39 protein-coding genes and 1 pseudogene are annotated in these 43362 nt (G+C 34.4%); 30 read left to right on the top strand and 10 right to left on the bottom strand.

The window, feature by feature from the left end; translation table 11 throughout:
• Nucleotides 1-120: 120 nt before the first annotated feature.
• From CLLU_RS09865 to CLLU_RS09810, 12 genes are all read left to right on the top strand, one after another.
• Entirely contained in the window at nucleotides 121-762 is a 642-nt protein-coding gene (locus CLLU_RS09865) for a GntR family transcriptional regulator (RefSeq protein WP_106009576.1), read from the top strand.
• Nucleotides 763-863: 101 nt separating this feature from the next.
• Nucleotides 864-1328, top strand: coding sequence for a DUF4342 domain-containing protein (locus tag CLLU_RS09860; RefSeq protein WP_106009575.1), 465 nt, complete (start codon nucleotides 864-866; stop codon nucleotides 1326-1328).
• 156 nt (nucleotides 1329-1484) lie between these two features.
• Nucleotides 1485-2132 carry an HAD family hydrolase gene (locus CLLU_RS09855; RefSeq protein ID WP_106009574.1) on the top strand — a complete coding sequence of 216 codons (648 nt, stop codon included), beginning with the start codon at nucleotides 1485-1487 and terminating at the stop codon, nucleotides 2130-2132.
• A 12-nt stretch (nucleotides 2133-2144) separates the two neighbouring features.
• Complete coding sequence (locus tag CLLU_RS09850; RefSeq protein WP_106009573.1) at nucleotides 2145-2756, top strand: ribonuclease H1 domain-containing protein; 612 nt, start codon at nucleotides 2145-2147, stop codon at nucleotides 2754-2756.
• 315 nt (nucleotides 2757-3071) lie between these two features.
• Nucleotides 3072-4127: a FecCD family ABC transporter permease gene (locus tag CLLU_RS09845; RefSeq protein WP_106009572.1), complete on the top strand. Its 1056-nt coding sequence runs from the start codon at nucleotides 3072-3074 to the stop codon at nucleotides 4125-4127.
• Nucleotides 4124-5116: an ABC transporter substrate-binding protein gene (locus tag CLLU_RS09840; RefSeq protein ID WP_242977543.1), complete on the top strand. Its 993-nt coding sequence runs from the start codon at nucleotides 4124-4126 to the stop codon at nucleotides 5114-5116. Before CLLU_RS09845 ends, CLLU_RS09840 begins: the two co-directional genes overlap by 4 nt.
• Before the next feature lie 4 nt (nucleotides 5117-5120).
• Complete coding sequence (locus CLLU_RS09835; RefSeq protein ID WP_106009570.1) at nucleotides 5121-6236, top strand: ABC transporter substrate-binding protein; 1116 nt, start codon at nucleotides 5121-5123, stop codon at nucleotides 6234-6236.
• A 55-nt stretch (nucleotides 6237-6291) separates the two neighbouring features.
• Complete coding sequence (locus tag CLLU_RS09830; protein ID WP_106009569.1) at nucleotides 6292-7278, top strand: ABC transporter substrate-binding protein; 987 nt, start codon at nucleotides 6292-6294, stop codon at nucleotides 7276-7278.
• 5 nt (nucleotides 7279-7283) lie between these two features.
• Nucleotides 7284-7979, top strand: coding sequence for a GTP-binding protein (locus CLLU_RS09825; protein ID WP_106009568.1), 696 nt, complete (start codon nucleotides 7284-7286; stop codon nucleotides 7977-7979).
• Nucleotides 7979-8998 (top strand): ATP-binding cassette domain-containing protein, encoded by a 1020-nt coding sequence (locus CLLU_RS09820; RefSeq protein ID WP_106009567.1) that lies wholly within the window; start codon nucleotides 7979-7981, stop codon nucleotides 8996-8998. Before CLLU_RS09825 ends, CLLU_RS09820 begins: the two co-directional genes overlap by 1 nt.
• Before the next feature lie 28 nt (nucleotides 8999-9026).
• Nucleotides 9027-10139 carry an ABC transporter substrate-binding protein gene (locus CLLU_RS09815; RefSeq protein WP_106009566.1) on the top strand — a complete coding sequence of 371 codons (1113 nt, stop codon included), beginning with the start codon at nucleotides 9027-9029 and terminating at the stop codon, nucleotides 10137-10139.
• Nucleotides 10140-10214: 75 nt separating this feature from the next.
• A complete protein-coding gene (locus CLLU_RS09810; protein WP_106009565.1) occupies nucleotides 10215-11441 on the top strand; it encodes an ABC transporter substrate-binding protein in 1227 nt (408 codons plus the stop codon).
• A gap of 328 nt (nucleotides 11442-11769) precedes the next feature.
• Here CLLU_RS09810 and CLLU_RS09805 read toward each other — a convergent pair whose 3' ends face one another.
• Nucleotides 11770-12627: a MurR/RpiR family transcriptional regulator gene (locus CLLU_RS09805; protein ID WP_106009564.1), complete on the bottom strand. Its 858-nt coding sequence runs from the start codon at nucleotides 12625-12627 to the stop codon at nucleotides 11770-11772.
• Nucleotides 12628-12951: 324 nt separating this feature from the next.
• Here CLLU_RS09805 and CLLU_RS09800 point away from each other — a divergent pair, with 324 nt between their 5' ends.
• The 8 genes from CLLU_RS09800 (at nucleotide 12952) to CLLU_RS09765 (ending at nucleotide 22399) form a co-directional block, all read left to right on the top strand.
• Nucleotides 12952-14046 carry a zinc-dependent dehydrogenase gene (locus CLLU_RS09800; RefSeq protein WP_106009563.1) on the top strand — a complete coding sequence of 365 codons (1095 nt, stop codon included), beginning with the start codon at nucleotides 12952-12954 and terminating at the stop codon, nucleotides 14044-14046.
• A gap of 28 nt (nucleotides 14047-14074) precedes the next feature.
• Nucleotides 14075-15589 carry an FGGY-family carbohydrate kinase gene (locus CLLU_RS09795; RefSeq protein ID WP_106009562.1) on the top strand — a complete coding sequence of 505 codons (1515 nt, stop codon included), beginning with the start codon at nucleotides 14075-14077 and terminating at the stop codon, nucleotides 15587-15589.
• 18 nt (nucleotides 15590-15607) lie between these two features.
• A complete protein-coding gene (locus CLLU_RS09790; protein ID WP_106009561.1) occupies nucleotides 15608-16639 on the top strand; it encodes a 2-hydroxyacid dehydrogenase in 1032 nt (343 codons plus the stop codon).
• A 25-nt stretch (nucleotides 16640-16664) separates the two neighbouring features.
• On the top strand, nucleotides 16665-17567 hold the full coding sequence (gnd, locus tag CLLU_RS09785; protein WP_106009560.1) for a phosphogluconate dehydrogenase (NAD(+)-dependent, decarboxylating): 903 nt from the start codon (nucleotides 16665-16667) through the stop codon (nucleotides 17565-17567).
• A gap of 268 nt (nucleotides 17568-17835) precedes the next feature.
• Entirely contained in the window at nucleotides 17836-19161 is a 1326-nt protein-coding gene (locus CLLU_RS09780; RefSeq protein WP_106009559.1) for a gluconate:H+ symporter, read from the top strand.
• 97 nt (nucleotides 19162-19258) lie between these two features.
• The gene (locus CLLU_RS09775; RefSeq protein WP_106009558.1) at nucleotides 19259-20779 is read left to right on the top strand and encodes a gluconokinase; all 1521 of its coding nucleotides are present in this window, start codon (nucleotides 19259-19261) and stop codon (nucleotides 20777-20779) included.
• A 35-nt stretch (nucleotides 20780-20814) separates the two neighbouring features.
• Nucleotides 20815-21738, top strand: a complete 924-nt coding sequence (locus CLLU_RS09770; protein WP_106009557.1) for a phosphoglycerate dehydrogenase — start codon at nucleotides 20815-20817, stop codon at nucleotides 21736-21738.
• Between the two features lie 13 nt (nucleotides 21739-21751).
• Complete coding sequence (locus CLLU_RS09765) at nucleotides 21752-22399, top strand: bifunctional 4-hydroxy-2-oxoglutarate aldolase/2-dehydro-3-deoxy-phosphogluconate aldolase (RefSeq protein WP_106009556.1); 648 nt, start codon at nucleotides 21752-21754, stop codon at nucleotides 22397-22399.
• 125 nt (nucleotides 22400-22524) lie between these two features.
• Here the strand turns inward: CLLU_RS09765 and CLLU_RS09760 are convergent, their stop codons facing one another.
• Nucleotides 22525-22860 carry a helix-turn-helix domain-containing protein gene (locus tag CLLU_RS09760; RefSeq protein ID WP_106009555.1) on the bottom strand — a complete coding sequence of 112 codons (336 nt, stop codon included), beginning with the start codon at nucleotides 22858-22860 and terminating at the stop codon, nucleotides 22525-22527.
• A gap of 328 nt (nucleotides 22861-23188) precedes the next feature.
• Here CLLU_RS09760 and CLLU_RS09755 point away from each other — a divergent pair, with 328 nt between their 5' ends.
• The 6 genes and pseudogenes from CLLU_RS09755 (at nucleotide 23189) to CLLU_RS09730 (ending at nucleotide 29311) form a co-directional block, all read left to right on the top strand.
• On the top strand, nucleotides 23189-24904 hold the full coding sequence (locus CLLU_RS09755) for a bifunctional diguanylate cyclase/phosphodiesterase (protein ID WP_106009554.1): 1716 nt from the start codon (nucleotides 23189-23191) through the stop codon (nucleotides 24902-24904).
• A gap of 421 nt (nucleotides 24905-25325) precedes the next feature.
• Nucleotides 25326-26168: pseudogene (locus tag CLLU_RS09750) on the top strand (methyl-accepting chemotaxis protein); the annotation flags it as partial.
• Nucleotides 26169-26343: 175 nt separating this feature from the next.
• Nucleotides 26344-26676 carry a PadR family transcriptional regulator gene (locus CLLU_RS09745; protein WP_106009552.1) on the top strand — a complete coding sequence of 111 codons (333 nt, stop codon included), beginning with the start codon at nucleotides 26344-26346 and terminating at the stop codon, nucleotides 26674-26676.
• A 3-nt stretch (nucleotides 26677-26679) separates the two neighbouring features.
• Complete coding sequence (locus tag CLLU_RS09740) at nucleotides 26680-27399, top strand: DUF2812 domain-containing protein (protein ID WP_106009551.1); 720 nt, start codon at nucleotides 26680-26682, stop codon at nucleotides 27397-27399.
• 18 nt (nucleotides 27400-27417) lie between these two features.
• Nucleotides 27418-28149, top strand: a complete 732-nt coding sequence (locus tag CLLU_RS09735) for an ABC transporter ATP-binding protein (protein ID WP_106009550.1) — start codon at nucleotides 27418-27420, stop codon at nucleotides 28147-28149.
• The gene (locus tag CLLU_RS09730; protein WP_106009549.1) at nucleotides 28142-29311 is read left to right on the top strand and encodes an ABC transporter permease; all 1170 of its coding nucleotides are present in this window, start codon (nucleotides 28142-28144) and stop codon (nucleotides 29309-29311) included. Before CLLU_RS09735 ends, CLLU_RS09730 begins: the two co-directional genes overlap by 8 nt.
• Nucleotides 29312-29454: 143 nt before the next feature.
• On the opposite strand, the gene CLLU_RS09725 is transcribed toward CLLU_RS09730, so the two are convergent.
• The gene (locus CLLU_RS09725; RefSeq protein WP_106009548.1) at nucleotides 29455-31164 is read right to left on the bottom strand and encodes an ABC-ATPase domain-containing protein; all 1710 of its coding nucleotides are present in this window, start codon (nucleotides 31162-31164) and stop codon (nucleotides 29455-29457) included.
• 177 nt (nucleotides 31165-31341) lie between these two features.
• Between CLLU_RS09725 and CLLU_RS09720 the strand changes: the two genes are divergently transcribed.
• Nucleotides 31342-32616 (top strand): 2-hydroxyacyl-CoA dehydratase subunit D, encoded by a 1275-nt coding sequence (locus CLLU_RS09720; RefSeq protein ID WP_106009547.1) that lies wholly within the window; start codon nucleotides 31342-31344, stop codon nucleotides 32614-32616.
• Nucleotides 32613-34280: an acyl-CoA dehydratase activase gene (locus CLLU_RS09715; protein ID WP_106009546.1), complete on the top strand. Its 1668-nt coding sequence runs from the start codon at nucleotides 32613-32615 to the stop codon at nucleotides 34278-34280. Before CLLU_RS09720 ends, CLLU_RS09715 begins: the two co-directional genes overlap by 4 nt.
• Before the next feature lie 101 nt (nucleotides 34281-34381).
• On the opposite strand, the gene CLLU_RS09710 is transcribed toward CLLU_RS09715, so the two are convergent.
• From CLLU_RS09710 to CLLU_RS09685, 6 genes are all read right to left on the bottom strand, one after another.
• Nucleotides 34382-35602, bottom strand: coding sequence for an FMN-binding protein (locus CLLU_RS09710; protein WP_106009545.1), 1221 nt, complete (start codon nucleotides 35600-35602; stop codon nucleotides 34382-34384).
• A 1-nt stretch (nucleotide 35603) separates the two neighbouring features.
• Entirely contained in the window at nucleotides 35604-36665 is a 1062-nt protein-coding gene (locus CLLU_RS09705; protein ID WP_207655981.1) for an FAD:protein FMN transferase, read from the bottom strand.
• A gap of 131 nt (nucleotides 36666-36796) precedes the next feature.
• On the bottom strand, nucleotides 36797-37282 hold the full coding sequence (locus tag CLLU_RS09700; protein ID WP_106009544.1) for a dihydrofolate reductase: 486 nt from the start codon (nucleotides 37280-37282) through the stop codon (nucleotides 36797-36799).
• A gap of 74 nt (nucleotides 37283-37356) precedes the next feature.
• On the bottom strand, nucleotides 37357-38280 hold the full coding sequence (locus tag CLLU_RS09695) for a metal ABC transporter substrate-binding protein (RefSeq protein WP_106009543.1): 924 nt from the start codon (nucleotides 38278-38280) through the stop codon (nucleotides 37357-37359).
• 149 nt (nucleotides 38281-38429) lie between these two features.
• Nucleotides 38430-39188, bottom strand: a complete 759-nt coding sequence (locus tag CLLU_RS09690; protein WP_106009542.1) for a TIGR03943 family putative permease subunit — start codon at nucleotides 39186-39188, stop codon at nucleotides 38430-38432.
• A gap of 2 nt (nucleotides 39189-39190) precedes the next feature.
• On the bottom strand, nucleotides 39191-40249 hold the full coding sequence (locus CLLU_RS09685; protein WP_106009541.1) for a permease: 1059 nt from the start codon (nucleotides 40247-40249) through the stop codon (nucleotides 39191-39193).
• A 174-nt stretch (nucleotides 40250-40423) separates the two neighbouring features.
• Here CLLU_RS09685 and CLLU_RS09680 point away from each other — a divergent pair, with 174 nt between their 5' ends.
• Together CLLU_RS09680 and CLLU_RS09675 are read left to right on the top strand one after the other, a co-directional pair.
• Nucleotides 40424-41554, top strand: coding sequence for a YibE/F family protein (locus CLLU_RS09680; protein ID WP_106009540.1), 1131 nt, complete (start codon nucleotides 40424-40426; stop codon nucleotides 41552-41554).
• A 57-nt stretch (nucleotides 41555-41611) separates the two neighbouring features.
• Complete coding sequence (locus tag CLLU_RS09675) at nucleotides 41612-42673, top strand: stage II sporulation protein P (protein WP_337955459.1); 1062 nt, start codon at nucleotides 41612-41614, stop codon at nucleotides 42671-42673.
• A gap of 56 nt (nucleotides 42674-42729) precedes the next feature.
• Here CLLU_RS09675 and CLLU_RS09670 read toward each other — a convergent pair whose 3' ends face one another.
• Nucleotides 42730-43278, bottom strand: a complete 549-nt coding sequence (locus CLLU_RS09670; protein WP_106009539.1) for an LOG family protein — start codon at nucleotides 43276-43278, stop codon at nucleotides 42730-42732.
• Nucleotides 43279-43362: the final 84 nt, after the last annotated feature.

Here is a 43362-nt window from a genome sequence, read left to right as displayed (position 1 = left end):
ACTCTATACTATGTATTGATTTAATAAAATAGCATTTTTACTCACATATAAATTTTTAATTGAAATATTTTAAAGGGAGGTTTATTTTAGGCGTATTGCACCTAAAAAAGAAAATTTAAAATGTCATCAGAATCAAAATATGTAATAAAACCTATATATCAAAAAATAGCTATAGATATAGCTAACAGAATAATAATCGGGGATTTTTCAGTGGGAGATAAGCTTCGGGGAAGATCATCTCTTTCAAGTCATTATAACGTATCACCTGAAACCATTAGAAGAGCAATTATTCTTTTAAATGACATGGATATAGTTGAAGTAATAAAAGGCAGCGGTATTATTATTAAATCTGTAGATAATTGCCTGAAATTTGTAGAAAAATTCAAAGACATAGATTTCTTGAATTTATCAAAAAAAGAAATACTGAATTTGTTTGAGGAGAAAAATAAGCTGGAGAAAAAAATCAGGGAAAAGATAGACGAATTCACCGATTATTCCAACAGATTTATAAACAGCAATCCGTTTATGCCTTTTGAGTTCAAAATATATGAAGGACTTTGCATTATAGGAAAGAGCATATCCGAAAGTAAATTCTGGCAAAATACGGGGGCTACTGTAATAGGCATAAGAAGAGGGAAAAATCTGATACTTTCTCCAGGGCCTTATGCTGTATTTCAAGAAGGAGATGTAATATTGGCCATAGGAGAAGAGACCAGTTATTGCAAAGTTAAGAAATTTCTCTATGAAGACAGCAGAGAGTAGTTTGTTTTCTAATGGAATTCTAATGTTGAATTAATTTTTCTCTAATCGATAGAGTGTACTATATAGTCATAGTCTATAAAAATGAATTGGAGGAATCTAAAATGTCAACAATTACCATTGAAAAAATTGATCTCTTGAGAGAGAGGGCAAACGTAAGCTATAGGGAGGCTAAAGAGGCACTTGAAAAATGTGGTGGAGATGTAGTAGAGGCACTTTCACATCTTGAGGAAGAAAATAAGATCAAACCTGAGGAAAAGCCTTTTAAAACCTCTAGATTTATTGAGAAAATTAAGGATTTGATTTCCAAAGCCAATGAAATAAAAGTGGTGATTTCAAAAAACGGCAAAAACATATTGAATATACCGTCCACTCTGGCAATATTATTTATTGTGCTGGCATTACCTGCTGCAGTAGTATTTCTGGTTATTGCCCTGATTGCAGGATGCAGAATAAGACTTTGCAGGGAAAATGGGAAGGACCCCAGCATTAACAGCAAGATAGAAAAGGTTACAGACGCAGTTAACGGTGTTACGAATAAAATAAAAAAAGAATTTGCCGATGCTTAGGAAAAAAGACCTGCTTGTGGATTTCCATGAAGCAGGTCTTTTTTATGTATTTTTTAGTGTGTTCAAATTTAAGCAGGATCTCAAATGGTGTCAATTTGCAAAATGTGCTAAGATGATTATAAGTATCTGACTTTTCAGCTGAAAGGTGGTGGAAATATGAATAAAGGTGTTATTTTTGATCTGGATGGTACGCTGCTGAATACCATTGATGATATGGCAAATTCCATGAATTTTGTATTGAAGGCACATGGGTTTCCTGTACACGAGGTAGAAAAGTACAGGTACTTTGTAGGCAATGGTATGGGAAAAATGGTGGAAAGAGCACTGCCAGTAGAAACACATGATGATAAGATGATAAAATTCTGTTTGAAAGAATTTAGAAATGAATATAATAAAAGATGGCATGAATACACAAAACCATATGACGGCATAAATGAATTAGTGGACAAACTGCATTCCATGGGTATCAGTATCTCTGTGCTTTCTAATAAAGCCGACGATTTTGCCAGGCTAATAATAGATAAATTTTTTGGAAAGGAATGTTTTGATATTGTCCTTGGAGCAAGGAAGGGTATTCCTAAAAAACCAAGTCCGCAGGCAGCGCTGGAGATATCCGGAATTTTAAAGATTCATCCCCGGGAGTATCTTTATCTGGGGGATTCCGGTGTGGATATGAACACTGCTGTAAATGCGGGAATGTATCCCGTGGGGGCTGTCTGGGGTTTTAGAGAAGAGTCTGAATTATTGAAAAATGGCGCAAAAGTACTTCTCAAAAATCCTTTGGAATTGATTGAACTTATATGAGAGGAGAATTTTATGGCATCAAATTTTTATTCGGTAAAAATTGGTAGAGTTCCAGGAGTATACAATAGCTGGGAAGAATGTGAGAAACAGATCAGAGGTTTTTCGGGGGCTGTGTATAAAAAATTTAAGGATTATGATTCCGCGGTTGAATTTATAAGAGGGAGTAAAGTTGATGTATCACAGAATATGTCCGGGAAAGACGTACTCTATGCTTATGTGGATGGTTCTTATAATGACAGGGACAACATAGCAGGATATGGTGTGGTGATAGTTAAAAATGATACCGTGCTTTTTAAAGATCTGGGTGCTTTTAGAATCTCTGATATGATTGAAAGCAGAAATGTACTGGGAGAAGTAAGAGGAGCTTTAAAGGCTGTTGAACTGGCGCTGGCCAATGATTTTGCAGATATAGTTATTGTGTATGACTACAAGGGAATAGAGTGCTGGGCGACAGGAGAATGGAAGGCAAATAAAATTCTCACTAAAGATTATAGAGATTTTATGAAAAAGTATATGAAGAAAATAAATATAGGATTTAAAAAGGTCAAGGCCCACAGTGGAGAAGATAAATATAATGATTTAGCTGATTTATTGGCAAAGAAGGCTGTGGAGATATTATCATGAATATTTTCATTAAAAAGGTATTTGCTTTTGTAGAGCAAATACCTTTTTAAGTTTACAATACGATATATAAATACATATAACATAAATATATTATAATTTTATAATACATTTTATAATGTTTTGTTGAAAATGCAATATTAATGTACTATAATTACAATATACATAAATAATACATGAATTAATTATTGAATTCGCAATAAATGCATTTGAAAGCAGTACTGTAAGATATTTGAATTCAATTTATTTTAATTGATAAAACTTTATAAAAATTCAAATATACAAAAATAACTCAAAATTCTTAAGATTGGGGATAATATGTTGGAGAGGACTGAATCACAGAATTCTAAAATAAAGTCAAAGAACATAAAAATAATTTATTTTATTATAATTATGTTATTACCTGTATTGGCAATATTCATTTCTTTGGATGCGGGGAGATATCCTGTAACTATATCTCAATTCTTTAGTGTAATCTCATCAGACATCTTGAAAATAGATGCTTCAAAATATGGTACAATTAGAACCATTTTATTTAATGTAAGAATTCCTAGAATTTTGTGTGCACTTATGGTTGGAGCTGCTTTGTCTGTGTCTGGAGCTGCATATCAGGGATTATTTAAAAATCCAATGGTGTCACCGGATATACTTGGAGCTTCTGCTGGAGCAGGATTTGGTGCGGCATTTGCAATTCTTTTGTCTTTTGGAAACTTTGGTATACAGTTTTCAGCATTTTTGTTTGGAGTCGTGGCTGTTAGCGTAACTTATTTAATAAGCTCAATTATAGGGAAGGGCAGTAATGCGACATTGGTACTTGTACTTACTGGTATGGTGGTTTCAGCTCTTTTTTCATCTTTTATATCAATAACGAAATATGTAGCGGATCCATATGACAAGCTTCCTGCAATAACCTTCTATTTGATGGGGGGATTATCTTCTGTAACTATGAAAGATGTAAAAATATTGTCGATACCGCTCATTGTAGGAATTATACCTTTAATTTTATTACGATGGAAGCTCAATGTACTTTCTTTTGGAGATGAAGAGGCAAGGGCTCTGGGCGTTGATACTTCAAAAATGAGGATAATTACAATACTCTGTTCAACTTTAATTACTGCAGGAGCTGTATCAATCAGCGGGATGATTGGGTGGATAGGTCTGGTTATACCGCATATGGCCAGAATGTTTGTGGGACCGAATTTTAAAGTATTATTGCCTGCTTCTTTATTGATCGGAAGTACTTTCCTGTTATTGGTTGATGATGTGGCCCGATGTGCTTTTCCCATGGAAATACCCCTTGGAATTCTCACCTCTTTGATTGGAGCACCTTTTTTTATTTATCTTTTGATTAAGGGAAGGAGGGGATGGATTTGAAATTTCAGGAAGAAAAAATTAATATTTTAGCTCATATAGTTTGCCCTATGCAGAAAATTTTCAAGAGAAATCTTCGGGAAAAATTAAGTGAATATGAAAAATTGACAGGCAAAAAATTTAAATGTCATGTAGCTACAGGATGTGGGGGTGCTGATAGATATGATGATATCTGGAAAGTTAAAGATATACAAGATTTTCCCGATATTGTGGTTTCAGTTACGTTCGGAAATTTTTTCAGAAAAGAATTTTCGGAAAAATTTGTGGATGAGGGATGCTTTAAATCTGTACTTGGAGAAAAGATAAATAAAGATTTTATGAAATCCGGCTTGGAAGATCCTTATGGCAATTACAATGTATACTCTGTTTTTCCACTTGTGATGTTGGTAGATGAATATAAATTGGGCAATCTTCCGAGACCTAAAAAGTGGGGTGATCTTCTAAAACCTATATATAAAGATAATTTAATTATTTCAGGATCTGAAAACGGAATGGGAGAACTTCTTCCGCTGTATATATACAAGGACTATGGTAAAGAAGGTCTTGAGATGCTGGCGTGTAATGTAAAAGATGGATGGCATTCTTCAAAAATGTCTAAAATAGCTGGAACACTGAATAATGAAGGAGCTGCAATATATGTACTGTCCTGGTTTTTCGCAAAAATTTGTCCGAGAAAGGAACATGTATCCGTGATTTGGCCAGAAGATGGTGCAATTGCAGAACCTATATACATGCTTGTAAAAAAATCAAGAATATATGATATGAAAGAAATAATAAATTTTATTATAGGAAGTGATTATGGAAAAAAAAGTGCCTTGCATTATTTCCCTTCGGCAAATGCTTTGGTAGACAATGCTTTACCCCAAAATGCAATTTTTAAATGGGTGGGGTGGGAATACATAAAGAACAATGATATATACAACATCAAAGAATATGCCAGGAGAAAATTTATGGAATATTATAATTTGAAAAATAAAATTAAGGAGGTTTGATATTATGAAGAAAAAAATCAATACACAAATTGCAGTTGTTTTAGCTCTAGTATTTATTTTTACCATGCTTTCCGGGTGTGGAACTCAAGAAACATCTAAAATATCTGATGCCAGTTCAACAGAGAAGATAAGTTTAAAGGACATGGCAGACAGAAACGTTAAAGTCCCCCGAAATGTAAATAGAGTACTTTCGGTGTCGCCTGCTACTACAGCAACAATATATATGCTGGCTCCTGAAAAATTAATTGGGTGGAATATGAAGCTTTCAGATGACAATGCCAAGTATATATTGGATAAATACACAAAACTTCCTGTGGTAGGTTCCTGGTCTGGAAAAAACGATATAAACTATGAGACATATATATCTATGAAGCCAGATATAGTAATTGATAATTCTGAAAACAGTTCTATAACAAATGTGAGACAGCAAAAACTTGGAAACATACCTGTTGTAGTTGTACATGATCTTAATGCTGAAAATTTTGTACCTTATATTACTTTTATGGGAAAGCTTTTGGGTGCACAGGAAAAAGCAGACAAACTCGTATCCTTTTATAATAATGTGAAAAAGGAAGTAAGTAATAAGGTTTCAAATATACCGGACAATCAGAAGGTAAAAGTTTATTATGCAGAAAGCCCAAATGGACTTCAGACGGATTATGATTCAGGCCCGGAAGCTCTAAAAGGTTCTTATGCAGATCTTAAAAACAACCAGCACACTCAGCTTATATACCTTTGCGGAGGATTAAATGTTGCGAGGGGAACAGGAATAAACAATACCTCAGAAGTTTCCATGGAAAAAGTTGTGCAGTGGAATCCTGACGTTATAATAACAAATAATGAACAGTTCTATAAAAATGTATATTCAGATACCACATGGCAAAATATAAAAGCAGTTCAAAAGCATAGAATATATTTGACCCCAGCCAAGCCATACAGCTGGTTTGACAGACCACCAGGAATAAATACTATAATTGGAATACCCTGGACTGCGAAAATGTTATATCCAGATAAATTTAAAGATATGGATTTGAATAAACTTGCTAAAGAATTTTATTCACAATTTTATCATGTAAATCTTACTGACAGTGATTTAAATTCTCTGCTGAATAACAAATAATAGAATTTATTTAACGTGATAAAAATACGGTTATAGATTGAGGAGGAGATGTTTTATGGAAGAAATTAAAAGATCCAACATGAAACTTGATTTTTTAGGGAATGTGGTATGTCCTCTAAAATCAATTTTTTTGAAAGAACTTGAATTAAAAGTGGAGGAGTATAGAAAATCCACTGGCAGGATACTTAAATACCATATTCCCGGTGGATGTGGCAGAACTGATGAATATGATGATATATGGAAAATAGATTATGTAGACGAGCTCCCGGATTTAATTTTTTCAAAGGATCTTGGTCAATTTGTAAGTAAAGAGTTTATAGTTAAATTTATAAAAAAAGGATATTTTAAATCTCCCTTGGGCAAGAATGTTCATGAGGAATTTATTGATGCAGGATGTATTGATCCGGAGGGAGAGTATTGGATTTATTCGGTGGCACCTACTGTAATGCTGATTGACAAAATTAAGCTGGGTAACTTGCCTGAACCCAGAATCTGGAATGATTTACTGAAGCCGCAATATAAAAACAATATTATAATAGGCGGAAGATGTGGAAAAGTTTCAAGTATGTTATTGCCATATATTTACAAGGAAAGAGGAGAAGATGGCTTAAAGAGGCTTGCATCTAATGTGAAAGATGTATGGTCAGCTCCTGATATGGCAAAAGTTACTGGAATCAATAATAAAAAAGGAGCCGCCATCAATGTGATAAATTGGTCTTTTGCAAAATTGTGTCCTAATAGAGAAAGAGTATCAATTCTATGGCCCGAGGATGGAGCTGTAATATCACCTTTTTATATGCTCTCCAAAAAGTCAAAAATTGATGAGCTCAGTGTGATATTGGATATATTTCTGGGAAGTGAATATGGACAAAAAGCTGCAGATATGTTTTATCCTTCTGTCAATATAGAAGTGGACAATCATTTGCCGGAAAATGCGAAATTCAAATGGCTTGGCTGGGACTATGTCAAGAATAATGATTTTGAGAAAATAAAAGACGATTGTGATTTAATTTTTGAAAAATATTGGGAAAAGAGCAGGTGAAAAAAATGAAATTAATTACTGTCTCAGGACCTCCTTCCTCGGGCAAGACTTCCGTACTATTAAAAACTATAAATTACTTAAAATCTGAAAAATTAAAGGTAGGTGTAATAAAGTTTGACTGCCTTTCTACTTTTGACGATGTTTTGTATAAAAAAGCAGGAGTCTTAGTAAAAGTAGGACTTTCGGGAAATTTATGTCCAGATCATTTTTATATAAGCAATATTAATGATTGTGTAGAATGGGGATGTAAAAATAAATTGGATATATTGATAAGTGAAAGTGCAGGACTGTGTAACAGGTGTTCACCACATATAAAGGGTGTACTTGCTGTATGTGTGGTAGATAATCTTTCGGGAATAAATACACCCAAGAAGATAGGACCAATGCTTAAATTGGCGGATATTATAGTTGTAACTAAAGGCGATATTGTATCACAGGCAGAGAGAGAGGTTTTTTGTTTTAAAATAAAACAGTCAAATCCAAGGGCTTCTGTTTTTTGTATAAATGGCATAACAGGTCAGGGTGCATATGATTTTAGCAAAAGTTTAGGAAGTGCTCCGGAAATAAATACTCTGGAAGGAAGTACACTGAGATTTACCATGCCGTCGGCCTTATGTCCCTATTGTGTTGGTGAAAGAAAAATAGGCAGGGATTATGAGAGAGGAAATGTGAAAAAAATGAATTTTGAGGAAGTGGAATAATGAAAAGGAATGTTATATCAATTCCTATAAAAGACCTAGTAGAAAAGAACTCCTACATAGAAGATTTTTTTTCGTCCATTGGACTAAGAGACTATGATGATAGATACACTTTAGAACAATTAGTGGATTTACTCACAGATGAATTTATTGATGGATGCGGAATGGGAAGAGAAGAAATACTCACCCATTTTAAACTGTTTATTGAAAAGATGGAAGAACTGAAAGTCAAGTCGGAAAAATGTACAGAGAGTATAACTATTCTGGGAGGACATGATAAGCTTGGAAAGGAGGAAAATATAAGTATTACAGTAAAACCGGGAGAAATCATATCTTTAGTTGGTCCTACAGGATCTGGAAAGAGCAGGTTTCTTGCGGATATTGAGTGCATTGCCCAAAAAGATACTCAGACAGGAAGGCAGGTGCTTGTAAATGGAAAAACTCCTGATTTAGATGAACGTTTTTCTTTAGAAAATAAACTGGTGGCACAGCTTTCACAAAATATGAATTTCGTAATAGATTTAACTGTTGATGAATTTATTACGATGCATGCAGAAAGCAGAATGATAAATAATATAAAGGATACTGTTGGAACCATAATAAAATGTGCCAATGAACTTGCTGGTGAAAAATTTTCTCCTGATATGCCTGTTACACAATTAAGCGGCGGGCAGTCAAGGGCGCTTATGATTGCCGATACTGCACTTTTGAGTATATCTCCCATAGTTCTAATTGATGAGATAGAGAATGCTGGTATAGACCGTGAGAAAGCAATGGAATTACTTGTAAAAAAAGAAAAGATAGTCTTTATGTCAACTCACGATCCTCTATTGGCACTCATGGGAAATAAAAGAATTGCGATAAGAAACGGTGGTGTGAATAAAATAATTGAAACCAGCTCCAGAGAACGTGAAAATCTTGTAATGCTTAAAAAATTTGATACAAAAATGATGGAGCTTAGAAATATAATACGCAGAGGAGATATCGTAGATTTTGACATAGGTGAATATATGAAATTGTAAATTAAAATTGGAAAAGGGAGATATAAAAATGAAGAAAAAACTAAGAAGGAGAATCTTGAGTGTAATTACAGCCATAGGTATGAGCACTACTTTAGCCATTGGCTTCACAGCATGTGGTGGTAAAACTGTGTCCCAGACCAGCGGTAATACAGCAGGACAAAAAAATAATACACGGCAAGTAACTGATATGGCAGGCAGAAAAGTAAAAGTTCCTGATAAAGTTGACAAGGTTGCAAGTTTTGGAGGGCCCTCATATGAGATGGTCATGTTACTTGGACAGGAAAAAAAGATTGTACTAAGTATGCCGATAAGTTCTAAGTGGGCTGCAAAAGTTTATCCTGATGTTAAAAAAATTTCTGCAACAACTTCATTTGCAGATCCTAATGTAGAGGATCTCATAAATAAAAAGATAGATGTTGTATTTTTCTGGGATACACCAAAACCTTTAAACAAGATGACGAGTTCAGGGATTCCGGTGGTAGTCACTCAGAAATCTACAGGCAACCCGGACAGTGCAGCATCCTTTCAAAAATATATTAAGCAGGAAGTTAAAGTATTTGGACAAGTATTTGGAGAAGATGCAGTCAAAGCGGCAGATGAGTGGTGTGCATATTTTGATAAAAAGGTTAAATATGTAACATCAAGGACATCTAAGTTATCTGAAGCTGAAAAACCAAAAGTTTATTACGTTAGGGGTCCTGATGCTCTTAGCAGCCATGGACGTAATTCATATACGGAGTGGTATGTGGAAATGGCGGGAGGTGTACTTGTAACCAAGGATTCTAAGCAGGAAATGATGACAAAACCAACTATGGAGGAAGTATTGAAGTGGAATCCAGATGTTATTTTTATGGGACGTGTTGACAATACCAAATTGATTTTAAATGATCCAAAATGGAGTGATGTTAAAGCAGTAAAGGATAATAAAGTCTATGTTAACCCAGAGGGTGTGGCTGTTTGGGATTACAGTAGCGAGGGAGTTTTGCTCTTGGAATATATAGCAAAGGTACTTCATCCAGATTTGTTCAAGGATCTTGATATGAGAAAGGAAATTAAAGAGTATTATTCGAAATTCTACCATTATAATTTGACTGATAATGAAGCCGATAGAATTTTACAGCATTTACCTCCAGAATCATAGTTTTATATAAATTGACAAATCTATTTGTAATTTATAGGTAATTATAAAATATATAAAAATTGGAGTAAAAAAACTATGGATAAAATTGATTCAAAAATATGTATTAAGGATCTAATCGAAAAATATCCTTTAGTAATAGATATTTTTAAGATGTATGGTTTTGATATAAGAGACCCAAAAGATGCATTAGATAAATTTGGAGAAAAAACTATGCTTCAAACCATTTTAAAGGTTAAAAATTTGAATATACCATTGTTTTTAGACATTGTTGAAAATAAAATTGATGAAAAGGAAGAAATGAGTGATTTTTACATTAAAACCATATCTGATGAAACTAATTTAAATCTATTTGGCTGTGTCCCATGCCCCATAAAACTTGTTTTTAAGCAAAATTTAGAAAGACTTATTTATAAATATAAAGAGTATACGGGGAAATTGCTAAAATGTTATATACCCTGTGGACACAGTAAAAATGAGAAATATTCATCTATGTGGAAGATAAAAAATATTGATGAATTTCCAGATATACTTATTTCTTTTGGATTTGAAAATTATTTCAACATAGAATTTTTTCATAATTTAGTTGAAAAAAGGTATTTTAAATCCGTCTGGGAAGGTACAAATATAAACAGCAATTTTTCAAATCTTGGGTGTGTGGATAATGACGGAGGATATACAATCTATTCTGTTTCTCCATATATTTTGCTTGTAGACAAGAAAAAACTTGGAGGTTTTAAAGTACCTAAAAGATGGAGCGATTTATTTAAAGATGAATATAGAAATAATATCATTGTTGAAGGGGGACCGAAGTCTGTTTCAGCGGCAGTACTCCATTATATATACAAGGATTATGGAGAAAAAGGATTAAAGATGCTTGCTCATAATGTAAAAGATATTTGGGATGCAGCCAAAATGGCTAAAATAGCTGGAATGTCAGGAAATAAAGGTGCTGCTGTTTATATAATACCCTGGTTTTTTGCAAAATGCTGCGGGAGGCATGATGAAGATATTATTATTATATGGCCTGAGGATGGGGCCTTCATATATCCTTTATACATGATGATAAAAAGATCAAAGTGGACAGAATTTCATGAAATTGTGAAATTGATTACAGGAAAAAATTTTGGAAACCAATGTGCAAAGGGGTGCTGTCCATCACTTAATCCATATGTTAATAACAGATTGCCTGAAAATTCATCTTTTAGATGGATAGGATGGGAGTATATCAGAAAAAATGATTTTCAAAAAATAAGGGAGCTAGCGAATTCTATTTTTATGGAAACTTGGATGAACAATAAATAGAAATGTGAAAAACATATGCTGTATATTTACAATTTAATTGGTGCGAAATTTTTAAATAAAATTTATAATGTTCACAGATAGTTTATAAATATGACATTAAGTTGTAACAAATACTATATATAATGATAAGTGTTCCAAGAAAATATCATAAAGAAAATAAAAATAGTAAACCCCCAAAATCATTTAATCAAATGGTGTCTGTGGTTGCAGGGTACCGTAAATTTAAGTGCAACTGCCATGATATAGTATATAAATTGTACCCCTTTAAATTTTGAAAATAAGTACCCTATAGTGGGTACTTATTTTCTGTGTATTTTTTGAAACTTATCTAATACCTTTTTACTGCTATTGCAGATCTTATTTTATTGATATTTTCCAATGTTGTATCCAATCTCTTTAAAGCCACTCCCACGAACAGACAATCAACCAGTATTAGGGATGTAATTCTAGATTCCATGGCCTGACTTCTTATCATTGATTCTTTCCCATAGGATGTCAGTATTACATCTGAAATTTTTTGCAGCGGAGATTTATTGTTGCTGGTTATAGAAATGATTTTGGCACCGTTTTTTCTACCCATTTTTATAGAATCAATTAAATCCTTGTTGCTTCCTGAAGTGGAAAATGCAAATATTACGTCATTATTTCTCACCATGGAAGCATGCATGATCTGCCAATGGGAATCACAGTTGCAAACACAGGGTATTCCTGTCCTTATAAATTCGTGATATGCATCTAAGGCAACGGACCAAGATCCTCCCATCCCAAAAAACATCAGTTCTTTTGCATTTAGTATTAAATCAACAGCTCTCTCCATTTCGGAACTTTCATTTTCACTTATGGTTTTTTTTATACTGTATGTACTGGAATTCATAACTTTTTGCATTATTATATACATGTCATCGTTTGTCTTAATGCCTTCAAATATGTTTTCAACCGGTTTTACTATGGTACTGGCCAAATTTATTTTAAGGTCCTGATAACCTTTATATCCAAGTTTATTACAAAGTCTAAAAATTGTGGTTTCACTTGCTTTACTCTCATAAGCAAATTCAGTAATAGATAAATGGATAATACTTTCAGGATTTTCGAGAATGTATTGAGCTGCTTTTTTTTCTGCTTTTTTCAAACTGCCATAAGTATCTCTTATTCTCATTAGACAATCGTTGTTCTCTATATTATCCATAGCTACCTCCTTTTCAATTGATAAATTATATGAGTTTATGACAACACCACTTATTATAACATAAATATTAACATTATAATAAATTTTATCAAGTAATTTTTAGGCTTAGAATTTATATTCTTATTTTAAACTTCGAACTTATTTTTTATATAAATTGTCTATTTATAATTGTGAATTGGATAGAAAATGATAGGTACTGAGAAAAAACAAGAAAAATATCAAATGAAAAAAATATTTTTCTTATTGATTATTTTTTATTACATGATATAATAATTATGAAAATATTTTTTGCATAATATATTTAAAAGGAAGGAATTGGTGTATATGAAAGCAGCTGTATATGGTGGAATTGGGAAAATAGAAATTAAAGATATTGAAAAACCTAAGATTGAGCAGGGAACAGTGCTTATCAAGGTCAAAACATGTGCTATTTGTGGAGGGGATTTGAGAACTTTTAGATTTGGACATAAGGCTATAAAACCTCCTATAGTTCTAGGACATGAAATTGCAGGAGAAATTGTTGAAGTTGCATCAGATGTGAAAAAATATAGTGTGGGTCAGCGTGTAATCGTTGCACCGGCTATAGGATGCGGTTCCTGTTCCTATTGTCTTTCTGGCTGGCAGAATATGTGTTATCATCGTACTACTATTGCACATCATTATAATGGCGGTTTTGAGGAATATATGCTTGTACCTGCGGCTGCAATTAAAGCAGGTAATATAAACTATATTCCTGATGAAGTCACATATCTGGAAGCATCTCTTGCAGAACCGCTGGCCTGCGTTTTAAATGCACAGGAAGTAATAGATGTAAAATTAGGAAATACAGTAGCTGTAATAGGTGCCGGACCTATAGGGTGTATGCATGCGGAAGTTGCAAGAGCAAAGGGGGCAGGTAAAGTCTTCATAATAAACAGAAGTGAAAAGCGACTGGAATCCACAAAAAAATTTGGATTTGATGAATATATATGCTCAGGCAAAACAGATGCAGTAAAAGAAGTAATGAATTTGACAGATGGATTAGGTGCCAATGTGGTAATTGTCACTGCAGGTTCTGCAGAAGCTGAAAAAATGGGAATAAATATGGCAAGTAAAATGGGCAAAGTATGTTTCTTTGCTGGACTGCCCAAAGATCAGCCAACAGTGGAGCTTGATTCAAACCTTCTGCATTATAGGCAAATTACTGTTTATGGTACTTTTTCATCGGCACCGAGGCACAATGCCCTTGCATTGGAAATGATAAGAAGTGGAAAAGTTTCAGCCAGGGATATACTGACTCATGTTGTAACGCTTGATAAAATAGTCGATGGCATGAAACTTGTGAAAAATAGAGATGCATTACGTGTAAGTGTAACGCCTTGTATAGATGAAATAGGGGATGAATTTAAAAAGCTTCCGGGAGTAAAGGTCGTTAAATAATTTTGTATGTCTTCATGGGGGGAAATATATGTGCTGTTTAGTTGGTATAGATGTGGGAACTACAAACTGCAAAGCGGTAGCTTATGACGTAAATGGAGAAATGAAAGCCTTTGCAAAACATAAAACTGAAACTTATTATCTGGGAAACAATTGGTCGGAATTTGATCCAGGTCAGTTGTGGAGTGCAGTTCAAGATATATTGAAAGAACTTTCCAGACAGTTGAAGGGTGAAAAAATTGATGGAATTGCAGTTGCAAGTATGGGAGCAGCAGGGGTGCTTCTGGATGAAAATGATAATTGGATTCACCGTTCCATAACCTGGTTTGATACCAGGACCAAAGAAGTTGCCAATTGGTGGAAGAATACCTTTGGTGATGAAAAGGTGTATTCCATAACGGGGTTTGTGCCTAATCCCATGGCAGGAATAACGAAAATACAGTGGATAAGGAAAAGGAATCCCGAAAAATTCAAGTCAGTAAAACATTGGCTTTCCATGCAGGATTATATTGCGTATAGACTTACGGGAAAAGCTTGTGTGGACTATTCCATAGGGTGCCGCACAATGGCTTTTGATTTGGAGAATAAATGTTGGTCAAAGGAAATTCTGGACCATGCGGATATTCCTATGGAAATGTGTTCGAATTTAAAACCCTCAGGAGAATTATTGGGAAGAGTAACCAAGGAAGCATCTGTACTTACAGGCATTGAAGCTGATACTCCAGTGTATACGGGAGGCATGGACTATGTGTGCGGTGCATTTGCTTCAGGGTTATGTGAAAGTGGTGAAGTTTTAAGTGCTGTTGGCACAAGTGAACAGATTTTAATGGTAACAGATAATCCTGTAAATGATATGAAACATATCAGTACTAATTTCACCTGTGTCAATTATGTAGTCAATAATAAATATTATATTGCAGGACAGGTTATTTCATCCGGTGTGATTCTGGATTGGTTTCATAAAGAAATAGCAAGGGAAGATGTGACAAAAATGATTTCCGAAGCTCAGCAGTCAACTATAGGAGCAAATGGAGTTATAATGCTTCCTCATTTTCGGGGGAAATATGTGCCGGGCGCGGATCCGTTTTCAAGAGGTGCTTTTGTTGGCCTTACAACTTCACATACAAGGGGTGACATTGTCAGGTCTATTTTGGAGGGATTGTGCTATGAATCCACTGTTATAATAGAAAAACTGGAGGAAGTAACCCACAACAAAATAAATCGTATACATGTAGTGGGCGGAGCTGTGAATTCCTCATTCTGGATGCAGCTTAAAGCTGATATATTGGGTAAACCTGTTATCTGTATGGAAGTACCTGAAGAAGTCACATTAGGTGCGGCGATGCTTGCGGGGCTAGGCAGTGGAATATATAAGAGCCCATCTGATGCAATAGAGAAAACCCGTAAAAAGGAAACCATATATGAGCCGGATCCCGGACGTCATAGAAAATATCATCTCATAATGGATGAAGTTTATAAAAAAGTATATCTGGCATTAAAAGAAACAAATTATAGTATAAATCGTATTTTGAAAAAAATAAATTAATTCGGAGGAGGAATAAAAATGAAATTTCTTGTTATAGGTGATCCTATGTTATCATCAAAAACTTTAAGTGCTGCGGTACATGAGATATTTGGAAGTAATGCTGAGGTAAAAGAGGTAAATTGGAAGCCTAAGAGTGAAGAAGAATTCTGGTATTTGAGAAGTCAGGTTGAAAAGTTAGGGCCTGGGGCAGGTAAACCACCTGAAGAATTGAATGAAGCAGTTGAAGATGCAGATGTAATTGTAACTCATCATACACCTGTAAGTGAAAAACTGATAAATGCAAGCAATGCATCCTATATAGGTGTCTGCAGAGGTGGAGTTGAGAATGTTGATGTGAAAGCTGCAGCTAAAAAGGGCATCAAGGTCATGAGAACTATGGGACGAAATGCAGAAGCTGTTTCAGATTTTACTATAGCACTTATGCTGGCACAATTGCGTAATGTTGCGAAAGGTCATGAAGCACTTATTAAAGGAGAATGGAAGAAAAAATATGCAAATTCAGGTTTCATGGGCGATATGGCAGGTAAGACAGTGGGGTTGATTGGATTTGGATATATCGGAAAACTAGTTGCAAAAAAATTATCCGGATTTGATGTTAATTTGATAGTCTATGATCCTTTTATAAATGAAGATGTGTTAAAAGAATACAATGCAAAAGTAGCCTCTTTGGAAGAGTTATGCAGCCAGTCGGATATAATAAGTATCCATGCAAGACTCAGCCAGGAGACTAAAGGGCTTATAGGGAAAAAAGAGATTTCCAGCATGAAGTCCACTGCATATCTGGTTAATACAGCCAGGGCAGGCTTGATTGACGAAGCTGCACTTATGGATGCACTGGAAAATCATAAAATTGGAGGGGCAGCCTTAGATGTGTTTTGGACTGAACCGCTGCAAGAGGATCATCCGCTGCATAAAATGGATAATGTAACAATTACCCCGCATCTTGCTGGCGCAACCAATGATACTTTCAATAAAACTCCATACTTATTGTTAAGAGAATTAAAAAAATATTTGGATACTCATGAAGAATCAAAGTGGTTTATCAAATAAATTTAAATGAATTTGAGGTGTTCTAATGGATATAGGATTAATCGGACTTGGAAAAATGGGATATAATATAGCATTGAATATGAAAGACCATGGGCATAATGTAGTTGCTTATGATTGTGATGCTCAGAAAGTTAGAGAGGGTGAAAAAGATGGTTTCACCGGTGCCTATAGTGTAGAGAAACTGGTGAAGAAATTTCAGGGGAGAAAAATCATATGGCTTATGGTACCTGCAGGAAAACCGGTAGACGATACGATAGATGCTCTTTTACCTGTATTAAATGAGAATGACATAATAATAGATGGTGGTAATTCACATTACAGGGATACCTTGGGAAGATATGAAAAAATAAAATCAAAAGGGATAGATTTTGTAGATGTTGGAACCAGCGGAGGAATAGAAGGTGCAAGGCATGGAGCATGTACTATGGTAGGTGCCCAGGATGAAGTCTTCAAATATATTGAGCCTCTTATAAAGGATATAAGTGTTGAAAATGGATATTTGCATACGGGGACAAATGGAACGGGTCATTTTGTGAAAATGGTGCACAATGGTATAGAGTATGGAATGCTTGAAGCTATTGGGGAAGGATTTGAAGTGCTTGAAAGAAGTCAGTTTCAGCTTGATTTTAAGAAAATAGCTAAAGTATGGAATCATGGTTCTGTTATACGGGGATGGCTTATGGAATTGATGGAAAATGTATTTAAAAAAGATCCAAAGCTTGATGATATAAAAGGTGTAATTCACTCCAATGGAGAAGGCCTGTGGACGGTTCAAGAGGCATTGAAACTCAATATAGCAATACCTGTTATTGCAGAGTCCCTATTTACAAGGTTTCGTTCAGAAAAAGACGATACATTTACAGGAAAAGTTATTGCCGCACTTAGAAATGAATTTGGCGGCCATAAAGTTGAAAAAAGTAATAATTAGATAAAAAAATTTTTATGTTCGAGGGCTATTTTAAAACACATTTTTATAGCCCTCAAAGTACAATAAAAATAATTTTTATACTTGAAAAAAATAAGGAAATAGTATAATATATAAGAAGAAAATATTTTTTATATATTATTATAAAAAATATTTAAATAAAAAATAAAAAAATTTTTTTAAAGAGGTGGTTATATAGTTATTGAGTGAATATCAGGATTGATGGTATGTAAATAATTAAAAAAAATGGGTTTATAGGGGGAATTGAATCATGCCTTTGTTTATAGTTGCTTTTGGAATACTTGTATTGCTAATACTTATGATGAAATTTAAAGTGGATGCATTTGTTTCACTTATACTTGTCTCAATAATGGTGGGAATAATGGAAGGAATGCCATTGCCTACAGTAGCTGTTTCTATTGAAAAAGGGGTAGGTTCCACATTGGGAAGTCTTGCGTTGTTATTAGGGTTTGGTGCTATGCTTGGAAAGCTTATGACTGATTGTGGCGGAGCACAGAAAATAGCATTGACACTTATAAATAAATTAGGTAAGAAAAGGGTCCAATGGGCAATTCTGTTAACTGGTTTTATAGTTGGTCTTGCCATGTTCTATGAGGTGGGCTTTGTACTTTTGATACCATTGGTATTTACAATTGCTGTAGAAGCGGATTTACCTATCCTCTATGTAGGAATTCCAATGGCCATATCGCTTTCTGTTACTCATGGCTTTTTACCTCCACATCCAGGGGCTACTGCTATAGCTACTGTGTATGGAGCCGATTTGGGAAAGACCCTGATATATGGAATTATAATAGCAATACCTACTGCAATAATTGCAGGGCCTGTTTTTGCAAAGTTTATAAAATCTGATAAAAAAGTAAAGGATATTCCTACTCATTTATTTGAAGTAAAGGATTTCAAAGAAGAAGAAATGCCTGGATTTATAACAAGTGTATTTACAGCTTTAGCACCGGTAATACTAATGGCATTAAATGCGGTTGTAAAGCTTACCACGCTTAAAGATACCGTTTTCGCCAAATTCACTGGATTCTTTGGAGAGCCTACCATTGCACTTTTAGTTTCTCTTTTAATTGCAATATATACTTTTGGTATAAGAAGAAATAAGAAAATGTCCGATATTATGACAAGTGCGGAAGGCTCTATAAAAACCATAGCTGTCATAATGCTTGTAATAGCAGGAGGAGGAGCATTTAAACAGATATTGATAGATAGCGGAGTAGCTGGATACATAAAGATTTTGATGAGCGGCAGCACTATTTCACCACTTGTTATGGCATGGCTTATAGCAGTTGTGATAAGGCTTGCGGTAGGATCGGCTACTGTTGCTGGAATGACTGCAGCAGGCATGGTACTGCCTATTCTGACTTCAACCCATGCAAGCCCTGAGCTTATGGCTCTTGCAACAGGAGCAGGAAGTCTGATATTTTCACATTTAAATGATGCAGGCTTCTGGATGGTTAAAGAATTTTTCGGATTGACAGTTCCTGAAACCTTGAAAACCTGGTCAGTAGCTGAAACCATACTTTCTGTATGTGGACTCATAGGAGTTCTGCTTGTGAATATAGTTGTTGGTTAAAAATAGTACAAGCTGTAAGGTGACTGGGAAAACTATACTGGTTGAGAAATGAATTGTACGGAAAGAAGATTTTAAAAATTGAGAAGGTGTAGTTATTTTGGGTAGAAAAGCTTATTTAGGGATTGATATTGGAACTAGCGGGATAAGGTGTAATATTTTTGATATAGAAGGTAATCAAATCGGCTTCGACTATATGGAATATCCTACAATTTGTACAGAAAAGGGTATGCTTGAATTAGAGCCCAACAACGTGTTTAAATCACTTTTAGAGGTAGTTGGAAATTCTATTGCAAAATGCAGTATATCAAGCGGAGATATAAGATCTATTGGAATTAGTTCCCAAATGCATAGTTTCCTTGCCGTTGACAAAGATGGAAACAATCTCACCAATGTTATCACCTGGGGAGATACCAGATCCATGGATGAGGCAAAATTTATAGAACAAAACTATGATTGCGGCATTCTGTACAGAAAGACTGGATGCAGGGTTCAGCATCCCATGTATCCTCTCAGCAATATATTGTGGGTTAAAAACAAGATGAAGGAGCTCTTCAAAAATACTTATAAATTTGTCACCATAAAAGAATTCATAGTTTTTAAATTAAGCGGTGAATTTGTAATTGATGTTACTGATGCTTCCGCTACAGGATGTCTTAATATAAATAATTTCAAGTGGGATAGGGACATTTTAAAAGATATTCTTAAAATAAATGAGGACAAATTTGGAGCAGTGAAGGAATGTACTTATATGGTGAAAGGAATAAAAAAGAAATATGCCGGGAGAATGGGCATAAAAACCAATACGCCTCTGGTTATAGGTTCTGGGGATGGCATAATGGCAAATATAGGCTGTGGAGGATTTGATGATACCTCCATGTCCTGTACAATTGGTACAAGCGGTGCACTTAGAATTGCCGTAGATAAGCCTCTTTTTGACGAACAGGGAAGAACATGGTGTTATTGTTTTACTAAAGATAAATGGATTTCAGGAGGAGCTATAAATAACGGTGGAATAGTTCTCAAATATTTCAGAAATCAGTTTAGAGAACAATTTGAAAAAGAAGCTTTAAGAGCCGGGTATGAGGATATATATGATCTTTTCAGTTATTATGCTTCACAAATAAATCCGGGAAGTGATGGGCTGACATTTTTACCCTTTTTAACAGGAGAGAGGGCTCCAGGGTGGAATGCAGATGCAACTGGAACTCTGCTTGGACTTAGATTTATGCATAGTAAGAAGCATATTATAAGGGCGGGTATGGAGAGTGTAATTTACAACATGTATTCAATATATAAAATGATAGAGAAAATAGACGGCAATGTTGAGCAGATAATTGCAAATGGTGGATATGCGAATTCTGATGTATGGCTTCAAATTCAGGCTGATATTTTTAATAAAGAAATAGCTGTTGCGGGAGTGAAGGAGGCTTCTGTTCTTGGAGCCGCATATACGGGAATGGTGTCTGTAGGTGATGTGAAAAATTTTAAACAGCCTGTTTCTAGAATGAAACCGCTTAAGGTAATAAAGCCAAAAGAAAAAAATGTTGTACTATACAGGGAAATGTACAGTGAATTTTTAGATAATTATTCGGCTATTCTGGGAAAAAAATTATTTTGATTTAAAATTATGAATATGAAAAGGGGTAATAGATTATGTCAAAAATATTAATTACGCCGAGATCTTTTGGAAAACATAGTAAGAAACCATTTGAACTACTTGAGAAACAAGGATATGAGCTTATTGTAAATCCTTATGGAAGAATACTTACTGAACAAGAAATGATTGAAGAAATAAAAGGTGTAGATGGAGTTATTGTAGGTGTAGACCCATTAAATGAAAAGGTGCTCAAGAATGCAAAAAAATTGAAAGTTATATCGAAATATGGTGTTGGAACAGATAACATAGATCTAAAGTATTCAGAAAGAAATAACATTGCTGTCACTGTAACGAAAGGGGCGAATTCTGAATCTGTTGCAGACTATGCGTTTACACTTATGCTTGCAGCTGCAAGAAAACTTGTTCCTATAGATAGAGAGTGTAGAAAATTGAACTGGAATAAAATTACCAGCATAGGTATGTCCGAAAAAACCTTGGGATTGCTTGGACTTGGCAATATAGGGAAACAAGTTGTAAAAAGAGCACGGGGATTCGGAATGAAGGTTCTGGCTTATGATGTATACAAAGATGAAAGTTTTGCATTTGAAAATAATGTGGAATACATGACAGTAGAGGAAATCTTAAAAAAATCAGATTTTATAAGCCTTCATCTTCCGTTAACAGATGAAACTAAATATATAATTGGTGAAAAGGAATTGAATATGATGAAGGAGAATTCAGTAATAGTAAATACCGCAAGAGGTGGATTGATAGACGAAAATGCATTATATAATGCATTGAGGAACAAGAAAATCTGGGGAGCAGGTGTGGATGTATTTGAAAAAGAACCTCCAGAAAATAAAAAACTTTTGGAACTAGATAATATTGTTCTAGGATCACATTGTGCGGCATCTACTGTTGAGGCCATAGATAATATGGGAACAATGGCAGCAAAGAATATCATAGATTATGTTAAATAAGGAGGACTGAAAGATGAAAAGAATTAATGCTGTATTGAAATTAGAGGAACAAGGAGTTGTAGCAGTAATAAGGGCTGATTCCAAGGAGCAAGGTTTAAAAATAGTAAATGCCGTAAAAAAGGGCGGTATAAAAATGCTTGAGATTACCATGACGGTACCTGGTGCAATAGATATAATAAAAGAACTTGCTGAATATTATAAAGAGGAAGATGTGATAATAGGAGCAGGAACTGTACTGGATGCGGAAACTGCAAGAGCGTGTATACTGGCGGGGGCACAGTACATAGTGAGTCCTTATTTTAACGAGGAAGTAGTTAAGCTTTGTAACAGGTATCGTATTTTGGTGATGCCGGGAGCTATGACTGTAAAAGAAGCGATTAAAGGACTTGAAGCCGGAGCTGAAATAATAAAGGTATTTCCAGGAAGTGCTTTTGGGCCTAAAATAATAAAGGCTTTTAAGGGACCTATACCTCAGGGAAATTTTATGCCTACAGGTGGAGTGAATCTGAAAAATGTAAGAGAATGGATAAGTGCAGGTGCTATAGCAGTGGGTACAGGTGGAGATTTGACAAAAGGTGCTGGAACTGGAGACTATGCTCTGGTAACTGAAACTGCCAGGAAGTTTGTAAAAGCAGTAAGAGAGGCAAAGGAAAGAAAGTAAACTTTTATTATGAAGTTTTATTAGCAGAAGATGCATATCTGAATTTTATTACAAAATTCAGATATGCATCTTCTGCTTTGAAAAAATTTGATTGTATTCATTGAAATTTTGATATTTAAGTTTTACTATTCTTCTTCCTGTTCTTCCAGGAGCAAATCACAAAATTTTGAAACAAGTCTTATGTTCTTATTATTACATTTATTTAGCTTTTTAGCTATTTCATCCTTTAAATATTCATTAGAAGTGTATATTGAATCTAATAGTATAAAGTCAGGAGTTACATTAAGGGAATTACAAATTTTCAGCAAAGTGTCAATACTCGGTATAGAACGGTTTCTTTCAATATTACTTATATAATTATTTGAGAGACCGGTCATTTCAGCTAACTGCTCCTGGGTAATTTTTTTCTTCTTTCTAGTTAGTTTAATACGATTGCCCATTTTTTTATAATCTATTTTCATCTGCATCACCTATTTTGACTCTAGCTATTTTTGGTAAAACATATAACAAATTACAAGTATAAAATACACTTGTAATTGTAGTAAAATATGTGTATACTATAAAATATATTACATATTTAAACATAAAGTGATATAATATGAAAAATAAAAGCAAAATTATCGAATTTGTGCGTATAATTGATAAATATTTTGTTGAATAATAAAATTATGTATTAGTATTCACTATATGACAAAATATATACGCTTCATTGCCATCCTTTTTACTATAATTGATTTTATTGAAATATTGTTAATAATGATAATAATTTTACATGAGTAGGTGAATTAATTGTCGATAGAAGAACAAAAGAATTTTATATTGGGTAGCATTAACAGGGTTATAGTAAAGTGGAATATGGACAGTAACGAATTTGTAGTGCCTAAATTGTGGGAAAATATGACAGGATATGCTGTACCCAAAAAAATTAATTTCTTTAGACAGCTAAGAAAAATTATTTGTCCGGATGATATAGAAAAATTTGACAGAACTTTGAAAGAAAATATATATGATGGAGTTAACTATTTTGAATGTGAATATAAAATTAAAACCAAGTCAGGAAAAATAAAATGGATACTTCAGAAAAGCAGGATTTTTGTCGATAATAAAAAATGTAGATTGATGATAAATTGTATTTTAGATGTCACCAATAAAAAGATATATGAATCCGAGATAAGGTATCTGGCATATTATGACAGTGTGACTGATGTTCCCAATAAGCTATCTATGACAATTAAACTAAATAATTTTTTAAGTAGTGCAGATAAATATGGCAAGAAAAATTTAGCACTTTTTTATATTTGCATATATAATTTTGAAAAAATAAAAGATATATACAGAGAAGATTTTGAAGAAGCTCTGCTAAAAAAAGTATCCGACATATTTAAGGATAATTTGGATAATGAAGTGCTGTGCAAGGTAGAGGAGAGCAAATTTGCCATTATAGATTACAGCTGTGGAAGTGTTGAGAAAGCAAAATTGAAGGCAGAATATCTTCTGAGTTTATTTAATAAAATAATAGAGATTAATGGAGAAAGAGTATTCATGGCATTGAATATTGGGATTTCTGTTTGCACCGATGATGTTTCAAACAGCCATAGGATAATGAAAAATGCAGATATAGCTCTCATAAACGCCAAAAAACTTGGGAAAAATCAATATGAACTCTATGATGGAGAAATGAATGCGGAAATTGTGGAGAGAGTGAAAATTGAAAATGATCTGGCAAGGGCCATAGCAAATAAAGAGTTTATTCTCTATTATCAGCCTCAAGTTGACATCAGCAGAATGAAAATCTGTGGACTGGAGGCATTGATAAGGTGGAATCATAATGGTTCCATAAGGCTTCCTTCCTACTTCATAGATATTGCAGAACAAAACGGAATGATAAATGAAATAGGTAAATTTGTGTTGTATGAGGCTTTTATGCAGATTAAAAAATGTGATGATTTAGGATATAAACAACTTTACATGTCTGTAAATATATCGGAAAAGCAGCTTAGACAAAACTCATTCCTTGATTTTGTAAATTATGCCTTAAAGAGCACCGGGATAAGATCAAATCGCATCTGTTTTGAAATTACTGAGAGAATATTAATTGATATATCCGAAAAAATACTGAATGTACTTTTTAAAATAAAGGATATGGGAATAAAAATATTTATAGATGATTTTGGGACAAAATATTCTTCATTAAATTATTTAAAGGATTTACCCATTGATGGTATTAAAATAGATAAATCTTTTGTTTATAATATACAAAGCGATGGAAAAAGTAGAGTAATTTTAAAGAATATTGTGAATTTGGCTAAAGATCTGAATATTGAAGTGATAGCAGAGGGGGTAGAGACAGATGGACAATTAAGATTTTTGGAAAGTATTGAGTGCAGTAGGGTGCAGGGATATGTATTTAGCAGACCAATAAATTCTGAAAAGCTAATTGAGAACTTAGAAAATTCATATGCGATTTGGGATAATATTAATGAATTATACAATAAGGAGAATTGATATGAAATTTTTAAAAAACATGAGAATGAGAACAAAGCTGTCATTGAGTTTTGGTATTTTTGTTGTGATAATTGCCGCTATCGGTGTCATAGGAATGCTTTCATTTCCCTATAAGGATATTGTTACTACTATTTTAATTATAGTTGGAATTATATTTGCAGTAATATTTCAGTTCTTTATACCAGGAGATATAGATAAATCTATAGTAAAAATGGTGAATTTGGCAGAAAATTTGTCCGAATTTAATTTGGCCTGTGATCATGAGAATGATAGGGATGATGAATTTGGAAAGGCATTTAAGGCTATGGGAAAAGCTCAGGAGAATCTGAGAAATTTTGTGAAAGAAATTGAGGAAAATTTTCAGAATATGAACAGTTCAAGTCAGGAACTTTCTGCTGTGGCTGAAGAATTATCTGCTAAGGTTGAGAATATAGACAGCTCCATTGCCGGTGTGGCAACTGGTATTGAAGGTAACAGTGCGGCCGCAGAAGAGATAACCGCTTCTGTGGAGGAAGTGGATTCTAGCATAAATGAACTTTCTCAAAAAGCACTGGAAGGAAGTAATAATGCAAACAGCTTTAAAAAGAGAGCTTCAGCTGCAAAGAAAAATGGAGAGGATGCCATAAAGGAGTCCCAAGAATTGTATGAAAGTAAAGCAAATAATGTAGTTAAAGCCATAGAGGACGGCAAAGTAGTGGAGAACATAAAAGCTATGGCAGATACTATTGCAAGTATAGCTGAGCAGACCAATCTTCTGGCGCTGAACGCTTCCATAGAGTCAGCCAGGGCAGGAGAGCAGGGAAAAGGATTTGCAGTGGTGGCGGATGAAGTGGGAAAGTTGGCAGAGCAGTCTTCAAAAGCGGTAGTTGGGATTCAGGATACTATAGTAAAGGTTCAGGAAGCTTTTAAAAACCTTGCACAGTGCAGTGAGGATGTGTTGAAATTTATAAATGAAAATGTGAACAGAAAATTTGAAAATTTTCAGGAACTGGGAAGCAAGTACTATGAGGATTCAGAGTTTTTAAGTAAAATGTCCGATGAAATGGCATCCACGTCAGAAGAACTTGCGGCAACCATAAATCAGGTAAGTGAAGCCGTTCAAAATGTGGCAAATACATCGCAGGAATCTTCCGCTCATGTAGAATCGGTAAAGTCCAGTGTAGATGAGACTACAAAAGCAATAGAACAGGTGGCATTTTCTGCACAGACCCAGGCAGAGCTTGCACAGAAATTGAATAAAATGTTATCAAAATTCGAAATATAATGGAGCTGGGATTATTATCAGTACAAGGTAGTACAAAAGCAAATTAACTTAAGAATTACTATAAAAATATATATTTTCATAGTAATTCTTTATATTTATTGACAAATCATATCATTTAATGATATGATTTTTCCAATGAATAATATATCGTTAATTGATATATATGGAGGCAAATATGGCTAGAGATACTTCTCTAAAGAAAGGCGAACTTACAGATACCTATTATTATATTTTACTTTCGCTTATGGAACCTAAACATGGATACCTTATTATGAAGGCAGTTGAAAGAATATCAAAAAATACTTTTTCCATAGGGCCTGCTTCCCTGTACACCAGTATTAAGAAACTTTTAGAAGCTGAACTTATAGAACTTGTGGAGGAGTCGGCACAAAAGAAGATTTATATAATAACTGAGAAGGGTATTCAATTTTTAAAAAATGATATTGAAAAAAAACGGGAAATGGTTGAAGCTGCTGAAAAAATATTTAACGACAGGGGGATGCTTTAAACTGTGTTTGATAAAAAATATGTTATAAGCAATGGACTGGCATTTGCGGAGGATGAGGAAATGGAAATGCTGTCATCCTATGCTAAAAAGGGATGGATACTGTATAAACTTGATTTTTTTGGCTACAAGCTGAGAAAAGGTGAGCCTAAAGACCTGCAGTATTCTCTCGACTATAGAAGGGATCCGGACAAAGAATATTTTTCATATTTTAAGGAAGCTGGATGGTCACATGTCTGTTCTTCGGGGAACTCAATTCACATTTTCAGCGCACCTTTAGGGACAAAGCCCATTTATACGGACAGTTGTACTGAAATTGAAAAATACATGCAGCAATACAAGTCAGCTAGAAAAGCAGCAATTCCATCTTCTATAAGCTGTGTCATTTTTCTGATTATAGTATTACTTTCAAGGTATGATCATATACCTTATGTTTATGGAATTGTTTTCAATATTCTTCTGATACCTGTATTTGTTATAACTGTTTTTTCAGGACTACCGTGCATATCCTATTATTTGAGAATAAACAGGGTTGGTGAGGTGAAAAACAAAAACTTCAGCAAAAATAGGAAAGCGGTTTATGTAATTGCCATAATTATGACTTTGCTGCTTATATTCATAATTTTTTTCAATATATTTTATGGTATTCATGTAGGAAAAATAATATTCTATACGGTTTGGTTCACAGCTGTTGTGCTGTGGATGGCATTTTGTTTTATGAAATAAAATAAAAGGAGGGAAATAATGCTTGAGCTGAAAAATGTAAGTAAAAAATTCAAGGAAATTAAAGCTGTGGATAGTCTGTCCTTCAGTGTAAACGAAGGGGAAATAGTGGGACTTCTGGGCGAAAATGGTGCAGGAAAAACCACAACTTTAAGAATGATTTCTACAATGCTGAAACCAACTGGGGGAACTATAGAGGTAAATGGATATGACGTGATTGAAGATCCTTCAAAGGTTAGAGGAGAAATAGGAATTTTATTTGGAGGAGAAGTTGGAATATATGACAGATTGTCAGCCAGGGAAAATATAGAATATTTTGGCAGGCTCTATGGGATGTCGCAGGAGAGAATAGATAAAAGAATAGCTGAACTTGCAGGAGATCTTGAGATGACGGAGTACATGGACAGGAAAGCGGGCAAATTTTCGAGAGGTATGAAACAAAAAGTATCCATAGCACGAGCTATAATACATTCGCCAAAGGTGATGCTGTTTGATGAACCGAGTACCGGACTGGATGTTTCGGCAGCCAGGGTCATACATGAATTTATTTTCAAATGCAAAAGTGAAAACAAGATAATTCTATTGTCCTCCCATTCCATGGCAGAAGTTGAGAAGCTCTGTGACAGAGTTGTTATAATTCACAAGGGAAAACTTGTGGAGCAGGGAACTGTAGAATATTTGAAATCAAAATACAACAGCAGTGATATGGAAGAAATATTTATGAAATTGGTGGGAGGCGGCGTGCATGAGTAATTTTTGGATAGTATTGAAAAAGGAACTTGTGGATATTTTCAGGGACAGAAAAACTCTTATATTTACCATACTTCTTCCCATTATAATGTATCCTGCCATGTTTAAGATAATAGACTTTACCATGAAGGATACAACGGAATCCATTCAGAAAAACGTAGCTATTGCCTATAGGGGACAGGAAGACTCTTCGATTCATAAAATATTAAAAAATATGAAGAATATAACTATCGATAACAGTGGAAATGTAGATGAAAAGCTTAAAAAAGGAGATATATCCCTTATAGTGGATGTACCTGAGGATTTTGATTCAAAAGTTGCAGCTGAAGGAAGCACCAATATTAAGATAATATACGATCAGGATTCAAATAAATCTTCTATGGCATCCTCCATGATAAAAGATACTTTTGACAAATACAGCAAATCTGTTATTGACGGGAGACTGCAGGCAAAGGGAATTGACAGTCAGCTGCTGACTCCTTTTGAGATAAAGGAGCAAACTTTAAGCAAACAGGATAACAATCCTATAGCCTTTGGCATTTTAAGCGTGCTGCCAACCCTGCTTATTATTTTCATGATAAGTCCTACTATAGGAATCGCAGCGGATCTGGTGGCAGGGGAGAAAGAAAGGGGAACCTTTGAACCTCTTTTGTCAACAGCTGTAGGAAGAATGTCTATATTTGGGGGAAAACTTATGGCAATTTCATCTGTAGCTCTTGTTACGCTGATAGTTACATTGGCTTCTATGATAGGTTCCATGCTCTACATATTTTCAGATGGAGGAGGGGTTACCATTTCACCAGGTGCTTTTGTTGTTATGGGAGTAGTATCTGTATTTGTACTCATAGCACTTAGCTCCATTGAAATATCCATAAGCATATTTGCCCGCTCCATGAAAGAAGCCAATACCTATCTGGGTGGATTTATAGTGCCGGTGATGATTTTGACCTATGTGCCATTTATGATGGATGCCAAGAATATAGGATTTTTGTTTTTTAATATACCTATAGTAAATGCAGTGGTAGTTATGAAAGAGGCTATTGCAGGGATATTCAATCCTATGCATATCTCCGTAGTTTTAGGATGGCACGTTGTATATGTAATAGCTACTGTGCTTTTGGCAAAGGTCATGTTTTCAAAAGAAGAAGTTGTGTTCAGATCCTGATATCCGGTTGACAATTGACAGTTGACAATGGACAATAGGAAGTTGATAGTTGACAATTTGCAATTGATAAATGGACAGAAAAAACAAGGGAAATTTTCGGTGATAACTGAAAATTTCCCTTGTTTGATATTGGGGTATACTTATTATTTTACTTTGAGACCCCTGTAACGGTTTATTGCACCGCAGAGTTCGTATTTTCTCGGGAGTGCCAGATTTCCAGGGTGACCTGCATGAGGTGATAGAAAATCCAGACCTGAATTTTCTATTTGGAGAAACAATGTATCTGCAGCTTGTGAAATTGATATTTTGTCATTTATCACCTTATTTGCAATAAAGTCAAGCATTAATGCTATGCAGTTGCTCTGGCTGCTGTCAACAAGCTGCTCCAAGGCTGAAAGATCTATAGGTGATTTTCCATATAGTACTGTATGCTTTCCCTTGGCCTTTATCTTAAATGATCTTCCACTGTGGGCGAAACTGGATTTTAAAGGTATTCGGGGAGTGATATCTCCAAACATGGTTTCATCTGATTTTTCTCTTCTATATCCAGAGCTGTCTGCAATATTTTTGGCCTGTGCCGTAACCTCTTTCGGAATGTATTCATCCATCATAATTATGTGGTCCGCCACATCAAAATAATCTCCGGAGCCACCTACAATCAATATAGTTGAGACTTTGTACTGATGGTATAGCTGACGGATTTTGTCTATAAAAGGGGTTATGGGTTCCTTATCTTTTGAAACGAGTTTCTGCATGCGGCCATCTCTTATCATGAAATTTGTGGCGGAAGTGTCTTCATCTATCAATAAAAGCTTGCTTCCACACTCCAGAGCCTCCATCACATTGGCTGCCTGGGAAGTGCTTCCACTGGCATTATCCGTGGAAAATCTCAGGGTGTCCTTGTTATTTGGCAGATTGTTTATAAAAGGACTGATATTTACACTTTCCACTCTTCGGCCGTCTTCAGCACGTATTTTAACAGCATCATTTCTGGTTATTGCATATTCCCGGCCGTCCCCTGGAATATGGTTGTATATTCCAAGCTCAAGGGATTTAAGCAGTGTGGATTTTCCATGATATCCACCCCCTACAATTAAGGTTATACCTTCTGGAATGCCCATTCCTTTTATTGTACCGTGATTTGGAACAGATAATTCTATTTCAAGACTTTCAGGGCTTTTAAAAAGAACTGCACCTGCATCTTTTAACGGTCTGTCGGATATTCCGTTTTCTCTTGGTAAAATGGCTCCGTTGGCGATAAAAGCTACAAGTCCTTTTTTGGTTAGTTCCTCTCTGATAAATTCTTGATCCAGTATGAGATCAATTTGTTTTTTTAATTTGGCTCCATCTATGTTTTTATAAAGCAGTGATGAATTTACAATTTTAGGTAGTATATCAAAGAAAATTTCAACAGCGGATTTACCGCGGATTCTTCTCCCGGAAGCTGGCAGTTCAACTTCAAACCTGGCTTCGATATGATCCTGCTTTATGACTGCAGATGTTCTCTCCAGCATTTCCTGCCCACAAGTGTCTATGGATAGAAATGTACTTAACTTCTTCATATTTGGAGTTCCGTTGAAATTCTTGATATTGTGTGAAAAACTTCTTGTCAAAAAGTCGGATACAGCTATTTTCTTATATTTTGAGTCCAGAAATTCATCTGGGAAGTCAGCTTCTTTTCTGGACAGGATTATGCGTGCTTTTGAGGGTGGAGCAAAGGGATCCGACTGGATGTGATCCAGAGAAAGTATATATTTTCCAAAATTATATTCTCCTCTTAGTTCCTTGTAGGCAGAATAGCCTCTTCCATCTATTGATAATAATAATTGCTGAAGTTCACGATGATTTTTCAAAATAAATCCTCCTCTTGCATTTTTCAATTATAATTGTAAATTTTGCATTTTACAATATATTATGATAACATAATTCTATAATTAAGTGTAAGTAAAATATTAGCAGGGGTATATCCCAGTCACTATGAAAGACTTTCTGAATATGAGGATTACTTGAGAAGTAAAGAGGTTTTAAAAATGGATTTGATTAGATCTTATGGAAAATATATAAAACAAAATATTGATAACCCTTCCAGGTCTCTCCGTCTGCTGAAGATGGGGTTTTCTCTCGAAAAGTTTCTGGTTTCAAAATTCAAGGACAAAAACCTTCCGGATTCTCTTAACTACTTGAATAAACTCTGCCTTGAATTTATACTAAAGCCCCTTAGAAATCCTGAGGGTTCGGCTTTCGTCACCATATTTTCACCTGTTGAAATATTTAATGCCATGGATATAACGCCTTTCTTGCTTGAAGGGTTTTCTTCATTTCTTTCGGGTACCCGGTGTGAAGATGCATTTATAGACTGTGCCGAAAAATCCGGCATTTCCGATACACTCTGCAGCTATCATAAGGCCTTTATAGGAGCTGTAGAGGCGAATGTTGTCCCAAGACCTAAATTTGCAGTGACCTCCTCCATGATATGTGATGGAAACCTGAATACCATAAGGTATGTTTCAAAAAAATACAATATACCCTATTATTATTTAGACATACCCTACGAATACAACGAGGATACGGAAGCATATGTAGTGGGCCAGCTTCATGAGATGGTGGAATTTATCCAGGATATAATGAAAAGGAGATTTGATGAAGAAAGGTTCAGGGAAATAATAAGAATTGAGAACAATACCAAAGCATATATGCGCAGATTTTATAAAAGTCTTGAGCATAAATACTTTCCCAATACCCTTACACTGGAAATGTACAGATTATTTGCATCTCATCTGGGAATAGGCAGGCCGGAAATACTGGACTTTTATAAAATGCAGGCTGAAGATATAGAAAAATATCCTGATTATGCAGGAAAGAGAATTCTATGGAGCCATATCATGCCTTTTTACAGTGATACCTTGAAGAATTATTTTAATCTTAATCCCGATTGTCAGCTCCTTGCCTGTGATTATAATCTGGATAATCTGGATGAAATGGATTATAATCATCCTTATGAAGCTGTAGCCAAGAAATTTCTTCAAAACAAACTCAACGGGCCTTTTCAGATAAAAATACAAAATATAATCAAAATGGTTCATAATTTCAATGCCAGTGGAGTTATAAATCTGTGTTCTTTTGGCTGCAAAGAGTGCAGCGGAGGAACGATGCTTTTGAAAGAGGCACTCAAACAGAAGAACATACCTTATCTGTCCATAGATGGTGATGGTGTGGACAGAAGAAATGCCCATGAAGGCCAGATAAAGACGAGGGTGGAAGCCTTCATGGAAATATTGAACAGCAGACAGAAGGTGGCAAAATGATAGGCTATGTTTGTAAATACACTCCAATTCATATTATAGAAGCTTTCAATGAGAATGCGGTGAGGATAAATCCTCATGTTTCAGGTTTTGACAAAGCCGAAGCCCTGATGCATCCAAACGTATGTACATATGCTAAGGCTGTACTTGAAGAATGCATTAATTCCGGTATTTGCAATCTGGTTCTTGTAAATTGTTGTGACAGTATCAAGAGGCTGTATGACGTTTTAAAAAGCAGTCCTGATTTTGATTTTGTACATCTGATAAATGTTCCAAGAAAGAGAAACAGGGCATCTGCACTGATTATGAAAAGTGAACTTATAAAATTTATAAGTTCAATGGAGAAATTCACAGGAAGAAAATTTGATGATGATAAATTTATAAATATGGTCAATGCAAAAACTGATAAAAAATCATGTAAATTGTCCGGCATAAATATTGCTCTTATGGGATCAAGGGTGAAAGATTCTACCATAAAACAGATTGAAACTGCAGGTGCTTCTATAAATTTTGATTTTACCTGCACAGGAAATTTTACAAAATCAACTGTACTTTCGAAAAATGAGGATTTCATTTTGAGTTATTCTTCTTTTTTGTTAAATGCATTTCCATGTATGAGAATGGTTGACAATAAAGACAGAATTAGGATTTTAAATGAAAATATAGACAAGATGGACGGCCTGATATACCATACCACGAAATTTTGTGATGCCTATTCTTTTGAATATGCCGCACTGAAGGATTTGATTTCAATACCTATGTTGAAGATAGAAACCGATTATACAGAAGAAGGTAGTGGACAGATGAGAACAAGAATAGAGGCTTTTGTTGAGACAATCAAGTCAAAAAATGAAAAATACAAAAAAGATGACAGCGTCAGTATAAAAGATGATATTTTAGTTGCAGGTATAGACAGCGGTTCTACATCTACAAATGTAGTTATAATGAATGCAAAACGAAAAATACTTTCTTATTCGGTGGTGAGAACCGGTGCCAAAAGTCAAAATGGGGCGGAAAAGGCCATGAAAGAGGCACTGAAAAAATTGAATATGGACTCTAGCAGACTTTCCAGAATAATTTCTACAGGATATGGACGTGTAAGCATTCCTTTTGCGGATGGAGAAATAACCGAGATCACATGTCATGGAAAAGCAGCTTATTTTTTAAACAATAAAGTAAGAACTATAATTGACATAGGAGGTCAGGACAGCAAGGCCATAAGGTTGGATGACAGCGGAAAAGTAGTGGACTTTGCCATGAACGATAAATGTGCGGCGGGTACCGGGAGGTTTCTTGAGATGATGAGCCATACTCTTGAAGTGCCATTGAGCGAAATGGGAAAGCGATCCCTGGATTGGAGGGAAGATATAGATATAACTAGTATGTGTACTGTGTTTGCAGAATCGGAAGTAGTATCACTTGTTGCACAGAATAAGGATATATCTGATATAATCCATGGGCTGCACAAGTCAGTTGCTTCAAAAACACTTTCACTTGTGAACAGGGTCGGCAAAAAAGAAGCCTATATGATGACAGGTGGAGTTGCCAAAAATATAGGTGTGGTGAAATGTCTGGAAAAAAAGCTTGGAGACAAAATATTCATACCGCAGGAGCCGCAGATAGTAGGAGCTGTAGGCGCGGCGCTCACAGCTCTGGAGAGCATTTAATCGAAGCTGTATGTGGATTTTATAAAAAATCATAAATTGGCCAAAAAGGATATAAACCTGAGCCTGCCTCGGCAGACTCAGGTTTACTCTTCTATAGAATATTAAACAGCTTTATCTAATGCATTTTGAACTGCCTCGATGAGTCCTCTGCTGCTGTAGGTAGCTCCGGATACGGTGTCAACTGAACTTGACTGGGCTGAAATTATTTCATCAGGTATGGTGTCTTCAACGTATTGATAGAATCTTGGAGTATCACCTGTTGATATTGTTTTTATATCAGTGATTTTGCCGCCGTTTACAGTTACGGAGACTTTTGTTGTACCATCATGAAATCCTGTGCCGGTTCCAATATAGGTACCGTCTTTGTATTTAGCTTTTTGTGAAGCATTTGAATTTACGGCAGTTTGACTATTGCTGTTTGACGTTTTGCTTTTACTGGTGGAGACTACATTATTTGGGGAAGCTAGGCCTTTTTGTGTTAAAATTGAACTTCCTAAATTGGTTAAACCATATATACCTGTGAAGATGAAAATGGCAAAAGAACCTGCCATTGCTGGATTCACATCTTCACCCAGTATGCTTGCACGGGGATTTCTCCTGGGGCATGTTTCTATACATTTTAGACAATTTATGCATTCGCCCCCCTTGACACTGTTCATGCTGTAGAGCTTTAAGCCCATTGAACAATTATCTGTGCATAGTCTGCATCTGCCGCATTTGTCACCGGGTTTGTTTATTTTAAATATACCCATTCTGGATACCAGGGAAAATACGGCACCCAGAGGACACAGATATCTGCAGAAAAATCTTTCAATAAAAATATTTCCCAGAGTTATTAAAACCAAAAGTATAAATCCAACGGTTAAAGACGACAGTACAGTGGACAGATCACTTATCTGTGCAAAGGCATCCCAGGGACTTGAACCATCTAAAATAGTGTTTCCACCTTTAAATAGGAGGATCAGGATGATAAATAAAATTATATATTTTATATATTTCAATATAGAATCAAGCTGTTCACTTACTTTAAAATTAATTTTAAAGACCTTTTTTGATATTATGTGAATCCAGTCATTGAAAGTACCAAAGGCACAGAGCCATCCACAGAAAAATCTGCCCATTAAAATGGTGGAGACAGTTGTTATTATAAATTCCATCAATCCCGGAAAAGCCTGAATAAAATTGAAATTGCCGCTGACAATCATCTGTAAAATTGATTTTAGTTCACTAAAGGTCAGTATGTACATACCAGGCAGCAGAAAAAACAAAATCAGCTGTATAATGTGTCTGGAAATTTGTATTTTTTTAATCTTTTTTGTCATATTAACAGATCCTTTCCTGCTCATAATTTTTGATATATTTAAATTCGTTGTCAGTCAGCTTGAAATTTTCAACAATACCTGATGTAATATACACTTTTTTTGCATTGGTAATCAATATTGCATCTATGCCCGGCAGAGATTCTATTAAATCCATGGATTTATGTACATCCATAATATAGATGCCTGTGGATAATCCGTCGCCGTCAATGGAATTATCGGATATAATACTAGCACTTACAATGCTGCTCTCTGAAGGATATCCTGTTTTAGGATCCAGTATGTGATGGAATTTTTTGCCGCTATTCATAAAATATCTTTGGTAATTGCCTGATGTAACTAGGGACTTGTCTTTAACATTTACTATACCAATATATTCTCCACGGTGTTTAAATGGGTTTTGAATGCCTATACTCCATAAATCACCGCTGCATTTGCGGCCCAGGGCAAAAATATTTCCGCCCAGATCGATTAAGGCACTTTTAACGTGATGTTTGGACAACAGGCCTTTAACTGTATCTGCTGCAAATCCCTTGGCTATACCTCCCACATCGATTGACTGATTTTTATATTTCAACTTGATGGATCTGGTACCTTCATCTAAAATTATGTCCTTATAGTTGACCAGACTTAATTTTTTATCTATTTCATCTTTTTGAGGAATTCTTTCATGTTCAGTACCTATATTCCATAGAGATGTTAAAGGACCTATAGTGGGATCAAAAGATCCGCCTAACAGCTCGGCATATTCTACAGCTTTTTTTATTACAAAATAGGTATCGCTGCTGATGACCTGGGGAGATAATCCGGCATTTCTATTTATTTTTGATATTTCACTGTAGTCCTTGAATACAGACATTTTGTCATCAATATCCATGAGTTTTTCCAATGCTTTTTCTGCTAATTGCTTGGATCTGTTTCCAAATATCTGTATATGCACTATGGTTCCCAGAACATAACTGTTTTTTACTATAGAAGTTTTTTTAGTGTGAACTGTTAGTGCATAAATAATCACTACTATAAATACATTGATTGTTATAAAAATACCTGCTGTGCTTTGAAACAAATTATATCACCTGCAAAATTTTAATTATTCTTTTTTAGTATAGATTTATAATAAAAAACAAACCTTAATATTACATTAAGATTTGTTAAGAAATTTCTTATAAAAATGTTAATTAATTTTGAAGAAGCATTTTACTGAAACTTTTTTTCAAAGGTTAAAAAATTGTATTCAATATTTTTATCATAATGCTTTTCATATTCAAGCATTGTATAATCTTCTCTATTGAATTCAGGAAAATGTGCATCTCCATCTTCAAAAGACATTATTTCAGTTAAATACAATCTGCTGCAGCAGGGCAGCATCTGACTGTAGATTTTTTCTCCGCCTATTATAAATACTTCTTCAGGATAATTTTTGTATTTTAAAATGTCCTTGATGTTATGTACAATTGTAACACTGTTGTCTGAAATTAAATAATTTTTATTTTTGGTTATTACAATGTGTTTCCTATCTGGCAGTATTTTGGGAAGTGATTCAAAGGTTTTTCTTCCCATTATAATGGTTTTGCCTAAAGTTATTTTTTTAAATCTTTTTAGATCTTCTGGTATGTGCCATATCAATTTGTTGTTTTTTCCTATTACACAATTTTTATTAACAGCTGCAATTAAGCTTATCACCCGAATGATCACTTCCTGTTCATACTTATTTAAAATCTGTTTACTGTATTATAGCATAATATTCAGATAAAATGTCATTTCAGGCTATTGTAGATCATTTCCAAATTGGATTTCATGCTTTGAATATAATTTTTGTTGTCCTCTTTACTCTCGATTGTGTATATTTTTTCCACTTTTGCTCCCACTTCCTTGGCCAGGGTATTGGAAACCTTAGGACTTACCATGTCTTCTACAAATATTGTTTTTATATTGTTCTCCTTGCAGTAGTTTACGAGCTCTGCCAGCTTTTGAGGAGAAGGCTCTCCTTCAGCAAATACACCTTCCACACTGTTTTGCTTCAATCCAAAATCTCTGCACAGATATGCAAAAGCAGCATGACCAGTTACAAAGCTTTTATTTGTGACAGCTGAAAATTTTGTATTGTATTCATTGTAGAGATCATCCAGCTGCTTGGAAAAGCTCTTGTAGTTTTTTTCGTAAAATTCTTTATTTGAAGGATCAGCTTTAACTAAAGCATCTTTTATATTCTTTGATTGGATTTCAGCATTTTTTAAACTTATCCATGCATGGGGATCATATTGACCGTGTTCTTTTATTTCATCTGCATCTGTATTTTTAATTGGAGTTATACCTTTTGAGGCATCAACTGCAATTAAATTTTTATTATTTGCCGAATTTATGACTTTATCCTTCCATGATTCCATTCCAAGTCCGCTGTATACGAATACGTCGGCGCTGCTTAAAGTTTTGAGATCCTTTGCAGTTGGTTCAAAATCATGAGGTTCTGTACCGTTTGGAATTATGGTTGTAATATCTATCTTGTCTTTTCCAATAGCTGAAGCAAATTCTCTCATGGCATTGAAGGATACCACTACTTTTGGTTTTGATTTGCTTTTATTGTCTGTGGTTGTCCCACTTGAGCTATTACATCCTGAAAAAATAAACATAATACTGCTGACAATAGCAGCTAATATGAATAACTTATTTTTTTTAAACATTTCAAGACCTCCTTAAATATATGTAAATGCAATCCATGCGCATTTACATATATACTATAATGGAATATTATATTATTGTCAAGAAATAATAGGAAAAATTTTATAGAATAAAAATAAATTAGAAATATCTGAAGTTGGTTTTAGTTTAATTATTGCTTGTAATTGAAATAGATATATTTTGATTTGGGTAGGGGTATTTTACTGATATTTTTGATCTCCAACAAAGGAAGCAGGGATTTCTGTTTTGAATTTGCATCAATGTAATTTGTAGTACTGAGTGTGCCTGTCACCTGTATCCAGGTGTCTGCATCAATGGCAGGGCCGTTATAACTGCATAGAAATCCTATTATCTGTGTATCAGCTGCACAGCAGGTCATAAGTTCTCTTGCAATTACAAATTGATTTTTGTCTAGAGAAGAATCTCTGTAAATGAATCCCTTTAGTACTATCTGCCGATTTTTGAACTTATTTGGAGTATCATTTATTTCATTCATCATATTTAGATAATTGTTATCATTGAAGACAATTGGGCCGGATTTATTTATGCTGGAAGTATCTTTAAGCATATCTGAGTTCTGAACTAAAGTGATATTCTTGGAGTTTGACGCATTTTGATTTAATTCAAGAGGATTGGCCAGTATACCTATGATAATAGGTATGGCAAATATTATATAACCTGGCCTGGGTTTGTCATATTTATTTTTGAATATTTTAGGAAGCTGAAAAATACTTAGAATCAGCAGGAAAACCGAAGCAAAAATTGTATACTTTATCATAGCTGGATGTATAAATATCTTTATATTCCCGGTATAAACCAGTGTAAAAAAATAAAGTGAAATTGCAATAAGAATTATAAACCAGGTGAGTTCTCCTATGTTGATATTTAGGCTGGATTTTTTATTTGTCATTTTTATATGCCTCCAACAAGTTTTAAGCTAAATGGAATTATATATTCTGCCAGGAACGATAGAGCAAAACATATGATAAATATGAAGAAAATAAGAAGGATTGAAAATCTCCTGGTAAATGTTCCAACCATCATCAAGGTATTTTTTATATCAATCATTGGCCCCAATATCAAAAATCCAATTACCGATCCTGCGGTGAATTGCCCGAGAAAAGATCTTCCTATAAAGGCATCCGTTTGAGAACAGATACTTAGTATGTAAGCTAAAACAAACATGATTAGTATAGAATATACCTTACCTTGTCCAATAGAAAGTATGTATTTTTCCGGGATATATGTTTGGAAAAATGCGGATGTAAGTGCGCCTATGATAAACAGCCTGCCTATATCATATACTTCAGAGCTTGTATGATAAATTATATTACTTAAATTTTTTGGCTCGCAGCTGTTATGGCAGTGTTCATGGCAGACATGTCCATTATCCAATTTATTACTGGACTTTAAAATATTTTCTTTAGAAAATAAATCCACTAAATATCCTATGACAATGGCAGCTATAATTCCAAACACCAATCTTGAAATCACAATATAAGTTTTTCCTCTAAAGGCATAAAATGTAGAAATAATTACAATAGGATTCACTATGGGTACGGAAAGCATGAAAGTTATGGCCATTCCCTTGGGAATACCTTTTTTTATTAGATTTTTTGCCACTGGAATTGTGGCACAATCACATAATGGGAAAACCAGGCCAAGCAGTGATGAAAATATCAATCCCTTAATCTTATTTTTAGGTATGTATCTTATTATCTTTTCTTCTGAAATAAAAAGTTGAATGAAGGATGAGATCAATGAACCTATAATTATAAAGGGAAATCCTTCCAGTACGATGCTTGTAAAGATCAAATAGAAATTATTCAACATATCGGTGTTGATTTTGGGCAGGGATATATTTCTTAATAAATTAAGCGAGAACAGTAAAAAAACAGCTGATACCAGCATCAAAATCACTTTACCATCACTTATGAAGGTAGACTTTATTAGTTTTTTATCATTTATCATTTTCTTTTTAAACTCCCAAATTGTAAAAATATAGTTAAATTATATACCCTATATATGGGTATGTGTCAATGGGTATGTGCAAAATTTTATTAAAGACTTCAATGCCCATAGCTGTTATATTTTTAAAATACTTGAATATTATTTAATAAACATTAAATTGAGGAGTGATGAAGTTTGGTTAAGGTACGTAAATGCTTTTTACTTTTTATAGCAGTATTAGTAATTCCAATTATTATATTTTGTGCTATTTCGGTAAAAGCAGAAGGAAGTGAAAGTGATGTTACTGATGGCGGAAGCATGGTAAAGGGAAAAGTCATAAATATAATATCTTCAAATAATACGGATGCAAATAAAAATATCATGGAAAAACAGCAAAAATTGAAAATAGAGATTACAGAAGGAAAGCACGATGGTGAGAAAATTGATGTCACTCATACTATTCAGCCGTCTAAACCGGATAATATAGAATTTAAGACAGGTGATGAATTATTTCTGTCAATAAGTGAAGATAATAATGGAAAAATAAATGAAGCAAGTGTGTACCAGGTGGTCAGACAGAATCAATTACTTCATTTGCTTATATTTTTTGCAGCATCTATTATTTTAATAGGTGGAATAAAAGGATTTAAATCTTTGATAACTTTGACAATAACTTGTTTAATAATTATAAAAGTATTTTTACCTCTGATTTTACAGGGATATAATCCTATTATTGTTTCAACAATTATCTGTATTGTTATAACAATAATAAGCTTGATTATAGTAAGCGGATTTAATAAAAAAACTACGGCGGCAATTTTGGGAACAAGCAGTGGAGTTATTATAGCAGGTGTTATAGCATACATTTATATTAATCTTACAAGTGTTTCAGGGGTTGGAACGGAAGATGCACAGCTGCTTATGGATTCTCTTTTGAAGGGTACTTTGAATTTTAAAGGAATTTTGTTTGGTTCCATACTCATAGGTACATTGGGTGCAGTAATGGACGTAAGTATGTCCATAGCTTCAACTATGAATGAGCTGAAAGAAAATAATCCGAGAATTTCAAATGGAAATATCATAAAAGCTGGAATGAGTGTAGGAAGGGATACTATAGGAACTATGACCACCACTTTGATATTGGCCTACATCAGCGGCACCGTATTTTTGGTGCTGGGATATATGGTCAGCAAGAGCAGCTTCATTGATATAATAAATCAGGATATGATTGCCTCGGATATAATAAAGACTTTTGCAAGCAGTATAGGGCTTATATTTACTATCCCTATTACTGTTTTTGCATATTGGATTCTAGATAACAGATAACAGTGAAGCTTATTTAGAAAGGGGGGAAACTGTTTTTTTATTAAAACAGTGAATATATTGAATTATAAAAGATTCAGCAGGAAAGATAAACCTAAGTTTGAGATACTCAATTTGATTGTAAGTCTGATGTTTGTAATCATATTGCCTTATTTGGTTGAAGCCAGCAGCAATCCAGCCAATAATGTAAGGGGAAATATGCTCTATGTCCAGATATTAAATTATGCAATGCCTGCAGTAAAAGCTACCTGTTTTGATGAAGAAGACATGGCGGAAAATAGCTTTTCACTGAAGAGTCTGGTGCTTGGAGCCTTTGATATAAATACCAGAAATCCATTGGGTATATTGGGAAAAGAAGTAGCTTTTTTAGGAAAAGATGTTTCAGGAAGCAGTGTGAGTGAATTTAAGCTGGACAATAAACAGATAACCAAAAATGATGATAGTGGAAACTTGAGCAGGGGAGACAATTCGAATACTTCATCAGGAGATACCAAGGTATACGATCCAAGCCTGAAAAGAAAGATGAACACGGAAAAACCTGATATACTTATTTATCATACCCATACTACGGAAAGTTATAAACCTGGAGATGCAAATAGTTTTGATGATACTAAAAATGTATGTGCTGTAGGTCAGCAGCTGGTGACCGAACTCAACAAATATGGTATCTCCGCAATAAATGACACAACCGTTCACGATGCGCAGGGATATACACAAAGTTATGCCAGATCTTCAGTCACATTGGATAAATATTTAAAAAAATATGGTGACTTCAAACTTATAATAGACATGCATAGGGATTATGCTGAAGACAAAAATTCAGTGACAGTAAAATTGAATGGAGAGAATGTATCTAAATTTATGCTGGTTATGACCAAAAAAAACCCTCATTTTGATAAAAATATGGAACTGGCAAATCAGATAGTAAACCTGTCTGATAAATTATATCCTGGTTTTTCAAGAGGTATCAATCTTGATTATAATTATGGAACCAGGTATTTTAACCAGGGTATGAGCAACAGTGCAATACTTATGGAGATAGGGTCACAGATAAACACTACGGATGAATCCAAAGCTTCTACTAAATATATAGCAAGGATAATTGCGCAGATCATCAAATAGCTGAAAGCTTAAGTAGAGATAAAGGGAAAATTTGTTGTTAAATTTTCCCTTGGTATTTAGTCAGGTGTGTAATTTATTATATTATTTATCAATTTATGTGGATCACTTGAAATAAATAAAAATTTGAGACTTGCCTTGCTTATAAAACCCTCTTTACATGAATTCTCAAGCATGTTTAAAAGAGGATCAAAAAAATGTTCTATATTTAGCAACCCTATAGGTTTTTTATGAATTTTAAGTCTGGCCCAGCTTATGGTATCGAATAATTCCTCATAAGTGCCGAGTCCACCTGGAAGAGCAATGAATCCATCAGAAAGATCTGACATTTTTTCTTTTCTTTCACTCATATTTTTAACATAGATGAGTTTAGTTAGATTTTGGTTTGGTGGTTCGTTTAAAAGAAGTAATTTAGGTATAACTCCAGTAACTTTTCCTCCGCTTTTTAAAACTTCATTTGAGATTTGACCCATGAGTCCTGTACTGGAACCTCCATATACAAGCTGTATTTTATTTCTAACCAATTCCTTTCCAAGTAATCGTGCCCCTTCACTGTATTCTTTACGTATACCTGAACTTGAACCACAATACACACATATGCTTTCCATGTTATCACTCCTTATATAATCAGTTAGATCATATTATACTTTATTTTATTATATAGAAAACAGGTACAATTGATAATTATATAT

The sequence above is a fragment of the Clostridium luticellarii genome (assembly GCF_002995845.1).
In the GTDB taxonomy this organism is placed as follows: domain Bacteria; phylum Bacillota; class Clostridia; order Clostridiales; family Clostridiaceae; genus Clostridium_B; species Clostridium_B luticellarii.
This window is presented reverse-complemented; position numbering and strand designations above follow the sequence as displayed.

Excerpts from the sequence above, each read along its gene's own strand:
- CLLU_RS09770 (WP_106009557.1), top strand. The coding sequence starts at position 20,815 with ATGTCAAAAATATTAATTACGCCGAGATCTTTTGGAAAACATAGTAAG.
- CLLU_RS09865 (WP_106009576.1), top strand. The coding sequence starts at position 121 with ATGTCATCAGAATCAAAATATGTAATAAAACCTATATATCAAAAAATA.
- CLLU_RS09695 (WP_106009543.1), bottom strand. The coding sequence starts at position 38,280 with ATGTTTAAAAAAAATAAGTTATTCATATTAGCTGCTATTGTCAGCAGT.
- gnd (WP_106009560.1), top strand. The coding sequence starts at position 16,665 with ATGGATATAGGATTAATCGGACTTGGAAAAATGGGATATAATATAGCA.
- CLLU_RS09670 (WP_106009539.1), bottom strand. The coding sequence starts at position 43,278 with ATGGAAAGCATATGTGTGTATTGTGGTTCAAGTTCAGGTATACGTAAA.
- CLLU_RS09710 (WP_106009545.1), bottom strand. The coding sequence starts at position 35,602 with ATGACAAAAAAGATTAAAAAAATACAAATTTCCAGACACATTATACAG.
- CLLU_RS09815 (WP_106009566.1), top strand. The coding sequence starts at position 9,027 with ATGAAGAAAAAACTAAGAAGGAGAATCTTGAGTGTAATTACAGCCATA.
- CLLU_RS09800 (WP_106009563.1), top strand. The coding sequence starts at position 12,952 with ATGAAAGCAGCTGTATATGGTGGAATTGGGAAAATAGAAATTAAAGAT.
- CLLU_RS09690 (WP_106009542.1), bottom strand. The coding sequence starts at position 39,188 with ATGACAAATAAAAAATCCAGCCTAAATATCAACATAGGAGAACTCACC.
- CLLU_RS09745 (WP_106009552.1), top strand. The coding sequence starts at position 26,344 with ATGGCTAGAGATACTTCTCTAAAGAAAGGCGAACTTACAGATACCTAT.
- CLLU_RS09790 (WP_106009561.1), top strand. The coding sequence starts at position 15,608 with ATGAAATTTCTTGTTATAGGTGATCCTATGTTATCATCAAAAACTTTA.
- CLLU_RS09720 (WP_106009547.1), top strand. The coding sequence starts at position 31,342 with ATGGATTTGATTAGATCTTATGGAAAATATATAAAACAAAATATTGAT.
- CLLU_RS09685 (WP_106009541.1), bottom strand. The coding sequence starts at position 40,249 with ATGATAAATGATAAAAAACTAATAAAGTCTACCTTCATAAGTGATGGT.
- CLLU_RS09860 (WP_106009575.1), top strand. The coding sequence starts at position 864 with ATGTCAACAATTACCATTGAAAAAATTGATCTCTTGAGAGAGAGGGCA.
- CLLU_RS09805 (WP_106009564.1), bottom strand. The coding sequence starts at position 12,627 with ATGGATAATATAGAGAACAACGATTGTCTAATGAGAATAAGAGATACT.
- CLLU_RS09735 (WP_106009550.1), top strand. The coding sequence starts at position 27,418 with ATGCTTGAGCTGAAAAATGTAAGTAAAAAATTCAAGGAAATTAAAGCT.
- CLLU_RS09830 (WP_106009569.1), top strand. The coding sequence starts at position 6,292 with ATGGAAGAAATTAAAAGATCCAACATGAAACTTGATTTTTTAGGGAAT.
- CLLU_RS09795 (WP_106009562.1), top strand. The coding sequence starts at position 14,075 with ATGTGCTGTTTAGTTGGTATAGATGTGGGAACTACAAACTGCAAAGCG.
- CLLU_RS09835 (WP_106009570.1), top strand. The coding sequence starts at position 5,121 with ATGAAGAAAAAAATCAATACACAAATTGCAGTTGTTTTAGCTCTAGTA.
- CLLU_RS09820 (WP_106009567.1), top strand. The coding sequence starts at position 7,979 with ATGAAAAGGAATGTTATATCAATTCCTATAAAAGACCTAGTAGAAAAG.
- CLLU_RS09825 (WP_106009568.1), top strand. The coding sequence starts at position 7,284 with ATGAAATTAATTACTGTCTCAGGACCTCCTTCCTCGGGCAAGACTTCC.
- CLLU_RS09810 (WP_106009565.1), top strand. The coding sequence starts at position 10,215 with ATGGATAAAATTGATTCAAAAATATGTATTAAGGATCTAATCGAAAAA.
- CLLU_RS09850 (WP_106009573.1), top strand. The coding sequence starts at position 2,145 with ATGGCATCAAATTTTTATTCGGTAAAAATTGGTAGAGTTCCAGGAGTA.
- CLLU_RS09760 (WP_106009555.1), bottom strand. The coding sequence starts at position 22,860 with ATGAAAATAGATTATAAAAAAATGGGCAATCGTATTAAACTAACTAGA.
- CLLU_RS09845 (WP_106009572.1), top strand. The coding sequence starts at position 3,072 with ATGTTGGAGAGGACTGAATCACAGAATTCTAAAATAAAGTCAAAGAAC.
- CLLU_RS09765 (WP_106009556.1), top strand. The coding sequence starts at position 21,752 with ATGAAAAGAATTAATGCTGTATTGAAATTAGAGGAACAAGGAGTTGTA.
- CLLU_RS09730 (WP_106009549.1), top strand. The coding sequence starts at position 28,142 with ATGAGTAATTTTTGGATAGTATTGAAAAAGGAACTTGTGGATATTTTC.
- CLLU_RS09780 (WP_106009559.1), top strand. The coding sequence starts at position 17,836 with ATGCCTTTGTTTATAGTTGCTTTTGGAATACTTGTATTGCTAATACTT.
- CLLU_RS09715 (WP_106009546.1), top strand. The coding sequence starts at position 32,613 with ATGATAGGCTATGTTTGTAAATACACTCCAATTCATATTATAGAAGCT.
- CLLU_RS09855 (WP_106009574.1), top strand. The coding sequence starts at position 1,485 with ATGAATAAAGGTGTTATTTTTGATCTGGATGGTACGCTGCTGAATACC.